The sequence below is a fragment of the Gilliamella sp. wkB308 genome (genome assembly GCF_001690185.1).
In the GTDB taxonomy this organism is placed as follows: domain Bacteria; phylum Pseudomonadota; class Gammaproteobacteria; order Enterobacterales; family Orbaceae; genus Gilliamella; species Gilliamella apicola_I.
This window is the reverse complement of sequence record NZ_LZGN01000040.1, coordinates 1-57671: the sequence shown is the minus strand read 5'-3', so window position 1 is coordinate 57671 and position 57671 is coordinate 1. Positions and strand designations below refer to the sequence as shown.

46 protein-coding genes, 1 tRNA gene and 1 other annotated feature (1 of these 48 running past the window's edge) are annotated in these 57671 nt (G+C 35.9%); of the genes, 32 read left to right on the top strand and 15 right to left on the bottom strand.

Annotated elements, in window-relative coordinates; translation table 11 throughout:
- From A9G10_RS10715 to A9G10_RS10700, 4 genes are all read right to left on the bottom strand, one after another.
- Positions 1-1067, bottom strand: partial view of a glucan biosynthesis protein G gene (locus tag A9G10_RS10715; RefSeq protein WP_065559553.1) — the 5' portion only. 496 nt of this gene lie to the left of the window's left edge; only the first 1067 of its 1563 coding nucleotides appear in the window; its start codon is at positions 1065-1067; the stop codon falls past the left edge of the window.
- Positions 1068-1085: 18 nt separating this feature from the next.
- Positions 1086-1751: a hypothetical protein gene (locus tag A9G10_RS10710; RefSeq protein WP_065559552.1), complete on the bottom strand. Its 666-nt coding sequence runs from the start codon at positions 1749-1751 to the stop codon at positions 1086-1088.
- Between the two features lie 149 nt (positions 1752-1900).
- Complete coding sequence (locus A9G10_RS10705) at positions 1901-2137, bottom strand: YecH family metal-binding protein (RefSeq protein WP_065559551.1); 237 nt, start codon at positions 2135-2137, stop codon at positions 1901-1903.
- 229 nt (positions 2138-2366) lie between these two features.
- Positions 2367-4310 (bottom strand): exoribonuclease II, encoded by a 1944-nt coding sequence (locus A9G10_RS10700; RefSeq protein WP_065559606.1) that lies wholly within the window; start codon positions 4308-4310, stop codon positions 2367-2369.
- A 130-nt stretch (positions 4311-4440) separates the two neighbouring features.
- Here A9G10_RS10700 and A9G10_RS10695 point away from each other — a divergent pair, with 130 nt between their 5' ends.
- Positions 4441-5196, top strand: a complete 756-nt coding sequence (locus A9G10_RS10695; RefSeq protein WP_065559550.1) for an alpha/beta fold hydrolase — start codon at positions 4441-4443, stop codon at positions 5194-5196.
- A gap of 3 nt (positions 5197-5199) precedes the next feature.
- Here the strand turns inward: A9G10_RS10695 and A9G10_RS10690 are convergent, their stop codons facing one another.
- The 4 genes from A9G10_RS10690 to A9G10_RS10675 are packed head-to-tail and all read right to left on the bottom strand — an operon-like array spanning position 5200 to position 6964.
- Positions 5200-5520: a type IV pilus modification PilV family protein gene (locus tag A9G10_RS10690; RefSeq protein ID WP_179855835.1), complete on the bottom strand. Its 321-nt coding sequence runs from the start codon at positions 5518-5520 to the stop codon at positions 5200-5202.
- On the bottom strand, positions 5513-5944 hold the full coding sequence (locus A9G10_RS10685) for a DUF2509 family protein (protein ID WP_065559548.1): 432 nt from the start codon (positions 5942-5944) through the stop codon (positions 5513-5515). The genes A9G10_RS10690 and A9G10_RS10685 overlap by 8 nt, the downstream gene beginning before the upstream one ends.
- Positions 5931-6491 (bottom strand): prepilin peptidase-dependent protein, encoded by a 561-nt coding sequence (locus A9G10_RS10680; RefSeq protein WP_065559547.1) that lies wholly within the window; start codon positions 6489-6491, stop codon positions 5931-5933. The genes A9G10_RS10685 and A9G10_RS10680 overlap by 14 nt, the downstream gene beginning before the upstream one ends.
- Complete coding sequence (locus A9G10_RS10675; protein WP_065559546.1) at positions 6485-6964, bottom strand: prepilin-type N-terminal cleavage/methylation domain-containing protein; 480 nt, start codon at positions 6962-6964, stop codon at positions 6485-6487. The genes A9G10_RS10680 and A9G10_RS10675 overlap by 7 nt, the downstream gene beginning before the upstream one ends.
- A gap of 219 nt (positions 6965-7183) precedes the next feature.
- On the opposite strand from A9G10_RS10675, the gene dapD reads away from it, so the two are divergent.
- The 6 genes from dapD (at position 7184) to A9G10_RS10645 (ending at position 16010) form a co-directional block, all read left to right on the top strand.
- Positions 7184-8008 carry a 2,3,4,5-tetrahydropyridine-2,6-dicarboxylate N-succinyltransferase gene (dapD, locus tag A9G10_RS10670; protein WP_065559545.1) on the top strand — a complete coding sequence of 275 codons (825 nt, stop codon included), beginning with the start codon at positions 7184-7186 and terminating at the stop codon, positions 8006-8008.
- Positions 8009-8110: 102 nt separating this feature from the next.
- The gene (locus A9G10_RS10665) at positions 8111-8602 is read left to right on the top strand and encodes a YajQ family cyclic di-GMP-binding protein (protein WP_065559544.1); all 492 of its coding nucleotides are present in this window, start codon (positions 8111-8113) and stop codon (positions 8600-8602) included.
- Positions 8603-8823: 221 nt separating this feature from the next.
- Positions 8824-11100: a beta-glucosidase BglX gene (gene bglX / locus A9G10_RS10660; protein WP_218837400.1), complete on the top strand. Its 2277-nt coding sequence runs from the start codon at positions 8824-8826 to the stop codon at positions 11098-11100.
- A 53-nt stretch (positions 11101-11153) separates the two neighbouring features.
- Positions 11154-12848, top strand: coding sequence for a sensor histidine kinase (locus A9G10_RS10655; RefSeq protein WP_065559543.1), 1695 nt, complete (start codon positions 11154-11156; stop codon positions 12846-12848).
- Positions 12848-13567 (top strand): two-component system response regulator BtsR, encoded by a 720-nt coding sequence (gene btsR / locus A9G10_RS10650; protein WP_065559542.1) that lies wholly within the window; start codon positions 12848-12850, stop codon positions 13565-13567. The genes A9G10_RS10655 and btsR overlap by 1 nt, the downstream gene beginning before the upstream one ends.
- Before the next feature lie 292 nt (positions 13568-13859).
- The gene (locus A9G10_RS10645) at positions 13860-16010 is read left to right on the top strand and encodes a carbon starvation CstA family protein (RefSeq protein ID WP_065559541.1); all 2151 of its coding nucleotides are present in this window, start codon (positions 13860-13862) and stop codon (positions 16008-16010) included.
- Between the two features lie 505 nt (positions 16011-16515).
- On the opposite strand, the gene A9G10_RS10640 is transcribed toward A9G10_RS10645, so the two are convergent.
- Entirely contained in the window at positions 16516-16977 is a 462-nt protein-coding gene (locus A9G10_RS10640; protein WP_065559540.1) for an NfeD family protein, read from the bottom strand.
- Between the two features lie 96 nt (positions 16978-17073).
- On the bottom strand, positions 17074-17991 hold the full coding sequence (locus A9G10_RS10635; RefSeq protein ID WP_065559539.1) for an SPFH domain-containing protein: 918 nt from the start codon (positions 17989-17991) through the stop codon (positions 17074-17076).
- A gap of 226 nt (positions 17992-18217) precedes the next feature.
- Positions 18218-18298, top strand: a sequence feature (Trp leader region).
- A gap of 42 nt (positions 18299-18340) precedes the next feature.
- On the opposite strand from A9G10_RS10635, the gene A9G10_RS10630 reads away from it, so the two are divergent.
- The 11 genes from A9G10_RS10630 (at position 18341) to truB (ending at position 31515) form a co-directional block, all read left to right on the top strand.
- The gene (locus tag A9G10_RS10630; RefSeq protein ID WP_065559604.1) at positions 18341-19903 is read left to right on the top strand and encodes an anthranilate synthase component 1; all 1563 of its coding nucleotides are present in this window, start codon (positions 18341-18343) and stop codon (positions 19901-19903) included.
- Positions 19903-21534, top strand: coding sequence for a bifunctional anthranilate synthase glutamate amidotransferase component TrpG/anthranilate phosphoribosyltransferase TrpD (trpD, locus tag A9G10_RS10625; protein ID WP_065559538.1), 1632 nt, complete (start codon positions 19903-19905; stop codon positions 21532-21534). Before A9G10_RS10630 ends, trpD begins: the two co-directional genes overlap by 1 nt.
- A 14-nt stretch (positions 21535-21548) precedes the next feature.
- The gene (trpCF, locus tag A9G10_RS10620; protein ID WP_143426004.1) at positions 21549-22931 is read left to right on the top strand and encodes a bifunctional indole-3-glycerol-phosphate synthase TrpC/phosphoribosylanthranilate isomerase TrpF; all 1383 of its coding nucleotides are present in this window, start codon (positions 21549-21551) and stop codon (positions 22929-22931) included.
- Between the two features lie 22 nt (positions 22932-22953).
- Positions 22954-24147, top strand: a complete 1194-nt coding sequence (trpB, locus tag A9G10_RS10615) for a tryptophan synthase subunit beta (RefSeq protein WP_065559536.1) — start codon at positions 22954-22956, stop codon at positions 24145-24147.
- On the top strand, positions 24144-24950 hold the full coding sequence (gene trpA / locus A9G10_RS10610) for a tryptophan synthase subunit alpha (RefSeq protein ID WP_065559535.1): 807 nt from the start codon (positions 24144-24146) through the stop codon (positions 24948-24950). Before trpB ends, trpA begins: the two co-directional genes overlap by 4 nt.
- A 237-nt stretch (positions 24951-25187) precedes the next feature.
- Positions 25188-25264 (top strand) — tRNA-Met (locus A9G10_RS10605).
- A 189-nt stretch (positions 25265-25453) separates the two neighbouring features.
- Complete coding sequence (rimP, locus tag A9G10_RS10600) at positions 25454-25915, top strand: ribosome maturation factor RimP (protein WP_065559534.1); 462 nt, start codon at positions 25454-25456, stop codon at positions 25913-25915.
- A gap of 16 nt (positions 25916-25931) precedes the next feature.
- Entirely contained in the window at positions 25932-27407 is a 1476-nt protein-coding gene (nusA, locus tag A9G10_RS10595) for a transcription termination factor NusA (RefSeq protein ID WP_065559533.1), read from the top strand.
- 17 nt (positions 27408-27424) lie between these two features.
- Positions 27425-30079 (top strand): translation initiation factor IF-2, encoded by a 2655-nt coding sequence (gene infB, locus A9G10_RS10590; protein ID WP_065559532.1) that lies wholly within the window; start codon positions 27425-27427, stop codon positions 30077-30079.
- Between the two features lie 69 nt (positions 30080-30148).
- Positions 30149-30526, top strand: a complete 378-nt coding sequence (rbfA, locus tag A9G10_RS10585) for a 30S ribosome-binding factor RbfA (protein ID WP_065559531.1) — start codon at positions 30149-30151, stop codon at positions 30524-30526.
- Positions 30527-30597: 71 nt separating this feature from the next.
- Entirely contained in the window at positions 30598-31515 is a 918-nt protein-coding gene (gene truB, locus A9G10_RS10580; protein ID WP_442903224.1) for a tRNA pseudouridine(55) synthase TruB, read from the top strand.
- 71 nt (positions 31516-31586) lie between these two features.
- On the opposite strand, the gene A9G10_RS10575 is transcribed toward truB, so the two are convergent.
- The gene (locus A9G10_RS10575) at positions 31587-32636 is read right to left on the bottom strand and encodes a LacI family DNA-binding transcriptional regulator (protein WP_065559529.1); all 1050 of its coding nucleotides are present in this window, start codon (positions 32634-32636) and stop codon (positions 31587-31589) included.
- Positions 32637-32813: 177 nt separating this feature from the next.
- Between A9G10_RS10575 and A9G10_RS10570 the strand changes: the two genes are divergently transcribed.
- The 3 genes from A9G10_RS10570 (at position 32814) to dnaB (ending at position 36082) form a co-directional block, all read left to right on the top strand.
- Positions 32814-33833, top strand: coding sequence for an aspartate-semialdehyde dehydrogenase (locus tag A9G10_RS10570; protein ID WP_065559528.1), 1020 nt, complete (start codon positions 32814-32816; stop codon positions 33831-33833).
- Positions 33820-34611: a tRNA pseudouridine(38-40) synthase TruA gene (truA, locus tag A9G10_RS10565; protein WP_065559527.1), complete on the top strand. Its 792-nt coding sequence runs from the start codon at positions 33820-33822 to the stop codon at positions 34609-34611. Before A9G10_RS10570 ends, truA begins: the two co-directional genes overlap by 14 nt.
- A 61-nt stretch (positions 34612-34672) precedes the next feature.
- Positions 34673-36082: a replicative DNA helicase gene (dnaB, locus tag A9G10_RS10560; protein WP_411599245.1), complete on the top strand. Its 1410-nt coding sequence runs from the start codon at positions 34673-34675 to the stop codon at positions 36080-36082.
- A 76-nt stretch (positions 36083-36158) separates the two neighbouring features.
- Here the strand turns inward: dnaB and A9G10_RS10555 are convergent, their stop codons facing one another.
- The 4 genes from A9G10_RS10555 to A9G10_RS10540 are packed head-to-tail and all read right to left on the bottom strand — an operon-like array spanning position 36159 to position 39669.
- Entirely contained in the window at positions 36159-36989 is an 831-nt protein-coding gene (locus A9G10_RS10555; protein WP_065559525.1) for a metal ABC transporter permease, read from the bottom strand.
- Positions 36986-37852 carry a metal ABC transporter permease gene (locus A9G10_RS10550; RefSeq protein WP_065559524.1) on the bottom strand — a complete coding sequence of 289 codons (867 nt, stop codon included), beginning with the start codon at positions 37850-37852 and terminating at the stop codon, positions 36986-36988. The genes A9G10_RS10555 and A9G10_RS10550 overlap by 4 nt, the downstream gene beginning before the upstream one ends.
- The gene (locus A9G10_RS10545) at positions 37853-38749 is read right to left on the bottom strand and encodes a manganese/iron ABC transporter ATP-binding protein (RefSeq protein ID WP_065559523.1); all 897 of its coding nucleotides are present in this window, start codon (positions 38747-38749) and stop codon (positions 37853-37855) included.
- Positions 38749-39669, bottom strand: a complete 921-nt coding sequence (locus A9G10_RS10540) for a metal ABC transporter substrate-binding protein (RefSeq protein ID WP_065559522.1) — start codon at positions 39667-39669, stop codon at positions 38749-38751. The genes A9G10_RS10545 and A9G10_RS10540 overlap by 1 nt, the downstream gene beginning before the upstream one ends.
- Positions 39670-40260: 591 nt before the next feature.
- Here A9G10_RS10540 and tssB point away from each other — a divergent pair.
- The 11 genes from tssB (at position 40261) to A9G10_RS10485 (ending at position 57629) form a co-directional block, all read left to right on the top strand.
- A complete protein-coding gene (tssB, locus tag A9G10_RS10535; protein ID WP_065559521.1) occupies positions 40261-40761 on the top strand; it encodes a type VI secretion system contractile sheath small subunit in 501 nt (166 codons plus the stop codon).
- A 71-nt stretch (positions 40762-40832) separates the two neighbouring features.
- On the top strand, positions 40833-42365 hold the full coding sequence (gene tssC / locus A9G10_RS10530; RefSeq protein ID WP_065559520.1) for a type VI secretion system contractile sheath large subunit: 1533 nt from the start codon (positions 40833-40835) through the stop codon (positions 42363-42365).
- 52 nt (positions 42366-42417) lie between these two features.
- On the top strand, positions 42418-43770 hold the full coding sequence (gene tssK / locus A9G10_RS10525; RefSeq protein WP_065559519.1) for a type VI secretion system baseplate subunit TssK: 1353 nt from the start codon (positions 42418-42420) through the stop codon (positions 43768-43770).
- 9 nt (positions 43771-43779) lie between these two features.
- On the top strand, positions 43780-44445 hold the full coding sequence (tssL, locus tag A9G10_RS10520) for a type VI secretion system protein TssL, short form (protein WP_065559518.1): 666 nt from the start codon (positions 43780-43782) through the stop codon (positions 44443-44445).
- Between the two features lie 11 nt (positions 44446-44456).
- Entirely contained in the window at positions 44457-46217 is a 1761-nt protein-coding gene (locus A9G10_RS10515; protein ID WP_065559517.1) for an OmpA family protein, read from the top strand.
- Positions 46218-46252: 35 nt separating this feature from the next.
- Positions 46253-46741, top strand: coding sequence for an Hcp family type VI secretion system effector (locus A9G10_RS10510; RefSeq protein ID WP_065559516.1), 489 nt, complete (start codon positions 46253-46255; stop codon positions 46739-46741).
- A gap of 70 nt (positions 46742-46811) precedes the next feature.
- On the top strand, positions 46812-49679 hold the full coding sequence (tssH, locus tag A9G10_RS10505; protein WP_065559515.1) for a type VI secretion system ATPase TssH: 2868 nt from the start codon (positions 46812-46814) through the stop codon (positions 49677-49679).
- A gap of 51 nt (positions 49680-49730) precedes the next feature.
- Complete coding sequence (locus A9G10_RS10500) at positions 49731-52163, top strand: type VI secretion system Vgr family protein (RefSeq protein WP_081299192.1); 2433 nt, start codon at positions 49731-49733, stop codon at positions 52161-52163.
- Positions 52163-53044, top strand: a complete 882-nt coding sequence (locus A9G10_RS10495; RefSeq protein ID WP_065559514.1) for a hypothetical protein — start codon at positions 52163-52165, stop codon at positions 53042-53044. Before A9G10_RS10500 ends, A9G10_RS10495 begins: the two co-directional genes overlap by 1 nt.
- A 24-nt stretch (positions 53045-53068) precedes the next feature.
- On the top strand, positions 53069-56776 hold the full coding sequence (locus A9G10_RS10490; RefSeq protein WP_065559513.1) for a toxin VasX: 3708 nt from the start codon (positions 53069-53071) through the stop codon (positions 56774-56776).
- Positions 56777-56801: 25 nt separating this feature from the next.
- Positions 56802-57629 carry a DUF6708 domain-containing protein gene (locus A9G10_RS10485; protein ID WP_065559512.1) on the top strand — a complete coding sequence of 276 codons (828 nt, stop codon included), beginning with the start codon at positions 56802-56804 and terminating at the stop codon, positions 57627-57629.
- The last annotated feature ends 42 nt before the right edge of the window (positions 57630-57671 follow it).

Genomic DNA, 57671 nt, shown 5'->3' with positions numbered 1-57671 from the left:
TGCCAATCGCCAAGAATTTCTGTCCAAACACTTGGTCTCTGCTCATAATGATCATCAAGGTCTTGATAATCTTGAAAACCATTATCACGTTGAATTAAGCCGAATTGTTTAGGGTTTTCCAAGCTATAAGATGAAAACGATAGACGTTTAGGATTGTTTAAAGGACGCCAAATCCATTCATTATTGTTGGTTAAAATGGATAACCCATTAGAATCATGCATAGCAGGGCGATAATTCAAAATTGGCGAAGGTTGATTTGGTCCGTATAAAAACATACTTGTTAAAGGTGCCACACCAAGTTTTTTTACCGATGTACGGAAGAACACTTTAGCTTCAACCGTGACAGTGGTATCAACACTTGGGATTAATGTTATTTTGTATGCACCAGTAACACTAGGTGAATCAAGAAGCGCATAAATCACTAAATGTTTTTGATTTGGTTCGGGTCTTTCTATCCAAAACTCTTTAAAACGTGGAAACTCTTCTCCCGATATTTCACCTGTATCGATAGCAAGCCCTCTTGCTGAAAGACCATAGATTTGGTTTTTACCTATTGCCCGAAAATAACTACCACCGAGTGCAGTAAAAACTTCATCATCGGTTTTGGTTGGCGAATTAATAGGGTAATGTACTTTAAATCCTGCAAAACCTAAATTTTTAGTATCTAGTTTATCTAAGTGAATCTGACTAAGGTCAAAATAACTAGGATCATATTTGATTTCTTGAGCGTGATTATTGACGACTTCATTAATCTTAACGGGGGTATCGAAATACATGCCTTCGTGATAAAACTCAAGTTTGAAACGGGTATCTTCATCATTCCAATAAGCTTTTTGATGATTAAATTGAATTTTCTGATAGTCTGCAAATTGTAATGATGCAAGTTCACTCGGGATATTTTTGGAGGGTTGCTGATAAGTTTTTTTTGATAAGTCCTTAGCTTTGTTTATTACATCCTCATACGAAAATGCCCAAGAAGAAAAGCTAATTAACGAAACAGCACAAATGCAAAAAATTTTGCATGTGACTGTTTTATAAAATTGGCTGTTTGGCAATAAATTGTGCATAAAATACTCACATTGGGTTTATCTAAATATATTGAAATAATTAATAATATTATCTTTTGGACTGCCTAAACACTTTTCAACATAATCGTTTTTCATTTCTAAAATAATGCTTGGGTTTTGGTCAATCAAAAAGTGAGCATAATTATCTTTGTTGATTTTTGAATAGAGTGCTGACATATCTTGCTCAGACATTTTAAATAATGGCTGATAGTAGTTGGCAATCTTGGCTGTATCTTTTGTATAAATTGCCGAGACAAAGTCAGCAGAAAGATCACAATAATTTTTGATATTGCTGCGAGATGCCTTGATTTTATTCAGTTCAATTTGACGCGCTGCTTCGTTTTCTTCAGTTATTTTTTTGAGTTGCAGGTCAGATCTCAGCTTGTAATATTCAGTTAAATAAAAATTTAAAACACAAAAGGCTGTATTATCATCATTTTTACACGTTAGCAATCCCCGCTTAATAACATAGTTATTAAAATTTTTGTTGCCAATTAATTGAGCGAGTTGATTTTTTGCATTCACAACATAGGGATTGTTATATTCAGTTTTATTTTGTAAAGCCAATAATTGATCTGTTTCAGTATTCCCTTCCGCTTTTTTCTGTGACAAACCAGATCGAAGTGCGCAACTTGAAACAAGAATAGCAACAATGGCACATGTTAAAATATTACTTATTTTCATATATAAAATTCCATGAACTTATTCTTGAGTTATAAATCAATAGGATGCTATATAGCTATTATTAAAAAATTATATACTTTTTTTTATAATAACACTTTATAACAACGTATTTTTTTGTAAAAAATGTGATAGAACTTACAACTTTATCATTAGTGGTGACAGATCTTCTGAATATTAACTGTAAATTGTGTATTTGTTACAGGTGAAAATTTTGCTTTCGCTTTCAAAAAAGCAATCAGTTCAGATGCATTCATATCTGTTTTAGAGCAAGTATGAAATTTAGCATGTTTTCCAAATCGTTGTTCAATAGCTGCCAGTAGAGATAATTCTGTGTAGCTATTCCCTTCCATCATTTGTAAAACTTCATGACCATGAATTGATACCATAAATCCCTCTTGATGTTACCGATTAATGCTATAACAACGACACTTTTATAACCCGTTTATCTTTATAAAAGCAATGTTTTAACAAGGTTGGGAAAGATATCAGATCTTAACACGAAACAAAAGAATTTAATCGTTAAGATATTGTCAATATATGATGCCTTGATGCTAAATAATTACAGCATTAAGTAAAGATTAATTATCATTAATCTGCAAGGCATCATGTTTTTAATCATTCATTAATATTTGTTAATTTAACGATAATTGATTGATTTTCATTTTTTACTTGAAAGATAGAAACCGAGATAATATCAGTGAGTTTATAACCGATATTATCGTTTATTTTAATCAGGCCTTCATCGGGTAATGAAACGATTTCTTCTCTTACAGAATGTAGCATGGATAAAGGTAAAAAAGCATAGGCGCCAATATCGGTAAGACGAACTCTGGCACCGCCACGATTGATATCCACAATTTCAGCTGAGTATGTTTCACCAATTTTATCTGATAAGTATTGGGCAAATAGATTTTCGGCCATATCTCGTTCTGCCAATCTTAACATTTTCCGCCGTTCATTCATGGTTTTGAGTTGATGTGGATCCGGTGGTGTTAGCGCTTCATGGCGTATATAAGCTTTCAATACACGATGATTAACCATATCGCCATATTTACGAATTGGTGATGTCCAAGTTGCATAAGCGTCAAATCCCAATCCAAAATGGGGTTGAGGTTCAATTGAAAAATCAGCCGGACTTTGAAATTTTCGTAACCGCATGGCTAAGAACGGATCATTATCAATGATGCGACGAAGTTTTATATAACCTGCAAACGATGTTAGTAACGTTTTATCAAACTCAGTTATCCCGTTGTCAGCTAAAATTTTTAAGATTTGATCCAAATATTTAGTGTCAAAGCCGGTGTGAATATTATAAATACCAAAACCAATTTTTTCATTTAACATCGAGGTTAATGCTTGGTTTGCAATCACCATGACTTCTTCAACAATTTGATTAGCTATGCGACGCGGTTCTTTTATAATAGCTTCAACTTGGCGATTTTCATCAAGTACGAAACGGTAGTCGGTTACATCCTTAAAAACAAGCGCATTTTCTTGTCGCCAATTTACTCTGACCTTAGCTAAATTGGCTAAGATTTTAAGTTGTTCGGGTAAAGATGAATGACTTGAAGATAATTCCTGATTGTTTTCCAAGAAGTCAGAAACATTGTGATAAGCAAGTTTGGCTTTTGATTCTATCCAAGCAGAGGTAAAGCTGATGCTATCGAATAAGATATTCCCTGATGAATCAAGTTTTAGATTGCATACCATTGCTGGGCGTTTTACATTCGCTTGCAAAGAACATAAATCATCGGCTAACTCTTTCGGTAACATTGGGATATTGAAATCGGGAAGATAGGTCGTAAAATTCCTTATTCTTGCAATGTTATCAATGTCACTATCTTTTAATACAAATGCTGTGGGATCGGCAATGGCGACATGAAGATGAAAATTACCTTGTTCATCCATATTAACCGAAATGGCATCATCCATATCTTGAGTGTTTTCACTATCTATGGTAAAAAAACAGATGTCAGTTAAATCTTGACGATTTTCAAGCTCTTTTTCAATAATCGATAAAGTGTCAGCTTGTGGTACTGTTGTTTCTAAATTATAACGTGCAAGTGTTTTAAGCCATAATTTGTATTTTGAATCATCTTCAACGATGAAATCGGTAATGGCTGCAAAAAATTTTTTTTTGTCTGCGTTCAAAGGATGTGAAATGAGTGTTGCAACGACCCAGTCATTTTCTTTTAATTTTTGTGGAAGTTGATTATTTACTTTGCAGGGGATCGCAAAACTGCTAGGCATGTTTTCTGGATAGATAACCATTGAACGGTCTTGAAAACCTATTCTTCCGATAAATGATTCTAATGCGCTTTCAAGTAATACTTCAGGTTCAAAAGATTCTTTATCATTGCTTTTGACAACGATTCCAGAAACTTTGTCGCCATGACAAACGGTTTTCATTTTAGCCATTGGTATAAAATAACTGGTTTTGTTATCAACGTCTAAAAAACCGAATCCCTTCTCATGGGCTCGGACTGTGCCTTCAATGCGTGGCGTTTGTTGATGAAGCTCTTGCTTTAGTTGTGCGAGTAATGGGTTATTTTGAAACATATGACTTAATATATAATGAAAATAAGTGCTGAATTCTAACACATTTATAGCTTATATTGTTACAGAATTCATCACTAAATTATTATCAAATATTGGAATAAATTTTTAACATAAATATTAGAGTTGAAATATGAAACTAAACTATAAAATTCAGGGCGAAGGACAGCCTATTTTATTTTTGCATGGTATGTTTGGTAGCTTGGATAATTTGAATATGTTAGCAAAAGATTTTGCTCCGCATTATCAAACTATTCAGGTCGATCTGCGTAATCACGGACTTTCGCCGTGGTCAGATGAAATGAATTATGACGCTATGGCTAATGATGTTGCTGAGCTTTGTCATGAATTACAATTGAAAAATCTTATAATTGTCGGCCATTCAATGGGTGGAAAAGTGGCTATGCAATTAATTCGAATTGTGCCTGAAATTATTCAGAAAGTTGTCGTCATGGATATTGCACCGGTTAAATATTTACAGTCGCCCAATTTTGATGTTATTCAATCATTAGAAAAGTGTTGTTCACAGCATATTACTGATAAAAAACAGATTATGCATATTATGGAGCAACAAGGTGTCAATACAGCGACTATCTATTTTTTATTAAAATCATTTAAAAACGGTCACTGGCTGTTTAATGCAAAAATTATTGTTAAAAATTATTCTGATTTAAGTGATTGGCAAGCAGGCGCGCCCAGTATGAAACCCATTTTATTTATTCGTGGTGGGAATTCAACATATATAGCTGATCAATATTTGGATACACTGTTTTCGCAATTTCCACAGGCTAAAATTGTAACTATTGAAGGGGCAGGTCACAATGTTCATGCTGAAAAAACTGCTGAAGTATTAACGGCATTGCATGAGTTTATCGAAAATAAAATTTAATTGTTATTGGCAAAATAATCGTTGTTGCTCATTTTTATCATAATTAGGTATTGTTACTGTTATGATGACCAATGTACATTGATTATTGTACGTTTTATTTTGTACGTGATATGTCCAATGTGTTGGAATAATATGTTGGGCAATATCAGGATAGCTATCGAGTAATTGGAAGATAACCTGATCAGCATGTAGTTTGTTGGTAATGTAATGGCGCTGATGCAATAAGGCTTTTTCCATCTGCATAAAACTAAGAAGAATGATTGAAAATAGTAGTGAGGCGATCAATACTTCAATCAAACTAAAACCGCCAGCATGCTTATTCACAATCATGGCTTCTTTTCTCTGGGCAATAATCAAGCCACTGTCCTTTATGAACGATGAGTTTGTTATTATGTAAATGCGCTAAAGTATAAAGAAAAAATCCATTAGCTTCTCCGCGTACTAAAATGGCATTATCGTGACTCCATCTCGATAGTTTAATACAAACTTTTAATTGTAAGTTTAGTTCAAGTTGGCATTGCCAATGGGGTTTAGGAGGCTGCCAACGTTGCGTTATTGCCCAACTTAATGATGAACTGGCGGTATTAAATTGTTGATAGTATCGTCTTTCTGTCATGGCAATTTTTTGCCATGATGCAACTAAAAAATGAAATCCGAACAATAAAGATAAGCCTATTATCATTAAAAAAATCACCATAACAATAGCACTAAAACCCGATTGGTTAATAAGACGATTACCTGTTTTCATTTTTGATTATCTTGGTAAGGTGATATTGAATATGAGCATGTTTCTTCAATTCAGCAGTTAACTTTATTTCAATTGTCTGACTGCGTTGCTTGATACTAAATTGAGTGACGTTCACATCATTTGGATCAAACAGGCGTTGCCAATTCAAACCATCACATTTTGTGGCTGCGTGTTTGTATTCGAGATTATTTTGGTGATAGCGAAAAGTAAAGACATCAAAATAAGTAGAATATAAAGATTCGCGACTCCCATTATCACCTAATCCACTGTCATAACGAATAACAATACAATCTTGTCGATCATTAATTTCAATAGGTTTAAATTTTGTTTCTGTGGAAATATGAGGCGTAAACCCAGCACGCTTAATATCTTTAGATAAGCCAGCCAGTGCTTGATGAACTGTTTGTTGTAAATGTGATTTTAAATAATCATCGCTTAGCCGCATTTGGAGTTGTTGATAACATTGACTTGTGCCAATCAAAATTAAACTTGCTATCATTAAACAGATTAATACCTCAAAAAGCGAAAATCCTGATTGCTTTAACATGGAGGCATACCGGATAGATAACCTTGCTCATAACAAAAGCGAACTCTTCCTCGAAATGAGATTAATATTTTTGTTTCGCCTATCTTATTATGAAGTTTTAAAGAAGCTGTTTGTGCCATGTTTCTTCGTCCCCAAAAGGAAATGATTTTTTTATTGGTTAAACCGCTTATTTCAACCGAATTGTTGGGTTTAATATATCGTAATTCACCCTCCATACAGGAATTGGGTTTATCGCCTTTACTGGCAACTAAACACCAAGGTGAGGAAAAAAGATAGAAATGATAAGTATAATTATAAGTGTATGCGTTAATTTGCACTTCGTTAAAAAAATGCGTTAATTGTTTAGTGGTAGTAAGCAATTCTTCTTTAAGTTGTAACGTTTTCCATTGTGTTACACCAATGGAAGCAAATATGGCACAAATGCCCACAACAACGAGCAACTCTAATAAAGAAAATCCTGAATTTTGCATCATACATATTGGTTAAATTAGCGATATGATGATAGTAAATAATGACATTCAAATATCGATTTTTCATTGTCAAAATTGGAACATATTTCACAAATTAATTCCCTTTTTATTAAACAGTATTAAGATGATATGACAAACCGCTTAAAAAGTGCCGGATATTATATTATACTGTCGATCCTGATTAAATTTGCCAACGGACTTAAAAGTTAAAGGAAACAAGAGATGCAACAATTACAAACTATTATTGACGCCGCATTTGAACGTCGTGCGGAAATCACACCATCAAATGTTGATGCTGTTACACGTGATGCAATTAATCAATGTATTCATCTATTAGATAGCGGAAAAATGCGTGTCGCTGAAAAAATTAATGGTGAGTGGGTAACCCATCAATGGTTAAAAAAAGCTGTATTGCTCTCGTTTCGTATTAACGAAAATCAGTTGATTAATGCGGGTCCAACTAATTATTACGATAAAGTGCCATTAAAATTTGCTGACTATGATGAAGCAAGATTTGCGCAAGAGGGTTTTCGTGTTGTTCCGTCTGCTATTGCGCGTAAAGGGGCTTATGTCGCTCGTAACACCGTATTAATGCCATCTTATGTTAATATTGGTGCTTATGTTGATGAAGGGACAATGGTTGATACGTGGGTTACTGTTGGTTCATGTGCCCAAATTGGTAAAAATGTTCATTTGTCTGGTGGTGTTGGTATCGGTGGAGTCTTAGAGCCATTACAAGCTAATCCAACGATTATTGAAGATAACTGCTTTATCGGTGCCCGTAGTGAGATTGTAGAAGGCGTGGTTGTTGAAGAAGGTTCGGTTATCTCAATGGGCGTATTTATTGGGCAAAGTACCAAAATTTATGATCGTGCAACCGGTGAAGTTTATTATGGTCGTGTGCCTGCTGGTTCTGTTGTTGTTTCCGGTAATTTGCCAACTAAAGATGGTAAATATAGCCTTTATTGTGCCGTTATTGTTAAAAAAGTGGATGCCAAAACTTTAGGTAAAGTGGGTATCAATGAGTTACTTCGCACTATCGATTAATTTTTTAATCACACTTAAAAATGCCACTAACTAAGTGGCATATATCTTTATATTTTTCTTAAAATTCTATTTATATTTTTAATCTTTTGAAGAGGAGAGTTTATGCCTTCTTTCGATATCGTATCAGAAATTCAAATGCCAGAAGTGAAAAATGGCGTCGAGAACGCATCACGTGAATTAACCACGCGCTGGGATTTTAAAAATGTTGAAGCTTCGTTTGAATTAAACGAAAAAAACGAGACAATTAAAGCCACCAGTCAATCAGAGTTTCAAGTTCAGCAACTTCTTGATATCTTACGAGATAAATTGGCTAAACGTGGTATTGATGGCGGTGCTTTAGACATTCCTGATGATTTGGAGCATAGCGGTAAACTTTACAGTATAACAGTCAAACTTAAGCAAGGTATTGATAAAGAGTTAGCTAAAAAAATAGTGAAATTAATTAAAGATAGTAAAATTAAAGTTCAAGCTCAAGTTCAAGGTGATCAAGTTCGAGTAACCGGTAAATCTCGAGATGATTTACAAGCGACAATGGCTTTAGTTAAGAATGGTGAATTAGGACAACCTTTTCAATTTACCAATTTTCGAGACTAACCACTGCTTAAATTTGCCGATAATGTTGTCGGCAAGTTTGCTTATTGAATATCCGGTCTTCTTTTTAGCATAATCCTCATTTTTTCTTTTTATACTAAAAAATTTCACCATACTCTACTAAAGGTGATTTTCACAAATTTAGTAAAGATTGAGATTTTTTTTAGCGATTCAGCTATTCTATTCTTATTTCAATCCTCACAACGACAGTGACAGCTAACCTAATGATGAAAAAATTAATCTTATTGTTATTCATGTGTCTCTTCTCTTCCTCTATTCTTGCGCAAAATGATAATAGCGAGGATAAAAAAGCCTTTATCGATGAGCTATTATCAAAAATGACCATTGAACAGAAGGTTGGACAATTGCGTTTAATCAGTGTGGGCGGAGAACTCACACTCGATAAAGTCTTAGATCAAATAGAAGCCGGCGAAATTGGAGGGATATTTAATACTGTTGTCGAGCCTGACTTATCACGAATGCAAGATCGTGCTTTAAAATCCCCAAGCAAGATCCCGTTATTATTAGGATTTGACATTGTGCATGGTCATCGCACTGTGTTTCCAATCAATTTAGGTATTGCCTCTACTTGGGATCGACAAGCAATGGCTCTTGTCGCACAAGTTTCTGCTGATGAAGCCACTTCTGATGGACTTAATATTACTTGGGCTCCCATGGTCGATATTACCCGAGATCCACGATGGGGTAGAGTTTCTGAAGGTTTTGGTGAAGATCCTTATCTTACTTCAGAAGCTGGGCGGATTTTTGTTGAACAAATGCAAAAGCCGTCTTTGGCTGAAAAAAATTCGTTGGTGACAACCGTTAAACACTTTGCGCTTTATGGTGCGGTTGAAGGTGGGCGAGAATACAATAGCACCGACATGAGTGAACGAAAAATGTTTCAAGAATATCTGGTTCCTTACAAAGCGGCAATCGATGCAGGAAGCCAAGCTATTATGGTATCGCTGGTTACAGTAAATGGTATTCCGGCTACCGCAAATCATTGGCTTTTGACCGATGTTCTTCGTAATCAATGGCATTTTAATGGCGTAGTCATTAGCGATCATGGTGCAATTCGGGAACTGATTAATCATGGTGTTGCCAGTAATGCCAAAGATGCTGTTCGAATCGCAATTAAAGCCGGTATTGATGTTAGTATGAATGATGAATATTTTCTTCAATTTATCCCTCAACTGGTCAAAGAAGGGGCACTGAGTGAAGATGATATTAACAATGCATGTCGACATGTGTTGTCACTTAAATATGATATGGGATTGTTTCGTCACCCACATCGTAATTTAGATCCAAACTTAGACATTGAAACGATGTTTGCTGATAATCGATTACATCGAAAAGAAGCCAGAGAAGTGGCACGACGAAGTATTGTGTTATTAAAAAATAATAATAAGCTTTTACCGCTATCTAAAGATCAAAAAATTGCGGTTATTGGTCCGCTTGCTGACTCCAAACGCGATATATTAGGGAGTTGGTCGGGTGCAGGTCGAGCTAATTTAGCCGTGACTCCTTTGGAAGGCATTAATCACGCAATAAACAACCCCAAAAACGTCAGTTATGCATTGGGTGCTAATCTTTCGGATGATCCCGCACTATTTAAATTCTTAAATCTTTACGAAGTTACGGCAAAATTTGATGACAGACCCGTTGAAAAGATGATTAATGAAGCGGTCGAATTAGCGAAAAATGCAGATGTTGTTGTCGCTTTCGTTGGTGAAGCGCAAGGAATGGCACATGAGTCGTCAAGTCGAACAGATATTTCCCTTCCTGAAAGTCAAAAAAGATTACTTCGAGCACTTAAAGCAACCGGTAAACCCCTTGTTATCGCTTTAATGAATGGTCGCCCGTTAACATTAGTCGATGAATATCAACAAGCCGATGCGATGCTTGAAACATGGTTTTTAGGTACAGAAGGCGGTAATGCCATTGCTGATGTCTTGTTTGGCGATTATAATCCGTCTGGAAAATTACCTATGTCATTTCCACGCAATGTTGGACAGATACCTGTCTATTACAGTCATTTAAATACAGGTCGCCCACACGGAACGGAGAATATGGGGAAATACACGACATCTTATTTGGACAGTCCTAATGAACCTTTGTTCCCATTTGGCTATGGTCTAAGTTATACCGATTTCAACATCACTTTTTCTCTTTCAGCGACAGAAATGCAACAAAATGGTCAAATTATTGTCACAGCAACGGTTGAAAATACAGGAAACAGGGAAGGTACTCAAACCGTTCAACTTTACTTACAAGATGTGACTGCTTCGGTAAGTAGACCTGTTAAAGAACTAAAAGGCTTTGAGAGCATTACATTGAAAGCACATGAAAAAGGAGAAGTGCACTTTATTATCAAGCCTGAAATGTTAAAATTTTGGAATGACAAAATGCAATATGTGGCAGAGCCAGGTAAATTTAATGTGTTTATAGGCTCGGATTCAACTACACAAAACAAACAAACTTTTACTTTATTGAATAACTAAACTTTTTATCTCATTAACCTTCGTTAATGGGATAGGCTTAATAGATTTAAATTATGCTTGAATTCGATCTAATTCTACAACTTTTACAACAGATGTGTGTTTATTTAGTTATCGCCTATTTACTAAGTAAAACCCCAATTGTTATTCCGCTCATGCAAGTCACAGTGCATTTACCGCATAAATTAGTTTGCTATTTTATCTTCTCACTATTTTGTATTATGGGGAGCTATTTTGGACTTCACATTGAAGATACTATTGCAAATACCCGTGCTATCGGGGCGATCTTAGGCGGTCTTCTTGGTGGTCCTATGGTTGGTTTTTTAGTCGGTGTGACAGGGGGGATTCACCGCTATACATTAGGGGGAATAACGGCTGAAAGTTGCATGTTATCAACTATTTTAATTGGGCTAATCAGTGGGTTATTGCATTATGCGTTAATGAAAAAAGGTCGGGTTGATCTTATCTATAATCCTTTGTTAGTCGGCGTGCTGGGATTATTGGTCGAATCGCTTGAAATGATTTTAGTGTTATTAATTTCACGCCCTTTTGATACTGTTTTACATGCGGTAAAAAGTATTGCAGCGCCCATGATTATCGCCAATAGTATTGGTTCGGCGATGTTTATGCGAATATTATTGGATCGACGCGCTATTTTCGAACGCTATACCTCGGCTTTTTCGGCAAAAGCATTACAAATTGCAGTGAGCACTGAAGGGCTGTTACGTGATGGTTTCAATCAAGAAAATAGTACAAAAGTGGCAGAAATTATTTATCAAGAGTTAGATATTGGTGCGGTTTCCATTACAGACAGAGAAAAAATCTTGGCTTTTATTGGAATTGGAGATGATCACCATTTACCGGGTACACTGATCACGTCAAATAGTACTTTAGAAGCTATTGAAAAAAATGAAGTACAATATCTGGATGGCGCACATTTACCGTATCAATGTTCAATTAACAAAAATTGCCGTCTTGGATCAACGTTGGTGATTCCACTGCGAGGTGAAAATAATACTGTCGTTGGCACGATCAAATTATATGAGGCAAAAAATACTTTATTTAGTTCAATCAATCGAACATTAGGGGAAGGGATAGCCAGTTTATTATCGGCACAAATATTAGCGGGTCAAAATGAGCATTACAAACAATTATTGTCTAAAACCGAAATTAAGTTATTACACGCCCAAGTTAACCCACATTTCCTGTTTAATGCCTTAAATACGCTTGTTGCAGTTATTCGACGAGATAAAGAGCAAGCATCTAATTTAGTGCAAAATCTATCGATTTTTTTTCGAAAAAATCTCAAAAGAACGGATGAAATAGTTACGCTCAAAGATGAAATAGAGCATGTTAATGCTTATTTACAAATTGAAAAAATGCGTTTTATGGAGCAACTTACGCTTGATATTCATATCCCAGTAGATTTAGAAAATGCTCGTCTTCCTGCATTTTCATTGCAACCAATCGTTGAAAATGCGATAAAACATGGTACGTCCCAATTGATTGGTGAAGGAAAAGTGAGTATAAATGCTTATACAAAAGATTCAACATTGTATTTAGAAGTCATCGATAATGCGGGTAATTATCGAGAAAATAAAAAAGATTTGAAAGGATTAGGACTAAATTTAGTCGATAAAAGAATTCATATTCGTTATGGTGAAAGATATGGTCTAGCGATTTTCTGTCAACCTGACGAATATACGAAAGTGATATTATCACTACCATTGCAAGAGGATGTAATTAGTTGATGTTAAATGTTATTATTGTGGATGATGAACTCCCTGCACGTGAAAATTTACGTTGTTTGCTCGAAAAAGATCCCGATGTTGCTATTATTGCTGAGTGTAATAATGCAATGGAAGCCATCAGTAAAATTCACCGGCTACAACCTGACGTGGTATTTTTAGATATACATATGCCCAAAATAAATGGGTTTGAAATGTTATCGATGCTTGATCCCCAGACGATGCCTAGCATTGTCTTTTTAACCGCTTACAGTGAATTTGCCGTTAAAGCTTTTGAAGAACAAGCATTTGATTATTTACTTAAACCGGTAGAACAAGACCGTCTCAATAAAACACTATGCCGTTTACATCAACATCAATTACCTAATAATGTAAAGCATTTAGATATGGTTAATCAAAATTTAGATTATATCCCTTGTGTTGGTCATAACCGTATCTATTTATTAAATTTAGATGATGTATTTTATATCGCTTCCAAAATAAGTGGTATCTATGTATTTAATCAAAATAATGATGAATATTTTACTGAGTTAACTTTAAAGACATTAGAAGATAAAACCCCTCTTATTCGATGTCACAGACAATACTTGGTTAATTTAAAAAAACTCAAAGAGATTCGCTTTAATGAATCAACGGGTGTAAGTATTATTTTAAATAACGATATTTCAGTCCCTGTTAGTCGTCGATATCTAAAATCACTCAAAGAAATGTTAGGATTATGATTCCAATTATCGATTTATGTAAATTTTATTAAACCGCTCATTGACTGATTTTAACCACTCATTGTTGCCATTCAACCTATGGCTTAAATAGCGATACCATTCTTATCAACAAAAATTTACTATAAGCTTGATATATAAGTCACAAAGGTATACTCAAAACCATAAAATAGGTAAGGAATAGTGGAAGATAGTAAAAAAATTGTTTTTTATTTATCCAAACACCAAGCCAAATAGCATTTTAATGGTGTTAAGTATCGTTTTTATAATCTTAAAACCCAAAAAGAGAATCATTATGAATAATAAAATATTAAAGCATATTCCTTGGGTCATTCTTGCTTTTGTTGGTGCATGCTGTTTGGCAGTCGTTGCATTACGGCGAGGTGAACACATCAGTGCATTATGGATTGTTGCTGCTGCTGTATCTGTCTATTTAGTTGCTTATCGATATTATAGCCTTTATATCGCTAATAAGGTTATGCGATTAGATCCTACTCGAGCAACGCCTGCTGTCATTAATAATGACGGATTAAATTATGTTCCGACCAATAAATATGTTTTATTTGGTCACCATTTTGCTGCTATAGCTGGTGCAGGTCCATTGGTTGGTCCCGTTCTTGCTGCACAAGTTGGTTATTTGCCCGGTACACTTTGGTTACTTGCTGGTGTTGTTTTTGCTGGCGCAGTACAAGATTTTATGGTGCTTTTCTTATCATCTCGCCGTAATGGTTCTTCATTGGGTGAAATGATTAAAAGCGAGATGGGGCCAATTCCTGGTGCTATCGCCTTATTTGGTTGCTTTTTAATTATGCTCATCATTTTAGCGGTTTTAGCGTTAATTGTTGTGAAAGCATTAGCAGAAAGTCCTTGGGGTGTATTCACGGTTTGTTCAACTGTACCTATTGCGCTGTTTATGGGTATCTATATGCGATTTTTAAGACCCGGTCGAGTTCTTGAAATCTCAGTCATTGGTATCGTTTTACTTATATTATCCATTTGGTTTGGGGGCGTTATTGCTCACGATCCTTACTGGGGGCCAGCGTTGACATTTAAAGACACAACGATTACTTATGTGCTAGTCGGTTATGCCTTTATCTCTGCGATGTTACCTGTATGGTTAATATTGGCACCACGTGATTATTTAGCGACGTTTCTAAAAATTGGCGTTATTGTTGGTTTAGCAATAGGAATAGTCATTTTAAATCCTGATCTAAAAATGCCAGATGTAACTCAATATGTTGATGGGACTGGCCCTGTTTGGAAGGGATCATTATTCCCATTCTTATTTATTACGATAGCTTGTGGTGCGGTTTCTGGATTCCATGCGCTTATTTCTTCTGGTACCACGCCAAAATTATTAGCCAACGAAAAAGACGCACGCTTTATTGGATATGGTGCAATGTTAATGGAATCTTTTGTTGCCATAATGGCGTTAGTCGCAGCTTCAATTATTGAACCTGGTCTCTATTTTGCGATGAATACTCCGCCAGCAGGATTAGGGATTACAATGCCTGATTTGCATAAATTGGGGACTGATGATGCACCAATGATAATGGCGCAATTAAAAGATGTCACCGTTCATGCAGCCGCAACGGTTAGTTCTTGGGGCTTTGTGATTTCGCCAGAACAAATCTTACAAACGGCCAAAGATATAGGTGAACCGTCTGTCTTGAATCGTGCCGGTGGTGCACCAACGCTAGCGGTAGGTATTGCTTATGTCTTCAACCAAATTTTACCGGGAGCGAATATGGGCTTTTGGTATCATTTCGGTATTTTGTTTGAAGCCCTATTTATTTTAACGGCGCTTGATGCAGGAACACGCTCAGGTCGATTTATGTTACAAGATTTATTAGGTAATTTTGTCCCGTTCTTGAAAAAAACAGACTCACTTATCGCTGGCTTTATTGGTACGCTGGGATGTGTGGGACTATGGGGATATCTGCTCTATCAAGGCGTTGTTGACCCATTAGGCGGTGTGAAGAGCTTATGGCCATTATTCGGAATATCCAATCAAATGCTAGCTGCTGTTGCGCTAATTTTAGCAACAGTCGTATTGATTAAAATGAAACGAGCGCAATACATTTGGGTTACTATCATTCCGGCTATTTGGTTACTAATCTGTACAACTTGGGCATTAGGTTTGAAATTATTCAGCGATAATCCGCAATTAGAAGGCTTCTTCTATTTAGCTAAAGAATATAAACGTCAAATTGCTGAAGGTGGTAATACGTTAACGGCTCATCAAGTTGACAATATGCATCATATTATTATTAATAATTATACGAATGCAGGGTTAAGTATATTATTCTTACTTGTGGTATACACGATTATCTTCTTTGGTATTAAAACTGCGCTTAAAGTTCGTAACAATAAACAAAGAACAGATAAAGAAACAGCTTATGTTCCTATACCAGAAGGTGGTGTTAAAACATCAATGTCACATTAATTGGTCTGAATCGGGATGTCATAGCGATATTGCCTCTCGACAGTAAACTCCAATTATTTTAGTTAAAGCTCAACAATCTTACATTGTTGGGCTTTTCTATGTTTGCCATGAAAAAAATGCTTCCAATATTCTAAGGCTTGTTAAATTAAAAAATTTAGCGTTGTTGGCATAACTCTCTATATGTCATTTCCAGTGTGATAGCATGTCGCATGGATAAGTCAAACGAATGTAAACAATTAATCGTAACTGTTATGACAAATATTTGCGGTTTATTAACTAAAAAAATTAGCCAATAATTATTATTGGCTAATAGGATAAATGAATGTTAAGGTTAGTAGTATCGAATCAATGATACTGCTTTGTTACACAATAAAGATTGCATAAATTTTGGTGCATTTTTAGTATCATCATTCGATATATAAATCTTATTTTCTTTACAACTTTCAATCATCTTCTCAATGTCATTTTTTTGATATTTGTTTTTTAAATATGATATGAAAACATTTTAAATGATAGGTTCAACACTTAAAATTATTCCATCGACAGAAGTAACAATAACGGATTGACCTACTGGTAAATCTTGATTACATCTAGCTGACCATGTGCCATCTTTAATTTTAACTCGACCAGAACCATTAACAATTGCATCAGTGACGACTGTTTTAATACCAATTAAGTCATGTTGAGGTTGATTAATTTGGTTTTTACTTGAACGATGTTTTCCTTTGCTTTTAAGCCAGACATACCAGAGATAAACAGAAACGACAGTAAAAATTGAAAATAAGAACCATAAAGTTGGCCAAGATAATGGAATTACCCAAGCTATTATTCCCACACAAATGGCAGAAATTCCACACCAAAGTGCATATCCACCTATACCTAATAATTCGGCAATCAGAAAAATAATGCCTAAGGCAATGAAAATCCAATGAGGAGAGTTATAAATAACTGTAAAAAAATCAGCCATTATTTTTTACCTTTCATTTTATAAAGATTAAAGCAATGCCTCTATTTTAGCATAGTGTAAATTCGCTAAATTAGAGGCATAAATATCGAAAAATTATTATGAATTAGTTTTTGATTCTTTAATTAATTCTGCAATACCACCAATACTGCCGATTAAATTAGATGCATCAAGTGGCATCATAATAACTTTACTGTTATCTGATGAACCGATTTGTTGTAATGCTTCGGTATATTTTTGGGCAACAAAGTAGTTAATCGCATTAATATTCCCTGCAGCAATTGCTTGAGACACCATTTGTGTCGCTTTTGCTTCAGCTTCAGCGGCACGTTCACGCGCTTCAGCTTGTAAGAATGCGGCTTCTCTTTCCCCTTCAGCTTTCAAAATTTCAGATTGTTTTTCACCTTCAGAACGTAAAATAGCCGCTTGACGTACCCCTTCTGCTTCAAGAATTTCAGCACGCTTATTACGTTCTGCTTTCATTTGAGCATTCATGGCTGCAATTAATTCAGCAGGTGGACGAACGTCACGAATTTCAATACGGGTAATTTTAATCCCCCAAGGGCTAGTTGCATCATCGACAATACCCAATAATTTAGAGTTGATATGATCACGTTGTGATAACATTTCATCCAGTTCCATACTACCCAGTACAGTACGTATATTGGTCATCATTAAGTTAATCACAGCACGCTCTAATTGATTAACTTGATAAGCGGCTCTTGCTGCATCTTGTACTTGGATAAAACAAACCGCATCAATTTGCACATTCGCATTATCTTTTGAAATAACTTCTTGTGATGGAATATCAAGCACTTGTTCCATCATATTAATTTTTCGTCCCACACCATCCATAAATGGAATAATGATATTTAATCCGGGTTCAAGAGTATGGGTATATTTACCAAAGCGCTCTATAGTATATTGAAAACCTTGCGGAACAATAGTAATAGCTTTTAATACAGTAATTAAAGCAAGTATAACGATAACGCCAATAACGATGTAAAAAGTAGGCATAGACAACATTTCCTTAGTAATTAGAATTCGGGGCTATTTTAATGATAAATTTCTAATTTGACTAGCTATTATTAACTTAATTATATTAAAACGATTATCGATAATTTATTTAAATTTAATTGTTGACAACACACTAATGAACTAGTTTAATAGTACAAAATATATTAAACAGATAATGATGATGACATTACGATACTTATACCTAGTTATTTATTCATTCACAGGCTTTGGTTGGTGGCACATTAGCTATTTCGGGTGATGTGATTATCTGTTTTTTCATAAACCCGCTTAATGCGGGTTTTTTAGTTTTGAATTAATGATTAAAAAATTAAATAATAGTGAGTCGACAATGAATAAGCCAATTTTAACCCAGCTAACTAAAACTATTAGTTATCATCAAGATCCGACGTTAGTATTTAACCAATTATGTGAAAATCGTCCTGCAACGTTATTGCTCGAATCGGCTGAAATCGATAATAAGCAAGGTATTAAAAGTGTCATGATTGTTGATAGTGCCTTACGTATCTCGGCAATAAACACGCAAGTGACTTTTGAGGCCTTGACCACTAATGGTGAAAAGTTGTTACCTTTATTGCACCATGCTTTTGATGAAAAGGTCATTAAAACATTCGATCATTCCCAAAAATTAACCTTGAGCTTTCCGACGATTGATAGCTTGCAAGATGAGGATTCTCGCTTAAAGTCGCTATCGATTTTTGATGCGTTAAGAACATTACTTAAGATAGTAAATATTCCTGAAAAAAGTAGTTCGGATGTCATATTTGTTGGTGGGTTATTTTGTTATGACTTGGTAGCAGGATTTGAAAAGTTACCTATTTTACCAACAGAACAATGTTGCCAAGATTTTTGTTTCTATTTAGCGGAAACCCTATTAGAAATCAATCATCAAGAACATGTATCAATTTTGAAGGCTACCGCTTTTACGTCAGATCAGATTGAAATATCTCGCTTAACTCATCGTTTAGCTGAATTAGATGCGACGTTAAGCAAGCCGATGAAACCAATTCAAACCCAATCACTGGCAAGCATTGATGTTACGTGTAATAAAAGTGATGAAGATTTCAACACGGTTGTTAAAAAAATGCAAGATGCTATCCAACAAGGCGAAATTTTTCAGGCAGTGCCTTCCAGACGTTTTATGTTACCTTGCCCAGCCCCTTTATCGGCTTATCTAGTACTAAAAAATAATAATCCAAGTCCTTATATGTTTTATATGCAAGATCGTGATTTTGTCTTGTTTGGGGCATCACCTGAAAGCGCGCTTAAATATACTAAAGCAACAAATCAAGCCGAAATCTACCCGATTGCCGGTACTCGCCCTCGAGGATTAACGGCGAATGGTGAAATTGATTATGATTTGGATAGTCGATTAGAACTTGAGATGCGCACCGATAAGAAAGAGTTAGCAGAACATTTAATGTTAGTTGACTTAGCCCGTAATGATTTAGCGCGTATATGTCAACCTGGTACTCGCTATACTAAAGAATTATTAAAGGTTGATCGTTACTCTTTTGTTATGCATTTGGTTTCGAGAGTGGTAGGGCAATTACGACATGATTTGGATGCCTTACATGCTTATCAAGCGACAATGAATATGGGAACGTTAACGGGCGCTCCAAAAGTTCGAGCCATGCAATTAATTGCCGAATCAGAAAAAGTAAAACGGGGTAGCTACGGTGGCGCAGTGGGGTATTTTACTGCCAATGGTGATTTGGATACTTGCATAGTTATTCGTAGTGCGTATGTGGAAGCGGGGCTTGCAACCGTTCAAGCAGGTGGGGGTGTAGTGTTAGATTCAGAACCACAATTTGAGTCTGATGAGTCACGTAATAAAGCTCGTGCCGTTGTTCGTGCGATTATGGCAGCACATAATGTAGAAGGTGTATTTTAATGGCTAATATTTTATTTATTGATAATGTTGATTCCTTTACTTATAACTTAGTCGACCAACTTCGTAATAGCAAACATTGTGTCACTGTTTATCGTAATACGATTCCAGCCGATGTGATTATTGAAAAATTATCTCAAATGCAAAATCCTATTTTAATGCTATCACCAGGTCCTGGTACGCCTAGTGAAGCAGGATGCATGCCAGAACTACTTAAGCGTCTGAAAGGAAAATTGCCAATAATTGGTATCTGTCTTGGCCATCAAGCAATTGTTGAGTCCTATGGGGGAAGCATTGTACCAGCAGGTGATATTTTACATGGTAAAGCATCGCTTATTGAACACGATGAACAAGCTATGTTTAAAGGGTTACCCAACCCACTACCTGTTGCTCGATACCACTCTTTAAAAGGCGAAAATATTCCAAATACACTCACCATTAATGCACTTTGTAATAATATTGTAATGGCAGTGCGCAATGATCATGATCAGGTTTGTGGTTTTCAGTTTCATCCTGAATCGATTTTAACTACTCAAGGTGTAAAATTATTAGAACAAACGATTGAATGGGCACTCAATCCACCACAACCAGAGTTACAATCAAAAGCTGAGGCCATTAGTGATAAACAAGAATATAACATTCAACCCATTATCAATAAATTGTATTTAGGACAAACATTAACCCAAGACGAGAGTAAAATTCTATTTAATCTTATTATTCAAGGCAAAATTGAACCAACCGTTTTAGCCACTGCGGTGATTAGCATGAAAGTAAGGGGTGAAAAACCCGATGAAATTGCCGGCGCTGCTCAAGCTTTGCTTGAAAATGCGGATAGTTTTGATATTCCCGATTATGAATTTACCGATATCGTGGGAACAGGTGGTGATGGCACCAATAGTATTAATATCTCCACAGCAAGCGCTTTTGTCGCAGCAGCATTAGGCTATAAAGTGGCTAAGCATGGTAATCGTGGTGTATCAAGTAAATCGGGATCGTCCGATGTATTATCGGCACTAGGAATAAAATTAAATATGCCTGCCGAAGCATCGCGTAAAGCATTAGATGAATTGGGGGTTTGCTTCTTATTTGCGCAACAATATCATTCAGGCTTTCGTCACGCTGCGCCCGTACGTCAGCAGTTAAAAACAAGGACTATTTTCAATGTGCTTGGGCCCTTGATCAATCCGTCCAGACCTAAACGTATTTTATTAGGGGTTTATCATCCCGATTTAATTAAACCGATTGCTGAAACGCTAAAAATGCTCGGTTACACTCATGCTTATGTCGTTCATGGTTCCGGAATGGATGAAGTTGCTATTCATGGTGAAACCCAAGTGGCTGAAGTTCGAAATGGCGAAATTCGCTATTTTACTTTGACACCACAAGATTTTGGGCTAAAACAGTATACCTTAAAAGATATTGAAGGTGGTACACCTGAGATGAATCGTGATATGTTAATAGCCATTTTACAAGGTCATGGTAAACCGGCGCATGAAGCGGCCATTGCTGCTAATGTCGCCATGTTAATGAGCCTGTTTGGTCAGTCAGATTTAAAACAAAATGCGCAGCAAGCAATTGAAATGATGCATAGTGGCAAAGCATATACGCTTTTACAACAATTAGCAGCAAGGTAAAAATGGAGAGTAACATGGTTATAAATACATTAACCGAAAATGTTGAAATGGCGACCGTTTTAAAAAAGATCATTGATGATAAAAAGCAATGGCTTATTGAACAAAAAAAACAAAAACCATTAGACACATTTAAAACATCAATCAAACCAAGTGATCGAGATTTTTATCAAGCTTTACATCAGCCTAAAACGGTGTTTATCTTAGAGTGTAAAAAAGCGTCGCCTTCAAAAGGCTTAATTCGTAACGATTTCGATCCTGCGAGTATTGCTAAAGTTTATAAAGATTATGCTTCAGCTATTTCTGTACTGACTGATGAAAAATACTTTCAAGGTCGTTTTGAATTTTTGCCAATTGTTCGCAATGAAGTGGCACAACCTATTCTTTGTAAAGATTTTATTATTGACGAATACCAAATCTATTTAGCGCGTTATTATCAAGCTGATGCTATTTTATTAATGCTATCTGTTGTCACCGATGATGAATATCGTCATTTAAGCCAGATTGCGCATCAACTTAATATGGGTGTACTAACTGAAGCGAGTACGGAAAAAGAAGTCGAACGAGCCATTGAGCTTGGTGCTAAAGTCATCGGTATTAATAATCGTAATTTACGTGATTTAAGTGTCGATTTAAATCGGGTTAAGAATTTGTCTAAAACAATCCCGTCTGATCGCATTATTATCAGTGAATCAGGCATATATACCCATAATCAAGTGAAAGAACTCAGTCAATTTGCCAATGGATTTTTAATTGGTAGTGCATTAATGTCTGAATCTAACTTAGCGTTAGCGATTCGAAAAGTTATGCTAGGTGAAAATAAAGTATGTGGTTTGACGCGAACAGAAGATGCTGTTGCAGCTTACCAAGCTGGCGCTGTTTATGGGGGATTAATTTTTGTCCCCCAATCACCACGCTATATTTCACCTATAAAAGCGCGTTCGCTTATTGCTGTAGCTCCACTTAATTGGGTTGGTGTGTTTAAAAATGAAGATATCGAACAAGTAAGCCAAATCGCCAAGCAATTATCACTTTATGCTGTTCAATTACATGGCAATGAAGATGAAGACTATTTACAAACCTTACGTCAACAGCTGCCTCAATCCTGTCAAATCTGGAAAGCGCTAAGTATTAGCGATGTCATCTCAGAACATCACCATCCACTAATTAGTCGCTACATCTTTGATCATGGAGCAGGAGGAACAGGAAAAAGTTTTGATTGGTCATTATTAAATGGGCAGGATTTAAATAATGTGATTTTAGCGGGCGGTATAAATCCACTAAATGTCAAATCTGCATTAGCGACTAAGGTTATCGGCATTGATATTAATTCTGGTGTGGAAATGTCTGCAGGTATTAAAGATAAACAGAAAATTAAAGCCGTATTTGAACAAATTTAATTAATTTTAAAAAGGAATGGTTATGTCTAAATTAAATCCTTATTTTGGTGAATTTGGCGGGCAATATGTCCCTCAAATATTAATGCCGGTCCTTGAACAACTTGAGGATGCTTTTATCTCTGCGATCAACGATCCCAGTTTCCAACAAGAGTTTAACGATTTGTTAGTTAACTATGCAGGTCGACCTACAGCACTCACATTATGTAAAAATTTAACGGCGGGTACGAAAACTAAACTCTATTTAAAACGTGAAGATCTTGTGCATGGTGGGGCACACAAAACAAATCAAGTATTAGGGCAAGCTTTATTAGCCAAAAGAATGGGAAAAACGGAAATAATTGCCGAAACCGGTGCTGGGCAGCATGGCGTAGCGTCAGCTTTAGCATGCGCACTACTAGGTTTAAAATGCCGCATTTATATGGGCGCAAAAGATGTTAAGCGCCAAGCACCTAATGTCTTTAGAATGCGTTTGATGGGTGCAACAGTTATTCCTGTTGAAACGGGTTCTGCAACATTGAAAGATGCTTGTAACGAGGCATTACGAGATTGGTCTGGTAGTTATGAAAAAGCACATTATATGTTAGGCACAGCTGCCGGACCGCATCCTTTTCCAACTATTGTCCGAGAGTTTCAACAAATGATTAGCCGTGAAGCAAAACAGCAAATTTTAGAAAAAGAAGGTCGCTTGCCTGATGCTGTCATTGCTTGTGTGGGTGGGGGGTCAAACGCTATTGGGATGTTTGCCAATTTTATTGAAGATGAATCGGTCAGATTAATTGGTGTTGAACCGGGTGGTCATGGTATTGAAAGTGGCGAGCATGGCGCATCACTAAAACATGGTAAACTGGGCATTTATTTTGGGATGAAATCGCCAATGATGCAAACCGATGAAGGACAAATTGAAGAATCTTATTCGATATCTGCGGGTTTGGATTTTCCATCGGTTGGACCTCAACACGCATATTTAGACAGTATCGGACGGGCTGATTATGTATCGATTACTGATGACGAAGCATTAGCGGCTTTTAAGGCTCTATCACGTAGTGAAGGCATAATTCCCGCATTAGAGTCATCGCATGCCTTAGCGTACGCTATTAAGATGATCAAAGTAAATCCAAACAAAGAACAGTTATTAATCGTCAATTTATCTGGTCGTGGGGATAAAGATATCTTTACTGTTTATGATATTTTAAAAGCAAAAGGAGAAATAGAATGAGCCGCTATCAAAAACTATTTGATAAGTTAAAGCAAGAAAAACGAGGTGCATTTGTTCCTTTTGTTCCCGTAGGTGATCCTAACCCAGAACTTTCGTTACAAATAATTCAAACATTAATTGATGCGGGGGCTGATGCGTTGGAACTTGGCATCCCATTTTCAGATCCTATGGCGGATGGTCCCACCATTCAAAACGCCAATATTCGGGCATTTCAAGGCGGTATCACCGTTGATAAATGTTTTGAAATTTTAACCAAAATCCGACATGATAATACTCATATTCCAATTGGATTACTCATCTATGCTAACTTAGTATTCAAAAATGGTATTGATAACTTTTATGCTAAATGCGCTAAAGCAGGGATAGATTCAGTATTGATTGCAGATTTACCTGTTGAGTATGCGCAAGAGTTTCTAGGCTCAGCTGAAAAACACGATATTGCACCTATATTTATTTGTCCACCAAATGCCGACGATGAAGTGATTAAAAATATTGCTAAATATGGTAAAGGATATACTTATTTAGTGTCTCGTGCTGGTGTGACAGGGACTGAAAATCGTGCCAATAAACCTCTTACCCATTTATTGAAAAAACTCATTGAATTTAATGCGCCTCCTGCAATTCAAGGATTTGGTATATCTGATCCTAACCAAGTGAGTGAAGCAATTAAATCGGGAGCAGCGGGAGCCATTGCTGGTTCTGCGACAGTCAAAATTATTGAACAACATTTGGATAATCCACAAAAAATGTTGCATGAATTAGCCATTTTTGTCAATAAAATGAAAAATGCAACTGTAAAATAGTTTCCCAAAAAGCATTATCCAATATTCATCACAAAAACACGTTTTTCCGCTGAAAATTCAGCGGAATTCCTTATGATTTAATTAGAAAATATTATAATGTATTTTAAAGTGAGTAATTAAAAAAATAAGACAAAATCACTATCTGAAATATTTCAATAACTTCAAGTAAAACTGTTAAAAAAGCGTGATTTTCAGTTGCATTTTTTTCAAAATATAGTATACTCATCAACCATCTATCGCGGGGTGGAGCAGCTTGGTAGCTCGTCGGGCTCATAACCCGAAGGTCGTTGGTTCAAATCCAGCCCCCGCAACCACTTAACTTTTCATCCATAACCATTTATCCTGTTATTATTGCATGAAAGTTCGAAACAAGTGGCTTCATTATAGTTAGTTTTAAATGTAAGCCTCGCATGTCGAGGTTTTTTTACGTTTTGATTTAAGCGTAAGTTTTTAAGGAATGTTGGGCTTCATGCCCTTTTTTATTTTCTGCAGTGGAGGTTTGTTTGGCTAATATAGAGCAACAATTGACCGATATCATTCAAGAGCCTGTTAATGCGCTTGGTTTTGAATTAGTCGGTATTGAATATATCCGTGGCCGTTACCCAGTGTTACGAGTTTATATTGATAGTGAAGAGGGTATTTCTGTTGATGATTGTGCTGATGTTAGCCGACAAATTAGTGCGGTACTTGATGTCGAAGATCCTATCAAAGATGCCTACAATCTTGAAGTCTCATCACCAGGTATGGACAGACCATTATTCACGCTTGAGCATTATAAACGTTTTATTGGTGAAGAAATTACGATGAGTTTACGTATCCCTGTTGCTAATCGTCGTAAATGGAAAGGACATATTAAATCCATTGATAATGAGATGATTACATTAACAGTTGATAATAATGATGAGGTATTTGCTTTTAGTAATATACAAAAAGCAAACATTGTACCTAATTTTAACCTTAAATAGAGTACGGGTGTAAAGGATGAATAAAGAAATTTTAGCTGTTGTTGAAGCGGTATCAAATGAAAAAGCACTTACGCGAGATAAAATTTTTGAGGCGTTAGAAACCGCATTAGCGACGGCAACCAAAAAGAAACATACAGTTGATATTGATGTTGTCGTTAAGATTGATCACAAAACGGGTGATTATGACACATTCCGTCGTTGGCTTGTTGTGAACGAAGTTACTCAACCGACGAAAGAAATGACTTTAGAAGCTGCGCAATACGAAGATCCTTCAGTAAAAATTGGTGATTACGTTCAAGAGCAGATAGAATCGGTTGCCTTCGACCGTATTACTACGCAAACAGCCAAACAAGTGATTGTGCAAAAAGTTCGTGAAGCTGAACGTGCGATGGTTATCGACATGTTTAGAAATCGAATTGGCGATATCGTAACAGGTATTGTTAAAAAGACTAATCGTGATAGCGTTATCCTTGACTTAGGAAATAATGCTGATGCGATGATGTCCCGCCATGATATGTTACCACGTGAAAACTTTCGTATAGGCGATAGAGTTCGAGGCATCTTGTATTTAGTTGAACAAGATAACAAACCGGCACAACTTTGTATTAGTCGTTCAAATCCACAAATGATGGAAGAGTTATTCCGCATTGAAGTACCAGAAATTGGCGAAGAAATGATTGATATTAAAGGCGTTGCTCGTGATCCAGGTTCACGCGCGAAAATCGCAGTAAGCAGTAATGATCGTCGTATCGATCCTGTTGGTGCTTGTGTTGGAATGCGTGGTGCGCGTGTTCAGGCTGTATCCAATGAATTTGGTGGTGAGCGTATCGATATCGTTTTATGGGATGACAATCCGGCACAATTTGTAATTAATGCTATGGCGCCTGCCGATGTAGTTTCCATTGTTGTTGATGAAGATAAACATACAATGGATGTTGCTGTCAATGCCGACACTTTACCACAGGCAATTGGTCGTAACGGTCAAAATATTCGTTTAGCTTCGCAGCTGACCGGCTGGACATTAAATGTCATGAGTACCGAAGATTTACAAGAAAAGCATCATGCAGAATCATTTGCAGCAATTAATAATCTGATTAAACATCTGGACATTGATGAAGAATTAGCAAAACTTTTAGTAGAAGAAGGATTTACCTCACTGGAAGAACTTGCTTACGTTCCTGTTGATGAATTGCTTGAAATTGAAGAACTTGATGAAGAACTCGTTGAAGCATTAAGAAATAGAGCCAAAGATGCATTAACTACCATAGCATTAGCGAATAGTGGTGATAAACGACCTGCGCAAGATTTATTAGATTTGCCAGGTATGACACAAGAATTAGCCTATCAATTAGCCCAACATGATGTAATCACCTTGGAAGACTTAGCTGAACAAGGTACAGATGATCTAGTCGGGATTGAAGGTTTAACAAGTAACCAAGCTGGCGACTTTATTATGGCTGCTCGTAATATTTGTTGGTTTGCAAATGAATAATTGAGGGATAGTAATACATGACCAAAGTATCAATCGAAACACTGGCTCAAGAGATAAATACTCCAGTGCAAACACTTTTGCAACAGTTTGCTGATGCAGGCATTAAAAAAACTGCAACAGATACTGTTACACAAAAGGAAAAAGAAGCTTTGCTTGCGCATCTAAATCCTCAGCAAGGCCCAACAAAATTAACGTTACAACGTAAAACACATTCTACCTTGAATGTATCGAGTGGCGGTGGCAAAAGCAAAGAGATTAAAATAGAAGTACGCAAAAAACGTACGATTGTTAAACAAGATCCTGCTGAACTTGAAAAAGCACGACTTGAAGCAGAACGTAAAGCCAAACAGGAAGCTGAATTAAAAGCACGTAAAGAAGCTGAAGCGCAAGCACAATTAGCTGCTCAAGAAGCCAAAAAACGTGAAGAGGCCGAAGCTGAAAAACGTGCACAAGAAGCAAAAGAAGCTGAAAAAGCAGCAGAACAATCAGTGACACCTAAGGTAAAAAAAGCACAAGAAGAAAAAGCGCGTCTTGAAGCTGAAGCTAACGAAATTAAACGTAAAGCTGAAGAAGAAAATCGTCGCAAACTAGAAGCAGAAGCTAAACGCATGGCTGAAGAAGCGCGAAAATTAGCTGAACAATATAGCGATGCTGATGATAATGACAACAATGGTGATGATGAAGATTATCATGTTACTACGTCTAAATTTGCACGCGCAGCAGAAGACGATACCGACCGTGAAGTTGAAAGCGCACGTGGTCGAGGTCGTAATGCAAAACAGACCAAACAGAAAAAAGGCAGCAAATTATCTGAAGGTAAAGCAGAACGTGAAGAAGCACGTGCTGTTACTCGTGGTAATAATAAAAAGAAAGGTAAAAGTACCTTACAACAAAGTTTTAATAAACCTGTGCAAGCGGTTAACCGAGATGTGGTTATCGGTGAAACGATTACCGTTGCTGAACTCGCTAACAAAATGGCAGTAAAAGGTTCAGAAGTCATCAAAACGATGATGAAAATGGGGGCAATGGCAACCATTAATCAGGTTATCGATCAGGAAACAGCTCAACTAGTTGCTGAAGAAATGGGACACAAAGTCGTTCTTCGTCGTGAAAATGAACTAGAAGAATCTTTAATGAGTGATCGTGATACGGGTGCAGAAAAAGTTTCACGGGCTCCGGTTGTGACCATTATGGGACATGTAGACCATGGTAAAACTTCATTGCTTGACTATATTCGTAAAGCAAAAGTTGCCTCAGGCGAAGCAGGTGGTATTACTCAGCATATCGGTGCTTATCATGTTAAAACAGCAAATGGTGAGATCACTTTCTTAGATACACCAGGACATGCGGCATTTACTTCAATGCGTGCTCGTGGTGCAAGAGCAACCGATATTGTTGTTCTTGTTGTCGCAGCAGATGATGGCGTCATGCCTCAGACTATCGAAGCAATCCAACATGCTAAAGCTGCAAATGTACCCATGGTTGTTGCCGTAAACAAAATCGATAAACCTGAAGCCGATCCAGAACGTGTAAAAGGTGAACTTGCACAATATGGTGTTATGTCAGAAGATTGGGGCGGCGACACACAATTTGTTCATGTATCAGCTAAAGCGGGTACAGGTATAGATCAACTGCTTGAAGCCATTTTGTTACAAGCGGAAGTGCTTGAACTCACAGCTTACGAAACCGGTATGGCAAGTGGTGTGGTTATTGAATCATTCCTTGATAAAGGTCGTGGTTCTGTTGCTACAGTACTTGTTCAATCAGGAACATTACGTAAAGGTGATATCGTTCTATGTGGTTTTGAATATGGTCGTATTCGTGCGATGCGTAATGAATTAGGTAAAGAAGTGACCGAAGCAGGTCCATCAATTCCTGTTGAGATACTTGGTCTATCGGGTGTACCTTCTGCTGGTGATGAAGCAACTGTTGTCCGTGATGAAAAGAAAGCACGTGAAGTGGCATTATATCGTCAAGGAAAATTCCGTGATGTTAAACTTGCTCGTCAACAAAAAGCGAAACTCGAAAACATGTTTACTAACATGACTGAAGGTGATGTATCTGAACTTAATATCGTATTGAAAGCTGATGTTCAAGGTTCGGTTGAAGCGATTTCTGACTCATTACTTAAACTCTCAACCGATGAAGTTAAAGTTAAAATTATTGGTTCGGGTGTGGGTGGAATTACCGAAACGGACGCATCGCTTGCTGCGGCTTCAAATGCCATAATTTTAGGCTTTAACGTACGTGCCGATGCTTCAGCTCGTAAAGTGATTGAAACAGAAAATTTAGACCTTCGCTACTATTCTGTTATTTATGATCTGATTGATGAAGTGAAACAAGCCATGAGCGGTATGTTAGCACCAGAGTACAAACAAGAAATTATTGGTCTTGCTGAAGTCCGTGATGTGTTTAAATCACCTAAATTTGGTGCAATTGCTGGTTGTATGGTCACTGAAGGTGTGGTTAAACGTCATAATCCAATCCGTGTTTTACGTGATAACGTGGTTATTTATGAAGGCGAACTTGAATCACTACGTCGCTTTAAAGATGACGTTAATGAAGTTCGTAACGGTATGGAATGTGGTATTGGTGTACGTAACTACAATGATGTTCGTGTTGGGGATTCAATCGAAGTCTTTGAAACAATCGAAATCAAGCGTACAATCTAAGATTGATAATACAACCATGTTATAGGCAAGGTTTATACCTTGCTTATTCATATTTTAAGGAAAGTAGATATGGCAAAAGCATTTAACCGCTCATCTCGCGTTGGACATGAATTGCAAAAAGAAATTGCAATCATATTACAACGAGAAATTAAAGATCCACGTCTAGGCATGGTTACTGTTTCGGGGGTAGATATTTCACGTGATCTATCTTACGCTAAAGTATTTGTGACATTTTTAAACGACGATGATCCACAAGTTATTGAGCAGGGTCTAACCGTACTCAATGATGCGAAAGGATACATTCGTACTTTAATTGGCAAAGCTATGCGATTACGCATTATTCCAGAAATCAAATTCTTTTATGATGAATCATTGGTTAAAGGTATGCAAATGTCTAGTTTGGTCTCTGATGTTATCAAACAAGATAACGAACGTCATAAAGATTAATTTTATTGGGCAATAAAACTTCAAAAAAAGAAGTTGGTTACAATTACATTACACGTTAATACAAAGTCTACATCATGAATATAAAAAAAACTCGCCGTGATCTTCACGGCGTTTTATTGTTAGATAAACCACAAGGCATGACATCCAATGATGCATTACAAAAAGTTAAACGACTTTTTAATGCGAAAAAAGCGGGGCACACAGGCGCTCTTGATCCTTTAGCCACCGGCATGTTACCTATTTGTTTAGGTGAAGCGACCAAATTTTCTCAATATTTGTTAGATTCTGATAAACGATATCAAGTTATTGCTAAGTTAGGTGAACGAACAGATACGTCAGATGCAGACGGTCAAATCATCTGTTCTAAACCAGTCAATATTACTCAATCACAAATTGATGAAGCATTAACGCATTTTCGTGGGGATATTTTACAAGTGCCAACCATGTTTTCTGCATTAAAGCACCAAGGTAAACCACTTTATGAATATGCTCGGCAAGGCATTCTCATTGAACGAGAAGCAAGGCCCATTACCGTTTACGAAAATCAATTTATCCAATTTGATACCAATACTCATGAATTAACTTTAGAAATACATTGCTCTAAGGGAACGTATATTCGAACGATTATTGATGATTTAGGAGAATTACTGGGTTGTGGTGCACATGTTATTTATTTAAGACGTCTGCAAGTTTCTAATTATCCCATTCAACAAATGGTGACTTTAGATACTCTACACAATTTAGCTGATAAAGATGCTTTATTAATGCCAGTAGATAGCCCAATGAATGCGTACCCAAAAGTCACACTCACTGAACAACAAGGTAAGCATATTTTATTAGGTCGAACGATAGAAATTGATACGGTCATTAATGATAAGATGATTTCGCCTCAAGAAACGTTAGTCAGGATTTATCAAGATCAAACATTTATTGGTGCGGGCGTTCAGATAAAAAATAAACTTTCACCAAAACGATTGATATCATCATAGTTATAAAACAGAATCCAACAGAAATAAACGTTCTGTCACGATTAATAATAGCGACGATGTTTAATTACTGACTAGTTAATCAATAGGGATTCTGTTTCAACAAGGTGGTATTGCAATGTTGATGCACTTTTTTGTTTAAGTATGTCACAAAGTAAACGGGCTGATTTTCTTCCCATATTAGATAAAGGTTTATAAATTCGGCTAATCTGGTCTAATTCATTATATTGACGATCTTTTGAATGATTAATATAAGTAATAGCGATAGGGGTCGTTAGCTGATCCTTGCTTTGATTCACTTGATGCAATATTCCCAGTACCGCAGCAAAAGGATGTTGGGAATTTTTCTGATCATAATATTGTTCATCCAAATAATTTAAATGAATGTTATCTGTGCAAATAATCGCAGTGGGTGGTTTATTACTTTCAATTAATTTTTTGATAGCCGATCGCCCTTGCTCATAACTAAAGCAATGATGAATTAGGTAATTAGAATCAAACGTAATATTAGACCTTAGCAAGGCTTGTTGATAACCTTGTAAAAAAAGTGTTGAACTCATTTTATGACGGTCATTAATGATAACTGCAATTTTTTTATGCAACTGATGCACTAAATATTGAGTGATATTAAAGGCTATGGTTAAGTGATCAAAATAAACGCAATTAAAATCAAGCGAAAAATGGTTAACCAAAATAATTGGTGGCAAGGTGAGTTTATAATTTTTAAGGATATCTAAATAGGGAGCATCATTGATAATCACAATACCGTCAAAAATGTTTTGCGTGACATATCGGATCAAATGATGAATATCATTTTGACTGGAATAAGCAAAACGTAAATAAAAAAATTGGTATCCCGCTTCTTTTAAACCAGTTTCCAACCCAATATTGATCAAGCTTTGTGAGAATAATTGATTATCAATAATTAAAATTTTTTGCGTTTCACACTCGACATGATAGGGTTTAATATTAAAGGGTGTATCAATCCCCAACTCCTCAATTGCTTTATAAACACGTGATTGTGTTAATGCAGAGGTTAAATTGGGCGTGTTTAATACTCTTGACACGGACGCAATTGATAAATTTGCCTTTTGGGCAATCATAGCTAAAGTAACTTTATTCATAAAATAGGATTCTAAAGTGTTACATGATGCATCACTTTAATCGTAATTTTATAATGAGTAACGGATAAAAAATGAATTTGTCGATCTTGCTTCCAAAATTAATAGCTCTTTTTTTTCAGCTATCCTTACAAATATAATGTTATAATCTTTGTTAAATTTTATTGATTGGGTTTATATATGTCAGCATGGAATATTGCCATTGTTGGTGCGACAGGACAAGTAGGTTCTGCGCTCATTGAGTTACTGCAAGAGTATACTCAAAAAAATCATAGTATTGAAATTGATAACCTCTACGTAGTCGGCAGTGATAACAGTGCTGGCGAGATTATTCGATTTGCAGGTAAAAATTTAACGGTTATTGATAGTGCTCAAATGGACTTTAGTCAATGCCATTTTGCTTTTTTTGTCGCGGGTGCGAAAACCAGTGAAAAATATGCTCAACAGGCAGCACAAGCAGGATGCATTGTTATTGATGCAAGTGGTTATTTTGCTGATCAAGATCATATTCCACTAATTGTGCCACAAGTGAATAATCATGTTTTAGCCGAATACCGTAACGAAAACATTATTGCGGTAGCTAGTGCCCCTGTTTCTCAATTACTTCGCTGTGTTGCGCCTTTAACGGATATCGAGTTACTCACTAATTTGCATGTAACAAGTTTCATTCCCTCTTCAATGTATGGCAAACCAGGCGTTGAAGAACTGGCTGGTCAAAGTGCTCGATTATTAAATGGTATGCCTGTTGATAATGACTTATTTGACAAACAGCTTGCTTTCAATCTGTTACCTATTTCACATGAATCTGATAATTCAACATATGGTGAAAAATCACTGATAAATCAAATTCGTAAAGTTATCAATAATTATCAACTGCCAATATCGATTGAATCGGTTATTGTTCCGGTATTCTATGGACTTGCTCAATCGGTAAATGTTTCTAGCAGTTTACCGATTGAATTAGATATGGCACGTTTTAGCGAATATGGTGTTGAATTACAAGGGGACACGCTTTCAACACCTGTTACTGAAGTTAATGCCGAATCAGAATCTAATTTGACGATTAAATTATCCAATTTAAGGCATAGTTTTGGTCATTATGAACAAATCCAATTTTGGTCGGTTGCTGATAATATTCGCTATTTAGGTGGAATAATGCTCATCCAGACGCTTGAGATGCTGATTAATGACTACCTCTAGAATTGCACTGGGTATTGAATATGACGGAAGTGAATATTTTGGTTGGCAACGCCAACAATCCGTTGATTCAGTCCAAGAAAGATTAGAGTCTGCTTTATCGGTTATCGCTGATGAGCCTATTACGGTTTTTTGTGCAGGTCGAACCGATGCGGGAGTCCATGCAACAGGACAGGTTATTCACTTTGAAACAAAAGCACAACGATCTCACAGTGCTTGGACAATGGGGGTCAATTCCCACTTACCGCCAAATATTGCGGTGCGTTGGTCTCAACCTGTTGCGGAAAGTTTTCATGCAAGATTCAGCGCAACTGCTCGACGTTATCGTTATGTAATTTATAATCACCGTTATCGTCCTGCAATTTTATCAAAAGGGGTTACGCATCATTATTTACCCCTAAATGAAAAGCTCATGCATGAAGCTGCACAATATCTGTTAGGAGAAAACGACTTTTCCTCATTTAGAGCCGCACAATGTCAGTCGTTAACGCCTTGGCGAAACATTCATCAAATTAGTGTAACCAGACAGGGGGACTATGTGATTGTGGACATAAAAGCGAATGCGTTCGTACATCATATGGTGAGAAACATCGTCGGCAGTTTGCTAGAAGTGGGTGCTGAAAATCAAAAGCCACGATGGATTGATGATTTATTAAAAGCTAAAGATAGAACACGGGCGGCTGCAACAGCAAAACCGGAAGGTTTGTATTTAGTTCAGGTGGATTATCCACTAGAATATCAGATACCTAATCTTGCATTAGGCCCCTTATTTTTAAGCTAGCGAAATGATAAGCTTAAATATGAATTAAATTAAAAAGATGAATCTAATGAATACTGATGAAATCATTACCAATAAAGACGGTAATAATCAAAATGCGAAAAATGCTAAACTACATAGCTTAAAGTTGCCTCCCCATTCTATAGAGGCAGAGCAAGCTGTTCTTGGTAGTTTAATGCTGGATAATCTGCGTTGGGATGTCGTTGCTGAAATGATTACCGAACGGGATTTTTATTCACGTCATCATCAACTTATCTTCGCTGAAATGCATATTTTAGTCGGTAAAGGAACACCAATAGATTTAATTACGCTTTCAGAAAGTTTAGAAAGTAAGGATTTGCTTGCTGACGTGGGCGGATTTGCTTATCTGGCTGAATTATCTAAAAACACCCCGAGTGCCATCAATGTTGTGGCATATAGTGATATTATCCGGCAACAAGCTATATTACGTGAACTTATCAGCGCATCAAATGAGATTGCAGATAACTGTTATGCGACAGAAGGGCGGGACAGTAGTGAAATATTGGATTTAGCTGAAAGTAAAATCTTTCAAATTGCCGAAAGCCGTACCAAGCAAGGAGAGGGACCAAAAAGCATAACTGAAGTACTGGAAGCGACGGTCGCTAAAATCGAAGAGCTTTTCCAACGTCCGCATGATGGCGTAACAGGCGTTTCAACTGGTTTTTTAGATTTAGACAAAAAAACAGCAGGTTTACAACGTTCAGATTTAATCATTATTGCCGCACGTCCTTCGATGGGAAAAACAACTTTCGCCATGAATTTGTGTGAAAATGCCGCAATGATGCAAGAAAAACCGGTATTAATATTCAGTTTAGAAATGCCTTCAGAGCAAATTATGATGCGTATGCTCGCTTCACTTTCACGGGTAGACCAAACACGTATTCGTACTGGTCAATTACAAGATGATGATTGGGCTCGTATTTCAAGTACCATGGGTATTTTACTTGAAAAGAAAAATATTTATATCGATGATTCTTCCGGATTAACGCCAATGGAATTACGTTCCCGTGCCAGACGTATTTATCGCGAACATAAAGGGTTAAGTATGATTATGGTCGATTACCTGCAGTTGATGCGAGTGCCGAATATGTCAGAAAATCGAACATTGGAAATAGCTGAAATATCACGATCATTAAAAGCATTAGCCAAAGAATTACAAATTCCGGTTGTTGCACTATCACAGCTAAATCGTAGTCTTGAACAACGCGCAGATAAAAGACCAGTGAATTCGGATTTACGTGAATCAGGATCGATTGAACAAGATGCCGATGTAATCATGTTTATTTATCGTGATGAAGTATATAACGAAGCATCTGAACACAAAGGCATTGCCGAAATTATTTTAGGTAAACAGCGTAATGGTCCAATAGGTAAAGTAAGATTAAAATTCCAAGGTCAATTTTCACGCTTTGATAATTATGCTGATTCCAGCAAATATATGGATGATGAATAGTTAAAAAATTCCAAAGCGAAAATTGCGTAAATGTCATATTGACTAACAAGCCACATTTACGCAATTTTATTAATGGTTAATTTTGACGGCTTTTAATATAGGCATAACATTGTGCAAAAACAAAAATAGTTGCTTGTAAAATCACAATGCAAGCACTGGTAGAAGCGTCTAAATGATAACTGATCAATGTTCCCATAACGGTTGAAAAGACAGAAATTAACACCGCAATAACTAACATTCTTTCAAATCTTTTACTGATTAAAAAAGCAGTAATACCTGGTGCAATCAACATAGCAATGACCAATATAACCCCAGCTGCTTTTAGCGATCCTACAATAGTTAAAGCTAGAATACTCAGTAATCCATAATGTAATAATCGAACGGGTAATCCTACCACTCTCGCTTGAACAGGATCAAAACAATAAAGCATGAGATCACGACGCTTAATGATAACAATAATAGACACGACAGCGGCAATAAAAATAATTTGTATTAATTCTGCATAACTTGTACCAAGCACACTACCAAATAAAATATGGTTCAAATGTTGCGACGTATCAACTTTAGAAAATAGCACTAAACCGAATGCAAACATACCCGAAAACACAATTCCCATGACGGTATCTTCTTTAATTCGGCTGTTTTCTTTTATATAACCGGTAGCAACTGAGCAAAATAAGCCTGACACAAAAGCCCCGATAATAATGGGAATCCCGGCTAAGAAAGCAAGAACAATACCGGGTAATACCGCATGTGATATCGCATCGCCCATTAATGACCAACCTTTCAAAACTAAAAAGCACGATAGTAGGGCACAAACTATACCGGTTGCAAGCGCGGCTAAAATGGCTCTTTGCATAAGAGGAATCGTAAAAGGATGAAAAATGAAATACCCTATATCAATCATACTTTATCCCCTTTACTTAAGCGAAGTTGTCTAATTTTACGGCGATTAGAAATTAATCCTTGTTTAGGTGCAAATAGAAAGGCAAAAATAAAAACTAACGTTTGCAAAGTAACAATAACGCCACCGGTTTCACCATTTAAAAAATAACTAAACCATGCTCCAATAGCACTGGTTAGTGCACCAATTACTACCGAAATAATCAATAAATGTGAAAATCGATTAGTTAGCAAATAAGCGGTTGCACCGGGCGTGACAACCATTGCGATAACTAAAATTGCCCCGACCGTTTGTAAAGCTGCAACTGTACAAGCACTCAAAATAGTAAAAAAAAGGATTTTTAAAGGTAAAGGTCTCAATCCGATCGATCTGGCATGGATTTCATCAAAAAAAACGACTAATAAATCCTTCCAGAATAATAATAAAAGTACAATTGAAACCAATATGATAATCTGTACTTGCCACATATCACTATCATCAATACCTAAAATATTACCAAAAATAATTGTCTGGGCATTAATAGAAGTCGGATTTAAGGAAAGAATTAATAAACCAATCGCAAAAAAAGTAGAAAAAATAAAACCAATAATGGCATCTTCTTTTAATCGGGTTATTGCTCTTACCATGGTGATTGAAAGTGCAGCCAATATCCCCGTAAAAAAAGCCCCCACTGAATAAGGTAAACCCAGTGCATAAGCTCCGGCAACACCAGGGACAACTGAATGAGATAAAGCATCGCCCATTAATGACCAGCCCTTTAACATTAAAAAGGCAGATAAAAAAGCACAAGCTGCGCCGACAATGCTACTTACCCAAATGGCTTTTAGCATAAAGTCATAACTAAATGGTTCAAGAAGGAGTTCCATTTATTGCTGTCCTTTTAGTTCATAATCATGATGTTCAACAAGTAAATCTTGATGAGGAGAATCATCTTTACCTTCACCATAAAATATTGCTGCACGTTCATCATCGGTTAATATAGATACCTTGCGAGGATCTTCATCTTCATGTAACTTTTCACCCGAAAGACTTAAATAACGCAAAGCACCGCCAAAAGTAGTCATTAAATTTTGAGGGGTAAACGTGGCTTGGGTTGATCCAAAAGCAAGAACAGTTTGATTGATCAAAACAACTTGATCACAAAATTCAGGCACACTACCTAAATTATGGGTAGAAACTAAAATTAAATGCCCTTCATTACGAAGATCTTTCAAAAGTTCAATAATGGCATTTTCTGTTTTAACATCAACCCCAGTAAAAGGCTCATCTAATAAAAGAACTTTACCTTGTTGAGCTAACGCTCTGGCTAAAAATACACGTTTTTTTTGACCGCCAGAAAGCTCGCCAATTTGTCGATGTTTAAAGTCGAGCATATCAACACGCTTTAGGGCAATATCAACTTGTCTTTTATCCTCTTTACTTGGAATGCGTAAAAAAGACATATGTCCATAACGTCCCATCATTACTACGTCAGACACTAACACAGGAAAATCCCAATCAACCTCTTCCGTTTGGGGTACATAAGCAATAATATTTTGTTTTAATGCTTGTTTTACAGGCGTATTATTAAAAGTCACTTGTCCTTTAGTTGGTCGTATCATCCCCATAATGCTTTTAAAAAGTGTGGATTTACCACTACCATTAACGCCAACCAGTGCACATATAGTGCCACCATGTAAGCTAAAACTTGCATCATGAATAGCAGTGTGACCATTATTATAGGTCACAGTAATATCATCAACGTTTAGGCAAATTTGAGTCATTAGTTTTCGAACCCCTTAGCTATGGTTTCAACAGTCACTTTTAATAGATCGATATAGGTTGGTACTGGGCCATCTTTAGTTGAAAGTGAGTCAACATATAACACACCGCCATACTTAGCGCCCGTCTCTTTACTTACCTGCTTAGCCGGTTTGTCCGAAATCGTACTTTCACTAAAAACAACCGGAATATTATTTTTACGAACAGTATCAATAAGATTTTTAACTTGTTTAGGTGTACCTTGCTGCTCAGCATTAATAGGCCACAAATACGCTTCTTTAAGATTATAATCTCTTGCCAGATAACTAAAAGCCCCTTCACTGGTGACTAACCAACGTTGAGATTCTGGAATTTTGGCTAGGCGTTCTCTTAATGGCGCATCAAGGGCTTTAATCTTAGCAACATAATCGGCAGCATTCTTATTGTAAATATCGGCATGTTTCGGATCATATTTAACAAAAGCAGCACGAATATTTTCAATATAAGTTAAAGCAAGTGTCGGAGACATCCAAGCATGTGGATTAGGATTACCTTTATAACTTCCTTCCTGAATTGGCATAGGTTCAATTCCTTCTGTTACCGTAACCGAAGGAACATCTTTAATATCTTCAAAAAAACGTTTAAACCAAAGTTCTAAATTAAGGCCATTCCATAATACTAAATCGGCAGAAAGTGCTTTGGTAATATCTTGAGGGGTTGGATCATATTCATGAATCTCGGCGCCAACTTTAGTAATTGACTCAACTATCGCTGCATCGCCCGCAATATTTTGTGCGATATCTTGAATCACGGTAAATGTTGTGACAACTTTAAATTTTTTTTCTTCAGCGATTGCAGTGTTAGCCACGCCAGTAAGAATAATTAATGACGCAAAAATTAATTTTAATAACGTTTTACGACTTTTGATAGAATTGAATTTCATTAGCAACTCCTATTTAATAATACACTCAATCATCTTCAAGATACCGAGAAATCAAGGAAAACGTGAAAGCTAAAAAGAAATCTTTTTCATAATAGCTTCCTTTAACTATTCAATAAAGTGATAAAAATAAATACACTTTAAATGTTAATGAGAATTATTATCATTTAAGTCGCTAAAGTCAAATAAATTTGTTCAATTTAGTCAATTTTTAAATTATTAGATAACATATTTTAAATAAATATTTATTGAAAAAGGAGATAGCCTTATCTATTAGAATAATAGCTATTTTAATAATTGATTTATTGAATTAACTATAATTAAAAAAAATTTAAAAAATTGAATCAATATTAAATTTGATAAAATTTATTTAAAAATGATTAAAAAACAATCCATCAGTTCATATCTGCGACATCATCAAAAACCTTTATTTTGCTAGAAAAATAAGCAAATTTTAACAAAATTTCTTTATGAAAAAATTAATTAATTTAAGCGTTAAGATTGTAATTAATTCGTAAATCGTGTAATTTATTCATAACTTAAGGGTAATTATTTATTTTAGCCTTTAAAGGGAATGGAAATTTAGGAGAAATTATGTCAAACAGTTATCAAAATGAAGTCCCAGCTGCTCGCGTGAATATCAGTTTAGATTTACACACTGGCGGAGCCTCAAAGAAAGTTGAACTACCACTTAAAATTTTGTCAATTGGCGATTATGGTCGTGGAAAAGACAAACGTTCACTTTCTGAAAAAGAAAAAGTATCGATTAATAAAAATAATTTCGATGCTGTGTTAAACGATTTTAGACCAGAAGCTAAAATAAGTGTACCAAATACACTTGCAGATGATGGTAGTGACATCAGTGTTGATTTGGTGTTTGAATCTATGAAAGATTTTTCACCAGAACAAGTCGCTAAAAAAATCCCACAACTTCGTTCTTTACTTGCTATGCGCAATCTATTACGAGATTTGAAATCAAATCTATTAGATAACGCTACTTTCCGCTATGAACTTGAAAAAATAGTGAAAGATCAACAACTCTCTGATGAGCTTCGTGCTGAATTAGAGTCAATTGTATCTGAAAGTAAAAAATAGAATTTTTAATCAATCAAGACTAAATTTGCACAGCAAAATATAAAGTTTGATAAAATTAAGAGATAAAAGTAATGAACGTACAAAAACAAAGCAATGCTAGTAAAGCAACTGTAGTAGAAGAGAATGGTAGTGTTTACCAATCTTTATTCGATAAAATCAATTTAAGTCCAATCAAAAAAGCGGGTGAAATTGATAAATTTGAAGATAACGAAGTATTATTTGAAGCTTCACAAGATGAACGTGTCACAATGGCGATCGATATATTGCTAAAATTGATCCAAAGTTCATCACAAAAGATTGAAAAATTAGATAAACACCTATTAGATTATCATATCAGTCAAATAGACCAAAAATTAAGTCGCCAACTTGATGCTATTATGCATCACGAAACGTTCCAAGAAATCGAAGGAACATGGCGTGGATTAAAATTCTTAGTTGACCGTACTGATTTCCGTCGTAATGTCAAAATTGAACTTTTAGATGTTTCAAAAGAAGAATTACGTCAAGACTTCGAAGATGCGCCAGAAATCATCCAAACAGGTTTCTACCGTCACACTTATATTCAAGAATATGACACACCGGGTGGTGAACCAATTGGTGTAACAATTTCAAATTATGAGTTTGACCGCAATTCACAAGATATTGCTTTATTACGTAATATTTCTAAAGTTGCAGCTGCTGCACACATGCCATTTGTAAGCTCTGTTGGTCCAAAATTCTTTGGTAAAGAAACCATGGAAGAAGTTGCCGCAATTAAAGATATTGGCAACTATTTCGACCGTGCAGAATACACCAAATGGAACAGCTTCCGTGAAACTGATGATTCACGTTACATCGGCTTAACTTTACCAAGAGTACTTGCTCGTCTGCCTTATGGACCAGATACAATTCCAGTACGTAGCTTCAATTATGTTGAAGATGTTAAAGGACTTGATCACAACCGTTATTTATGGACTAATGCATCTTATGCGTTTGCAGCAAACATGACTCAAAGCTTCATTCGTAATGGTTGGTGTGTACAAATTCGTGGACCGCAAGCTGGTGGACTAGTTGAAGATTTACCAATTCACCTTTACGATTTAGGTACAGGTAATCAAGTAAAAATTCCTACTGAAGTGCTTATCCCTGAAACACGCGAATTTGAATTTGCAAATTTAGGATTCATCCCATTATCTTTCTATAAAAACAGAGATTATGCATGTTTCTTCTCTGCGAACTCAACGCAAAAACCAGCACTTTATGATACAAAAGAAGCAACAGCAAACAGCCGTATTAATGCTCGTTTACCTTATATCTTCTTATTATCACGAATTGCTCACTACTTGAAAGTTATTCAACGTGAAAATATTGGTGCGACTAAAGACCGCCGTATGTTAGAACTTGAATTAAATAAATGGATAAGCAACCTTGTCACTGAAATGACAGATCCAAGTGATGAAGTTCAAGCAGCTCACCCATTAAGAGAAGCAAAAGTTATTGTTGAAGATATTGAAGATAATCCAGGATTCTTCCGTGTTAAAACATTCTTAATTCCTCATTTCCAAATCGAAGGAATGGATATTAATTTATCAATGGTATCACAGATGCCAAAAGCTAAATCATAAGTATTAGCTTTTACTTGATTTCATTAATATCTTTTAAGGAGTGTTAGGACACATGAAAATATTTCGTCCTTTATGGAATGAAGGCGTCTTTTTGACGCCTCAACAATTTCAACAACAAGCGTTGTGGGATCAATTCACTTCACAAAAATTAGCCACTCTAGCGGTGGCTAACCCATGGGGAATTGAAAGCCTATCTATTGATTTGCAGGCACTAACCTTCGATCGATTACAAGCAGAATCAATTAGTATCCGATTTTCTGATGGTGTTGTTATCAATACCGATATAGCAGACAAACTACCGGAAGCAAGAATATTAAATACCGATATACCGGTCGAACTTGAAGAAGTAACCGTATTTATTGGTATACCATTACTGCAAGCCAACGGCGGTAACTGTTTACAAGAAAATCAACGTCTTGAACGTCCACTGAGGTATAGACAAGAATGGGTAGAAGTTACCGATTTATTGGGGCAAAATGTCGAAACTATAGCAGTTGAGCATTATGCGTTAACATTCTTATTTGATTTTGAAAATCATAGTGACTACCTAACTTGTCCTGTAGCACGTTTAAAACGAGATCTAAACGGGCGATTTGTACTTGATCAAGAATATCTTCCACCAATGTTAAATCTGCATACACAAAGCGGAACATTAGTTAAAGAACTTGAATTATTATGTGTTCAAATGCAAGCCAAACGGCAACATTTAACAGGAATGCGCCATGAGCGAAATCAACAAATGGCTGAATTTGCCACCGCTGATGTGTCATTATTCTGGTTATTAAATGCATTAAATACCTATGAACCTCAACTCAAATTTTTACGAGATAATCCAACGATTCATCCTGAAAAGCTTTATCAAACATTAACAGCCTTGACGGGTGCGTTATTAACTTTCTCATTATTAAATAATGTGGATGGTATTCCAGCTTATCAGCATGATAATCTTAATGAAGTTTTTCCTCCATTATTTGGATTAGTACGCAACTTACTAGAAGAAAGCTTACCGTCTCGAGTAATTAAAATTGAATTAGTTCATGACAAAGACACACTATGGACTGGACGATTAAATGATTCTCGTCTTGTTGAAGATGCTGACTTCTATCTTTCAGTACGCTCAAGTATGCCAGGTCATCAATTACAATCACGATTCCCAATCTTATGTAAAGCAGGTGCACCTGATGATGTAAGACAAATTATACATTCTGCGTTATCCGGTATTCCAATTAAAGCACTTAGCCATGTTCCGGCAGCTATACCAGTGCGTTTGGACAATCAATATTTTGCATTAGATCTTTCACATGAAGCGGCAAAAAATATGTTACTTACACGCTGTTGTGAATTTTATGTACCACGTGCAATGCCTGATATTTCGTTAGAATTATTCGCCGTATTGCGGTCATAGGATCAAATTATGAGCATAGAATCAAAAGCAATTAATATTGACGAATTATTACGAGATTCCATTTTAGTTGTAGTGCAGTTAAAAGCTAAAGCTGATATTCCATCGGGACATAAATTGTATGAACTATGTAAGCAACAAGTTATAACCGTACGAGAAAAATTACATCAAGCGCAGTATAGCCAAGATGTAATTGATGATATCAGTTATGCTTTATGCGCTTTATTAGATGAAACAGTATTACTTTGTCATCGAGATAATCCGAAAAATCAAGATTACGATGAATGGTTAGGTTCGCCATTACAAGTTATCTATTTTAACACGCACAGCGCAGGTGATGACCTATTCGATAAAATTCGTTCTCGCTTAAAAGCCGATAGAAAAGAAGGAATTGTTTTAGCATGTTTTGACCGAGTATTAGGACTTGGTTTCCAAGGTTGTTATCTTGATAGACCTCAAATGGAACGAGAGCACTTGATACTCGCGCTACGTGAAGCTTTACGAGAATATGAGCCAGAACAATCATATCCAATCATAGAACAGACCAAAACATATCGTTATCAGTTTAGAAAAACCATTCTATTAGCTTGTACTGTCGTATCGGTTATTGTCGTTATTGGGCTTTACTTTTTATTGGATAATCAACTAGACAACTTAGTTAAGCAACTTGTTGGTTAAAAAGGTTTATTATGAGCGATTACCCTAAGCGCATTCAAATTATATATGCAGTTGTATTGAGTTTATTATTATTGTTTGTTTTCCTACCAATAACAATTGGCTGGAAAATACTTGGATCGATTCTCGTCTTTGCTATTGCCGGAGGTGTTCTTTGGCAAATGCGACGTTATCGTCGAGTGCTAGCATCATCAACAGCAAATATCCAATTTTTAACTCAAAAACTTGATTTATTACCGGCAAGACAGCGTTATCGTTTACCAATACTTATGGTTACGGGTAGCGCAGCTAAAGATTTTTTTCCTGATGATTTATCGCTTGCCGAATCTAATGTATTAGTTTCGTCCGAAGCAGTTTGGATCTACGTTGATGAATTTTCACATCTACCGATAGTTTATGATTCATTAGTGGCGAAATGGCCTGATATGCTTGGTCGTGTAGGTATTTTTCTTGCCTTAACACCAGAAACAGAAGACAAACAGGGCTTATTTGTAGCTAAATTACAAGCATTTCGTCAATCATGGGTGGATACTTGTCGAATAGCTAAATACCAAATGCCTGTTTACCTTTCAACACATGTTGGATTAAACGACTTAATCTATGACGAAAATAACCCGTTACCTGTATATTGGTTTCAATTATTAAATCAAAAATTATATTTGTTAGATCGTTATTTGTCGCCAATTACAAATTGGGTAAATGATATCAAAATTCCAACCGATGAACGTGAACGGCGATTAAGACTTCGTCCATTTTTAAGTGAAACAGAAAATTGGATCGAAAACGTAGTATTAACCACTTTAGTCAATGAAAAGCAACCTATTGCTAAATGTGTTCCCACAGGTGTAGCAATCTATCCAACTAATCAATCGATTGTTCACGACAACCTCATGCAAAAAATATGGGAAAATGCGACAAGTTTATCATTACCAAATACGCATAAAATACAAGACGGTATTACCCCGCCAGATGCATTAGTTAAATTTATGCCAATTGCATACCCATTTTCGCCTATTAGTTCAATGATCTGTGGTTTAGTTATTATCACATCATTATTTTTAATGGGAAGTATGGGGGCATCATTTTGGAATAACATCAAATTAATCGATAGCATTCAAAATGATATTCATCATTACCATCTAGTTCCAATGGACAATTATGATGAGAAAAAAGAGGCACTTGAAGTCCTACGAAATGATAAAACAATGTTAAATCAATACTATGCTAAAGGTGAACCTATACGTTTAGGAATGGGACTATATCGTGGATTACAACTAGTTGAACCGCTCAATATAGCCATGAGTGACTACGTAGCAAAACCACCAGAGCCTGAAAAAGTCATCGTTGAAAAAACGCAGGTCATTGTTAAAGAGCCACCTCCGCCAATTCGTCTAGATAGCTTGGCGTTATTTGAAAGTGGACAAGCAAGTTTAAAATCTGGTTCCGAAAAAGTACTTATTAATGCATTAATGGAAATACAAAAACAGATTAATACAAATCCTGGTACAGGTTGGTTAATGATCATCACGGGTCATACTGACTCAGTTGGCGATGAAATCAAAAATCAACAACTATCTTTTAATCGAGCCATGTCAGTACGTGATTGGATATTAAAAGCCAGTGACATACCAGAAACCTGTTTCGCCATCCAAGGGTATGGTGCAAAAAAACCTTTAGTGGATAACGATACTCCAGAAAATCGTGCAAAAAACCGAAGGGTAGAAATAAATTTAGTTCCTCAAGCGTCAACATGTATTTTGACGAATGAAAACTAAGAGTGTGAAACAAAAACAATAAAAGGAGATAAACAATGGCTGTACCAGCTTATATGTTTTTAAAAGATGACGGCGGTGCCGAAATCAAAGGTTCTGTAACCGTTGTTGGTCGTGAAGGAAGTGTTGAAGTGGTTGAATTCGATCACCGAGTATACATCCCAACCGATGGTAATACAGGTAAATTAACAGGAACTCGTGTACATAAAGCACTTGAATTTGTTAAAGAAGTTGATGCATCTTCACCTTACCTATACAAAGCTGTAACTACTGGTCAAAACTTAAAATCAGTTGAGATCAAATGGTACAAAATCAACGATGCAGGTCAAGAAGTTGAATATTTCAATACATTAATGGACGGTGTAAAAGTCGTATCTGTTAAACCTGAAATGCACAACATCAAAGATCCAACGAAAGAACAATACAACCACTTAGAACGTATTGAACTTCGTTATGAAAAAATTACTTGGACTTATAAAGATGGCAACATCATCCACTCAGACAGCTGGGTAGAAAGCCGAGGTTAATTTTAACTTACACAGTCCCTATTTATAGGGGCTGTATTTATTTTATTTAAGATTAAGGAAAGAAATAGTAATGATAGCTGATCCCTCTGTTTTATTAAGACGACTAAATCCGTATTGTGCGAAATCGCTTGAAGCTGCGGCTGGATTATGCCAAACACGAGCACATACCGAAATTACACTTGAACATTGGTTATTAAAATTACTAGAACAGGGTTCAGGTGACATAACGATAATTTCAAGACATTATCAACTCGATATGGATAAAATTTGGACTGGATTACTCAATTATCTAGACGCACTACCGCATACCATTAACACAAAACCAAGTTTATCGCCATCGTTGATCGCTGTAATGCAATCAGCATGGTTAAAAGCATCGCTAGAAAATCATGAAGAAGTCATCCGTTCAGTTCACATATTACAAGCACTGCAAGAAATGCCACATTGCTTAAAAGCACAAGATGCATGGCAACTACTTAGCTTATCGCCAGTTTCATTGCAAAAAATGCGTTTACAACTGGACGAAACATCAGACGAAAATCCAGCTAACCAATACAGTTATCAATCAGATAGTGTAATGAATGCTACAGACAGTTTTGGTATTGACTCAACTGCCAACTCAACATTAGCTGCAAACAAAACACAAAAAAATGATGCAAATGATGCTACAAATAATAATGATAAACAAATCGCTCAACAAAAGCATCATCAAGCGGCGCTTGAACGTTTTACCGAAAATGTCACTGAAAAAGCTAAATCAGGTAAAATTGACCCAGTGTTTGGTCGTGATAGTGAAATCAGACAAATGGTCGATATTCTATCCCGTCGTCGCAAAAACAACCCAATACTTGTCGGTGAACCAGGGGTAGGTAAAACTGCGCTAGTTGAAGGTTTAGCACTTCGAATTGCTGAAGGAAACGTACCAAAAAATCTTGCCGATGTTAGCATCCTAACGTTAGATCTTGGCTTATTACAAGCGGGTGCTGGCGTAAAAGGTGAATTTGAACAAAGACTAAAAAATGTAATTGATGCCGTACAACAGTCTCCAACACCAATATTACTATTTATTGATGAAGCCCATACTATTATCGGCGCAGGTAATTCAGCTGGTGGCGCAGATGCGGCAAACTTACTAAAACCAGCACTAGCACGTGGCGAACTACGCACTATTGCAGCGACCACATGGTCTGAATACAAACAATATTTTGAAAAAGATGCCGCTTTAGAGCGTCGTTTCCAAATGGTCAAAGTAGACGAACCAGATGACGATCGAGCATGTTTAATGCTACGTGGCTTAAAATCACGTTATGCTAAACATCATGGCGTACATATTCTGGATGAAGCTGTCAAAACAGCCGTTTCACTATCAAGACGTTATATCAGTGGACGTCAACTACCCGACAAAGCGGTTGACCTGCTTGATACAGCGTCAGCACGTGTACGTATGGGGCTGGATACGATACCTGAATCCATTACACAGCTTGAAGCTAAAATTGCCTCACTGAAAATTGAACAAGATGCAATAAACGCAGATCTTGCATTAGGTGAAAATTTAACAAGCGATCGCTTAAAAGAGATAGACATCCAGTTAGCCAAACTACAAGACAAATTAACTATTCAACAAACTCAATTTGAAAAAGAGAAAAAACAAATTGAAACATTGATAGAATTGCGTCAAAAACTCACTAACAAATCAGATAGTAAGCTACTTAAAAAACTTAGTGATGCACAGCAAGAATTAAATGAGCTACAAGGTCATAATCCATTACTTTCACTTGATGTTGACAGTCGCACGGTATCATCCGTCATATCAGACTGGACGGGTGTTCCTTTAGAAAGTTTGCTAAAAGATGAGCAAAGCCACTTACTTGCACTTGAAGATGATTTACGTCAACGTGTTGTGGGACAAGATAATGCCCTGTTTGAATTAGCTAAACGTATTCGAGCAGCCAAAACAGGATTAACGTCAGAAGATGCACCAATGGGCGTATTTTTATTAGTTGGTCCGTCAGGTGTGGGTAAAACCGAAACCGCTTTAGCGTTAGCAGATACCTTATTTGGTGGTGAACAATCACTAGTCACCATTAACATGTCAGAATACCAAGAAGCGCACACCGTATCACAACTTAAAGGATCACCTCCGGGATACGTAGGTTATGGTCAAGGTGGGGTATTAACCGAAGCCGTTCGCAAACGACCATACAGTGTTGTATTACTGGACGAAGTCGAAAAAGCACATCGTGATGTACTTAACTTATTCTATCAAGTCTTTGATCGTGGCTTTATGCGTGACGGTGAAGGTCGTGAAATCGATTTCCGTAATACCTTAATATTAATGACATCTAATTTAGGTAGTGATGAGCTTATGGCACTTTTCGAAGAAATGCCAGACGCCGATATTGCGACACAACAAGAACTTCTACGTCCGATAATTCGTGAACATTTCCAACCGGCACTATTAGCACGTTTCCAAACAGTAATCTATACACCGCTTGGTAAAGATGCATTACGCAAAATTGTTGAAATGAAACTCAATAAAGTTGCCAGCCGACTACAAAAACACTACAAAATTGTCTTTAATGTGGGCGAAAAACTTTACGACACCTTGGTATCAGCGTGTTTATTACCAGATACAGGTGCACGAAACATTGACAGTATCTTAAATCAACAAATTTTACCTGTGGTATCAAATTTATTACTACAACGAAGCAGTACAACTAACAATCAAGTACCAACGTTAATTCTTGATTTTGACGAATCAGAAGGAATCGTACTTGAATGGGAAAGTGAGCAAACTAAAGCAAAATCTGCGAAAGCTAAAACAACAAAAGCTAACACGGACGAACCAAAACCGACTAAAGCAAAAGTTGTTAAACCGGCAAAAACAAAGCCAGCAGATGAAAGCAAAGGTAAAAAAAAGGCCGTTAAAAAAGCCTAACATATCACAGACGTTGAATTAAAAATCCAAAAAGGATATAAGGAGAAAAATATGGCGAAAGAGTTAACTAACCTCATTAGTCAATTTGGCGAAGGATTAATAAATGGGCTAACAGGTGAGGTTAGCCACAACCGTTACACGTTGACAGTTGATGGACTCGATTCGCCAATTTCAGTATTAAACGTAAAAGGTGAAGAAAAGCTTAATCAGCCGTGGAAATACACAATCACGTTTACCAGTGCTGACAAAGGTTTATCAATCAACACGATTCTCAATAAAAAAGGGACGTTCTCGTTCAATCCTGTAGCGATTAAAGCGCTAGGAAATGCAATTCGATCACTCAGTGATTTACCTACCAATAGTGATTCTCGTACTATCTATGGTATTGTCACAGAATTTAATCAGCTTTCGGTAAATAAAGACGAAGCACATTATCAGGTTGTATTATCCCCAAGATTAGCAAGACTTGCACTTAACCGCAATAGTGCCATCTATCAAAATCAAAGTATCGTAAGTGTCGTAGAAGAAGTATTACGAAGTCATGAATTTTCAGGCATTGACTACCGTTTAGAACTAAAAGACACCTATCCAGCTCGAGAATTTATTACCCAATGGGAAGAAAGCGATCTCGAATTTATTCAACGCTTATTAGCGGATGTCGGAATCTGGTTCCGATTTGAAAGTCATGCGGAACATAATTGTGATGTTATGGTAATAAGCGATTATGAACAAGGTTATCATCAAGTTGGCAATATCGATTACAAACAGCCAAGTGGCACGCTCGACGGCAACACCGAAAGTGTTTGGGATCTATCATTACACACGCAAATAGTTGAAAAATCAGTAAAAGTACAAGATTTCAACTATCGTAATGCAGGGGCAAATTTAAAAGGTGAAGAAAATACACAACCTAAATACATCACAACATATGGTACTGATTACCGTTACGAAGAACACTATAAAGGTTTGAATGACAACGGACATGCCAAAAAACAAAATAATAACGACGATAATCAAACCAATAACGAAAACAGTGTAGAAAGTGGTAAATGGTATGCTCGAATACGTCATGAGCATATTATCAGTAAACAAATTATCATAAAAGGTCGAACTAACCGCTACAGCCTTATACCGGGTCAATGTATTACCATTAGTGGCGCACCAATATCGGACATTGATGATGGCATTATAATTTTAAGTGTAGAAGGGAAAGGTAACCGTACGGATTCTTATGAATTATCTTTTACGGCAATACCATTTAAAGTATTAATACCGTATCGACCAGCACCTATTCGTTGGCCTGAAGTGAGTGGCACCTTACCAGCCAACGTGACAAGTCCAAATAACGACACCTATGGTTACATTGACACTATGGGACGTTATCGAGTTAAATTCAATTTTGACTTAAAAAATTGGAAAAAAGGGGAAGAAAGTTTATGGTTAAGACTTGCTAAACCTTACTCTGGTGATACATATGGTTTTCACTTTCCGTTAATAGACGGAACAGGGGTAATGATAGGGTTTACAAATGGTAACCCGGACAGACCTTACATAGCCCATGCAATGCATGACAGTTCGCATCCTGATCATGTGGCAACGATTAACAAACACCGCAATGTGATTCGAACACCTGCCAATAACAAGCTCCGTATGGACGACAAACGTGGTCAAGAACACATCAAACTAGCAACCGAATACGGTAAAACTCAAGTCAATATCGGTCACTTAGTTAATGAAAAGAAAGAAAAACGTGGTGAAGGATTTGAACTACGCACTGATGAATGGGGCGCAATCAGAGCAGGCAAAGGGTTATATATAACCAGTGAAGAGCAAACACAGGCAAGTCATGTTCAATTACAAATGGACAGTGCAGTTAAACAACTAGCACAAGCGAGCGAAATGGTAAAAAGGCTTAATGAACTAGCCGAAGCCGCACAAGCTGAACTTGCTGATTTAAATGCTCAAAAACAACTTTTTGAACAAAGTTTAAAAGAGTTGAAACAACCAGGAATTCTTACATATGCGCCAGCAGGTATAGCGGATGTTAGCCCAAGCTCAATACAACAAACAGCAGGTGAAAACATTATACAAACAGCGCAAAATACTATTGATGTCAACGCATTCAAACGTTTTATGGTCACTGCTGGAAATATGATAAGTCTATTCGCAAATAAAATGGGGATAAAAATATTTGCATCAAAAGGAAATGTCGATATTCAAGCACAAAATGATGAAATGCATTTAACTGCAAAGCAAGATTTGAAAATTACCAGCACCGATAGTGAAGTCATTATATCAGCCAAGAAAAAACTGACATTAGCTTGTGATAATGTTGCAATTGTTATTGAAAATGGTTCTATAAAAGTGCTTGCTCCAGGTGATGTAACTGTACAATCGGCTAGTTTCAGCGTATTAAGTCCATCAAGTTACAATACAGCTCAAGTTGAGTTGCCTCCAGGTGAAAGTTGTTCGGAATCAGCATAATGGAGAAGCAATTACTCAACCTTTTGAACAATGAAAATGCACGTAAACAGTATCGTTATTTACTGATTGATAACTTAGTTTCGTTAAGTTATTTTCATATATTATCAATTCAAAGTTTAAAGGAAGAGTTAGGCAAAGAAGCTATTCATATTATTCCAAGACCTGATCTGACCCATGATTTAGATCATTGCCCAAAGTTAGTTGTTATTGCCAAACCTGATGAACAATTAAACGAAAAATTTGTGCATTTTATCAGTAAAGAACTTCAGAATGATGGCTCCCTTCAAAAAAGATATATTTGTTGTTGTATGGTAAGCGAAAATGAACCTGAGACATTGAGTAAACAAATAATTAATATAGGATTAAAACTAGCTACTTTGAATAAAACTCGTTTTGTCCCATTCTATGAACCATTCAAATTGTTTTTACTACAAGAAGGCAATAAAATTTGCTTCGATTGGTTACCTTATTTGTTAAATTGTTGTAGTACATATTGCTATACATCATTTACAAATCGCCTTCAAATAATTCAATCACTATCTTCTATACAAGATCCCTCAGAATTATTCATTACTGAAGAAGTCAAATTTTATCTTAAAGAATCAACAAAACTTTATCATCTAACGGTTGCTTGGCAAAATATATGCGGAATGCAAAACAGACACATACAAGATTCTGACATATTATCTTTAGCAGAATGTTATCGAACAGCCAAAATAGCAGGTTTAAAAAATACAAGAGACTTATTTACTTTATCGTTATTACTTAAAAAGCGCCCAAAGCTATTAGAGCAAAAAGAAGTCAATGAAGCGGTAAATGAATCAATTGAATATCCAGGTACGTTAGATGAACTTTTAATTCAAATTGAAATTAATAACTAAAAATTTAATATATGGAATAAATTAATGGGTAAGATAGATCCAAATATTTTTACTGAAGCAAGAAATGCTTCAGCAATAGCTGACGGAGGATGTGGTACCTGTCAACGTGGTGGTATGCCATTTTTTTTAGTTCGTCAATCTGTCATTAATCCAAAAGTTTATCACTCAATCAACTGGTCAGAAGGTGTTCCTAATTTAAAAGGCAGGCAACCATCGGCAGCGTTAACTCAACACAAATATGCTTTAAGAATGTTGCGTAAAGGATATGTGTATGTATTGATGGAACAAAATGGAAATCGAAAATTATTGGGATATGAGGTGACATCCAAAGGGGCACTAAGGCATCGCTCCATAGATCACATGAAAAAATATGAAATAGAAGATTTAGCAGAATCCTGCACAGCGATAAATCATTATATACCTGCTATATTTGCAAATATTGATGTGTTAAATGCTACCGTTTGGATAGCTTATAGCCGTAGGGCATGGTCTAGAACGACTGAAGATTATTATAGGTCAGTAGGGGCAGATTTAAGAAGATTTACCAAAGTTACCATAAATGATTCAACTCGTAAAAAACCCGAATTATTATCACCTGATGGTCGAAGTTTCGAATTTAGAAATTTATTAGAAAGTAACAAAGCGCCTCATTTACCTGAATTTTTTTTTGGAAAAAAAGATTTTCAGATGCGATTTCCAAGTGCGCATGAATTTAATGATTATTCACACAAAGATGATATAGCGGAGATAACAAAGATAACGAATATACTTGAAGATCAGTATCAATGCAAATTGGGATGTATTGTGTTAGAGGACACTTTTGGTGTAGTTGAAGAACTTAATGCACAACGATTACAAAATTTTGACCTGATTAATAATGCGTTTTTAGAGCATGAACGAGTGATAGAAAAAAAATTGACGGATAAATACAACGAAAAAATAGCAGATTATACTCCTACAGATCAATGGTTAAATTCAGCTAAAGAACAAGAAATGCTTTATCCTTATGCTAAAAATTACCTTGATGGTTTTATTAATCAGGATATAGGTGATAATCAAAGTAATATATCGCTATTACAAGTATCTTCAGAAAACTCAAAAGGTTCACAGGAACAAAAATCCGAAACAAATAATCATAAGTACTTAAATGAATATTTTTCAACTGAACGCGCTTATAAACGTAGAATATTATCTTGTATAGAAAGTTATAAAAAAGGATTAAACACTTATTATCGCAATACAATTGAAGATGATTATAAAGGAGTAAATACTGATGAAAAATACATGGATGTATATGAACCTGCAGCAAATTTTAAAGGAGCAATGGCATCGTATAAAATGAGAATTAATGCTTTAAAATCATCAGGATGGAAAGAAGTTTCATTATCAGCAGAAGAAAAACAAGTTTTAATTGAAAAACATAAATCAACTACGAATGCCAAAGACGTACGACGATTTCATTGGTCACTTGAAAGCGCTGCGGAAAATAAATTTAATAAAAGTTGGGCAAAATTGGAAGAGAGATTAGATTTAGATAGATTAAAGAAGTTCTATGATGACGATAACCAAAAATTTAAGGAAATAATTAAAGATATTCGTAAAATATCAATTGATTATTTGATTTATGTAACATGGCTTTTTGGTTCAAAAGATAAACCATCTCAATATGCTCCCTCTGAACTCACCGATTATAATCTAGTAGAATTCTGGAAGCACGAACAAGAGAATGACTACTCAAAAGATCATTTAGGGTATTTTGAAGATTTAATCACTATGTTGCAAGGTAATATCACTATGGCTAAGTTACCGGAACAGTTTGGATTATGGGACAGCCTGTTTCGAGATGAAAATTCCATCTATTTTTACTTATTAAAAGGTCAGAATAATAACCTTTATGATATGTTATTGAAACAACGAATTATGGAGATGGAAAAGGGCCAAGATATAGCTAACAAAGAAAAAACAATAAATAATTTGAATAATATCGTGAGTAATCTTAATTCTGTGATGAATCTACCAATTGAAGCAAAAAATACCACATTATTTGTTGACATGATGGAAAGATTATTTAATTGGGGAATAGCAGGTTTTGCTAATCGCCCAAATAATGCAAAATTAATTAATCAGGTGTTAATGGAGAATCACAGTATAGAGCAACTAAAAATCTTTTCTGGTGTTGAATATAGAAGAATGACTGTTGAAGTCAAAATCAAAAATTTGCCGAAAATTTATGAATTTATAATGGAAAAATCTAATGTGTCATCGGTTAAAATAGAACATTATAATAAAGTTTATAAACTTTCGAAGATACCAGATACAGATACACGCTGGCGATTTGAAAATGAACTGACCAAAAAGCAGCTTGAAAAAACAGTCAGTATGGATTTTATGATTGTGGCAGAAGATTTAGCCTCAATGGAAAAAATGATAAATACTTTAAAAAAAGGTGGCAAGTTAAAAGAAACAACATTAGCTAAAACCAAAACAATTTTAGGTGCCGAAATTAAGCACTCACATCAATTTGGTGGTGAGTTAACCCTACAAGATCTTGAAACAGCTTATGCTCACGTTAAAAAACGAATCCGTGTTGACTCGAGCAAGGCAATTGGCATCAATACAGTGATGATATTTTTTCAAGCTCATCTATTTAGTCAAAACTTACATACGTTAAATGAACAGGGTAAAACGCTACCGCAAGATGTAAAAGACCAAATTTCACATGATATGCTCAAATCTTGTGTAATTATGTCTTTATTATCAGCGGAAGTAATATCCCATACTATTAGGTTAGTTGGAGCACTATCGAAAATTAATATCTTTACCACTATGATACCTAGTTGTGCGACATTTATGAAAGTAACAGGGGCTGCACTAGCGATTATTACCATTCTTGACGGAGTGATATCGATGTATAAAGGAATTGGTTATGCGATAAATGGAGATATATTTGATGGAATTTTAGTAGGAACTGGTGGATTTTTAATTTTTTTCTCAGGAATTTTATTTTTTAGTGGGGTTATATTATCTTTAGCCTTACCATTAGCTTTAACTGCTATTGTTTTAGCCATTATTGGAGCAATTTTAGTATCATTAGGTTCAGAGGCGGACAGTTGGTCACCTATGCAAATTTGGTTTAACCGTTGTTACTTCGGCAAACATGATCATCCCGAAAAAGGTCAACCATATCCTTTGACAACGGTAGGTACAAGTGTCGCGTTAAATGACTATTATGCTTATCTTTCAGGTATGTATTTATCTTTAAACTATGACTATTCTGATAGGGAATTTTTTTTAATAGAAGATTTTAATAGATATGACGAATTTGAAACAGCTGAGCATCTAAAATATTTGGGTGGCCTTCGTGTCCATATTAATTTACCAAATTTTAGTAATAAAAGTCGCTATACCTGCGTAGTTTATCTAACCGATAAAAATGGACACATTGGTAAAGCTAAACTGAAGCAAGGTAATGATCAACAATCTCTACATGTGGCAATAGAACAAAATCAATGTGAGCGATTAGAAGTACGTTGGGTAGAAACAAAAGATTACCCAATTACTTCAAGTCCAATAGTAATAAATGAAGGCAGTGATGATAATTTATCGACTTTATTGATAAATCAAAAAGTTGCTGAATTAAGGGAACGAGCTAGAAAAGTAATTGGTATATTACATTATTGGCAAGATGAGAACGCAAAATCACCATTACGTATTGAATATATAATCGATTGAAAAAATGAAAAAGGAGATCGTAAGAATGCCTTCTAAGTACCAACCTCAAGTCTCCTGTTGGCGTGAAGATCTGCACAAAGGGATTTATACGACCCAGTTACAGTTAACTAATAAAAAGTTACGTATTATCAATGATGATTATTGTGAATTATCAAGACGCCTAACAGGGATGAGGTGCTTATTTCGTTTAATTTTTATTACTATTTATTTCATATGTCTATTGATAGCAATTTCGGGATTGATTATTCAAATCTATGCAATATTTCACTTTAATAAATATAAAGCATTATTTATTTTTTTATTTTTTTTATTTTTGATTTGTAACCAAATATTAATTCAAGTTTTTATTACTACACTATTGGCTCCTGAAGATTGCCCTATACGTTTTAACCGTAAAACAGGTAAGGTATATATTTATGACCATTTTATTCTATATTTCGGTTCATGGGCAACCTTTATTCGTTCACCATTTAAATCTAAAGAGATAAGCATTAAAGAGTTTGATTGGGCAAATATCCAAGGTGTAGTAAGTTCGGTCTCAACACCGATTCCCAGCGGAGGTATTCTAAGAAGTTACCGTATAGAATGTTTAGTATGTAAACCAAATACAACTATAGTGGTCGATCATTTTATATTATCCATAAATAACAGTTTAAACTACGATGAATGGATGTGGTTAAATAGTTATATGACGTTTTCTGATACAAATTTAAATAATGAACTCATGATAGAATCAGGATTTGAATGGTTTATCAAAATAAAATGGCCGGAAGAGATAGATAGAAAATCCAAAGCTGGCTCAGTTGAAGCTTATCTACAAATAGATGCTGAATATAAAGAAAAAAACAAATAATCCCTGAATGTCGAGAATTAAAGTTAAAGAGTATTTATAAAA

What these genes read in the sequence shown, in the direction of transcription:
- A9G10_RS10550 (WP_065559524.1), bottom strand. Translation starts at nt 37,852, where the DNA reads ATGGAACTCCTTCTTGAACCATTTAGTTATGACTTTATGCTAAAAGCC.
- truA (WP_065559527.1), top strand. Translation starts at nt 33,820, where the DNA reads ATGACTACCTCTAGAATTGCACTGGGTATTGAATATGACGGAAGTGAA.
- tssK (WP_065559519.1), top strand. Translation starts at nt 42,418, where the DNA reads ATGAAAATATTTCGTCCTTTATGGAATGAAGGCGTCTTTTTGACGCCT.
- A9G10_RS10490 (WP_065559513.1), top strand. Translation starts at nt 53,069, where the DNA reads ATGGGTAAGATAGATCCAAATATTTTTACTGAAGCAAGAAATGCTTCA.
- trpD (WP_065559538.1), top strand. Translation starts at nt 19,903, where the DNA reads ATGGCTAATATTTTATTTATTGATAATGTTGATTCCTTTACTTATAAC.
- A9G10_RS10680 (WP_065559547.1), bottom strand. Translation starts at nt 6,491, where the DNA reads ATGTTAAAGCAATCAGGATTTTCGCTTTTTGAGGTATTAATCTGTTTA.
- btsR (WP_065559542.1), top strand. Translation starts at nt 12,848, where the DNA reads ATGTTAAATGTTATTATTGTGGATGATGAACTCCCTGCACGTGAAAAT.
- A9G10_RS10700 (WP_065559606.1), bottom strand. Translation starts at nt 4,310, where the DNA reads ATGTTTCAAAATAACCCATTACTCGCACAACTAAAGCAAGAGCTTCAT.
- bglX (WP_218837400.1), top strand. Translation starts at nt 8,824, where the DNA reads ATGATGAAAAAATTAATCTTATTGTTATTCATGTGTCTCTTCTCTTCC.
- A9G10_RS10555 (WP_065559525.1), bottom strand. Translation starts at nt 36,989, where the DNA reads ATGATTGATATAGGGTATTTCATTTTTCATCCTTTTACGATTCCTCTT.
- rbfA (WP_065559531.1), top strand. Translation starts at nt 30,149, where the DNA reads ATGGCAAAAGCATTTAACCGCTCATCTCGCGTTGGACATGAATTGCAA.
- A9G10_RS10500 (WP_081299192.1), top strand. Translation starts at nt 49,731, where the DNA reads ATGGCGAAAGAGTTAACTAACCTCATTAGTCAATTTGGCGAAGGATTA.
- A9G10_RS10515 (WP_065559517.1), top strand. Translation starts at nt 44,457, where the DNA reads ATGAGCGATTACCCTAAGCGCATTCAAATTATATATGCAGTTGTATTG.
- A9G10_RS10540 (WP_065559522.1), bottom strand. Translation starts at nt 39,669, where the DNA reads ATGAAATTCAATTCTATCAAAAGTCGTAAAACGTTATTAAAATTAATT.
- trpA (WP_065559535.1), top strand. Translation starts at nt 24,144, where the DNA reads ATGAGCCGCTATCAAAAACTATTTGATAAGTTAAAGCAAGAAAAACGA.
- A9G10_RS10495 (WP_065559514.1), top strand. Translation starts at nt 52,163, where the DNA reads ATGGAGAAGCAATTACTCAACCTTTTGAACAATGAAAATGCACGTAAA.
- tssC (WP_065559520.1), top strand. Translation starts at nt 40,833, where the DNA reads ATGAACGTACAAAAACAAAGCAATGCTAGTAAAGCAACTGTAGTAGAA.
- A9G10_RS10655 (WP_065559543.1), top strand. Translation starts at nt 11,154, where the DNA reads ATGCTTGAATTCGATCTAATTCTACAACTTTTACAACAGATGTGTGTT.
- tssH (WP_065559515.1), top strand. Translation starts at nt 46,812, where the DNA reads ATGATAGCTGATCCCTCTGTTTTATTAAGACGACTAAATCCGTATTGT.
- A9G10_RS10570 (WP_065559528.1), top strand. Translation starts at nt 32,814, where the DNA reads ATGTCAGCATGGAATATTGCCATTGTTGGTGCGACAGGACAAGTAGGT.
- A9G10_RS10545 (WP_065559523.1), bottom strand. Translation starts at nt 38,749, where the DNA reads ATGACTCAAATTTGCCTAAACGTTGATGATATTACTGTGACCTATAAT.
- A9G10_RS10710 (WP_065559552.1), bottom strand. Translation starts at nt 1,751, where the DNA reads ATGAAAATAAGTAATATTTTAACATGTGCCATTGTTGCTATTCTTGTT.
- dapD (WP_065559545.1), top strand. Translation starts at nt 7,184, where the DNA reads ATGCAACAATTACAAACTATTATTGACGCCGCATTTGAACGTCGTGCG.
- A9G10_RS10685 (WP_065559548.1), bottom strand. Translation starts at nt 5,944, where the DNA reads ATGAAAACAGGTAATCGTCTTATTAACCAATCGGGTTTTAGTGCTATT.
- A9G10_RS10705 (WP_065559551.1), bottom strand. Translation starts at nt 2,137, where the DNA reads ATGGTATCAATTCATGGTCATGAAGTTTTACAAATGATGGAAGGGAAT.
- A9G10_RS10510 (WP_065559516.1), top strand. Translation starts at nt 46,253, where the DNA reads ATGGCTGTACCAGCTTATATGTTTTTAAAAGATGACGGCGGTGCCGAA.
- trpCF (WP_143426004.1), top strand. Translation starts at nt 21,549, where the DNA reads ATGGTTATAAATACATTAACCGAAAATGTTGAAATGGCGACCGTTTTA.
- A9G10_RS10485 (WP_065559512.1), top strand. Translation starts at nt 56,802, where the DNA reads ATGCCTTCTAAGTACCAACCTCAAGTCTCCTGTTGGCGTGAAGATCTG.
- A9G10_RS10630 (WP_065559604.1), top strand. Translation starts at nt 18,341, where the DNA reads ATGAATAAGCCAATTTTAACCCAGCTAACTAAAACTATTAGTTATCAT.
- A9G10_RS10695 (WP_065559550.1), top strand. Translation starts at nt 4,441, where the DNA reads ATGAAACTAAACTATAAAATTCAGGGCGAAGGACAGCCTATTTTATTT.
- A9G10_RS10575 (WP_065559529.1), bottom strand. Translation starts at nt 32,636, where the DNA reads ATGAATAAAGTTACTTTAGCTATGATTGCCCAAAAGGCAAATTTATCA.
- tssB (WP_065559521.1), top strand. Translation starts at nt 40,261, where the DNA reads ATGTCAAACAGTTATCAAAATGAAGTCCCAGCTGCTCGCGTGAATATC.
- tssL (WP_065559518.1), top strand. Translation starts at nt 43,780, where the DNA reads ATGAGCATAGAATCAAAAGCAATTAATATTGACGAATTATTACGAGAT.
- A9G10_RS10665 (WP_065559544.1), top strand. Translation starts at nt 8,111, where the DNA reads ATGCCTTCTTTCGATATCGTATCAGAAATTCAAATGCCAGAAGTGAAA.
- nusA (WP_065559533.1), top strand. Translation starts at nt 25,932, where the DNA reads ATGAATAAAGAAATTTTAGCTGTTGTTGAAGCGGTATCAAATGAAAAA.
- A9G10_RS10645 (WP_065559541.1), top strand. Translation starts at nt 13,860, where the DNA reads ATGAATAATAAAATATTAAAGCATATTCCTTGGGTCATTCTTGCTTTT.
- infB (WP_065559532.1), top strand. Translation starts at nt 27,425, where the DNA reads ATGACCAAAGTATCAATCGAAACACTGGCTCAAGAGATAAATACTCCA.
- trpB (WP_065559536.1), top strand. Translation starts at nt 22,954, where the DNA reads ATGTCTAAATTAAATCCTTATTTTGGTGAATTTGGCGGGCAATATGTC.
- A9G10_RS10635 (WP_065559539.1), bottom strand. Translation starts at nt 17,991, where the DNA reads ATGCCTACTTTTTACATCGTTATTGGCGTTATCGTTATACTTGCTTTA.
- A9G10_RS10640 (WP_065559540.1), bottom strand. Translation starts at nt 16,977, where the DNA reads ATGGCTGATTTTTTTACAGTTATTTATAACTCTCCTCATTGGATTTTC.
- A9G10_RS10675 (WP_065559546.1), bottom strand. Translation starts at nt 6,964, where the DNA reads ATGATGCAAAATTCAGGATTTTCTTTATTAGAGTTGCTCGTTGTTGTG.